This window comes from Alcaligenes sp. Marseille-Q7550, from assembly GCF_965112015.1.
The window spans coordinates 1-57671 of sequence record NZ_CBCOPU010000001.1 but is presented as its reverse complement, the minus strand read 5'-3'; the positions used below and the strand labels follow the sequence as shown (position 1 = coordinate 57671).

Genomic DNA, 57671 nt, shown 5'->3' with positions numbered 1-57671 from the left:
ACTTTTTCGGCTATTCGGTCTACGGCAACGACGTCACGCTGACCAATACACGCGGTTTCTTTGCCCGCAATGCAAACGGCACCGCTTACCTGCCCGGCCAGTACAACCAGGCCACCCAGGGCCTGGGCCTGCACATCTACGGCGAGCGCAACACCATCACTCAGGCCGCCGACCTGCTCAGCGCCGGCCCCGGCGGGGTGAGCGTACGCGTGGACGGCAGCGACAACACCCTGATCATCCCCCAGGCCACGCGCATCCACGCCCAGGGCTGGTACGGCCGCGGCCTGCAGTTCAGCTACGGGCGCCACCACACCATCGTGCAGCAGGGCGAGGTGCGCGCCGAGGGACAGGACGGCGTGGGCGCCCTGTTCGACTTCGGGCATAATGCATCGGGCGACGAAGCCGACTATCGTGGTTCGTGGCTATGGAAGATCAACGGCCAGTACCAGACCCCGCCCGAAATCCTGCAAGGCGCGCTGGTCAGCAACTATGACCTGTCCGGTCCGCTCTCGGGCCGCAAGGCGGCCATCCAGATCTCGGACAACGCCTGGGTGCGGAACATCCACGTCATGCAAGGCGCCAGTCTCCAGGGCGACATCCTGTCCAATTACTCCTCGCGCGATGAAGACGGCGAACTGCGCCTGACGCGCCTGAGCTTCGGCCAGAAAGCCGATGCGCAAGGGCGGGCCACCTTGCAGGCCGACCCCGACTTCCACCTGTACTACGAGGGCAACATCCAGGGCGGCGACAACCTGGCCGTGGTCATCGCCGGCGGAACAACCTCGCTCAATGGCCGGCACGTGCTGTATGGTCTGCGCGTGGACCCCGGCGCCACGCTGGGCGGCAACAGTTCCTACGCCATCAATCCCGAAGACAGGTTCGCCAATTACGGCACGCTCAGCCCCGGTAACTCCACCGGCCAGATGTCCAAGCCGGACGACTCATTTGGTCAGATGACCATCACGGGCCACTTCATTCAGGGTCCCCAAGGCCGCATTGTGATCGACGCCAACACTCACCAGAAGGACCACATCGAAATCCGTGGCTTGGCCGAGTTGGCCGGCGAACTGAAGATACAACTGCAGCCCGACTGGTATACGGACGGCTGGACCCTGAGCCAGGACCAGGTATTCCAGGCAACTCAAACCCAAGGCGACTTCGATCGGCTGACCGCCACCCTGGTCTCGCCCACGCTGGCCGTGCAGACCGCCGCCGATGGTCGCTGGAGCGTCAAGCGCAGTCCCACCGCTTACACACAGTACGCCGCCACCACCAATGCGTTTGCTGTGGGCCGCAGCCTGGAACAGGCCTCCACCGAGGCCCAGCGCCCGCTGGCTTCCGCCTACCAGGCGCTGGACTTCTCCCGCTCTGACGGCAGCGATATAGCCAATGCCCTGGACCAACTGAGCGCCGGCGCCTACGGCGCGCAACTGGCCGCCAGCCTGCGCCGCGAACAGCTCGTGTCCGAACAACTGCGCCAGCGCCCCGGCCTGGGCAAGGACGGCTGGCAGACCTTCATCCAGCCCTTTGGCGGCAGCTACCGCTGGCAACTGGGCCGCAACGACGTGGACCACCGCAGTCAGACCTATGGCGTGCTGTTCGGCGCCGAGCACCGCGCGTCGGGCAGCGACTGGAGCTTGGGTCTGCACGCCACCGCCAACGAACAGCGCCTGAACATGGACGCCCCTTTCCAGGCCAAGAGCACGCTGACCGGCCTGGGCGCGGGCGTGCATGCCCTGTACCGCGCCGACGCGCGCCAAGGCTGGAGCGGCGCGGCCCAAGTGCGCGCCGGGCTGGAGCAGGGCAAGCTGAACCGGCGCATCGACTTCGCGAGCTACCAGGCCAGCCCTTCGGCCGACTGGACCGGGCATACCCTGGCTGCGGGCATCCAGGCCGCGTACAACTGGCCGCTGGGCGAGGCGGGCCGCATCGGCCCGATGCTGGCGCTGGACTACCTGCGCTACAGCCGTCCCGGCTTGAGCGAAGAGGGGGACGCCGCCAGTCGCCTGCGCCTGGATTCCTCGCGCGCCGATGCGCTGCAGGCGTCCTTGGGCCTGGCCGCGCGCCAGGACTGGGAACTGAAGCAGGGCCGCCGCCTGCAGGCCGACGTGTCCGTCGCCTGGGAGCAGGCGCTGCTGGGCCGCCACCAGACCCAGCACGCGCGGTTCGATGCCTCCCCGCAGACGGGCTTCGACGGACGCTACGCCCGGGTCGACAGCCAGGCGCTGGCGCTGCGCGCCGGGCTGACGCTGCACGCCTCCGAGCGCCTGCGCCTGGGCGTGTCGGCGGCACTCGCCTGCTGGGCAACAGCCGGGCCGACGTCAGCGGCAATGCATCGCTGAACTGGGCGTTCTAGGGCCCCAAAAGCAAGAGGCCGACGTTCAGTCGGCCTCGGGCGGCGATGCAGGAGCGGGCTGGACCCGTCTCATGCCCGCCCACCGGTCCACTTCGACATGCTGGCCGGGTATCAACACCCTGACCTGACGACGCCACCAGGTGCCGCCCGCCACTTCGACCGAACCTTCCTCCACCTGAATACGCGCAAGCTTGTCATCCAGGTCCATGCGGAAATTCGCATCATGCGTGTGGGCCTCTACAAAACCAGTGTATACATCAAAACTTTGCTGCGCCTGGTCGGACACTTGAAAAAAGCGCCCCCGCGTATCAATTCCACATTTCGTGAATGGGCAGACAGACGAATCCGGATTTCCGAATCCGGGTCAAGGCGAATGAGCGAGCCGTCGGGCAGGCGATGCTCCAGCACATGCGTGGTCGACTGTACATGATCGTCCTGCAGGACGGCTTCAGGCCAGAACCACGCGCTCACCGCCACGGCGGCAGCCGCAATCGCACCGGCGAGCAGGCGGCGGCGCCGGCCTGACGGGCTCGTCGCGGCACCCAGACTGGGCAGAAGACGCCGCAATTCGTTTTCTGGGGCGTCCAGGCTGGCATCGCAGAAATAGCAGATGTAGCGATAGCAGCGTTCATGCTCGGGATTGGAACGGCGCCAATCCTCGAACTCGCGCAGTTCGGCCGCCGTGGCCTCGCCGGAATTCAGGCGAGTGAACCAGTAAGCAGCCTGCGCCTGCGTCTGATCCAGAAACTCCCCTTGATGTGTGCTCATGGCAGCGGCTAGCCCCGTTCTGTTACGCCCAGTTGTCGGATGAACTTGATGCAGTGCACAAAATGGCTGCATCCGCCATTGTAATTAAATAATACAGAACGCATGGTCGCTAATTCAATATGGTTAATTCTTTTGCGCCATAAATTACGAGAAACACGACCGCTTGAAACAGCTACATTAACTAAATCCAGAATATCCAGAACAAATATTGACTTAATTTTTTACACAGAATTTAAAACAAGTTGCCAATAAACAGTGCAATTCCTACACAAAAAAATCAAACTCCCGGCTCTTCGGCCCCGGCGAGCAAGCGGCCCGTCAATAAATCATGCTTGCGCAGGGCTGCCGGCTCGTCCTGCGCCTCGGCAGCGCGCATCTGCACGACCATGGGCCAATCAGGACAAAGGCGGTAGTTCGGCGTGGATGCCTGCGTGCCGGGCGGATAGCTTATGCCTCCCAGCTCCACAGGCTGCATCAATTGCGCATGCGCCAGATATAAGACACGCTTGTGTTCATCCACGGCGAAATACGCCCATTCGAGCGCCATTCCCCACAAAGAGAGACGCAGGCCGTCTCCTTCCACACGCACGGACCAGCGGTCCGCGTCGCGCGCCCCATCGGTATAAGCCGTTCCGCCCGGCACGGCCACCACTTGTGCGCCCGCCGGCAGGTCAATGGCCAGGGGCGGCGCCTGCGCCACGTTGGTCCCCGTCGCCAGCGGGCTCCAACCCGTCAGGTCATTGCCCTGCGCCAATGTGCAGCTGGCCATGCGAAAGCCGCCTTCCAGCTCCGGATCGGCCACCAGCTCCACCACCTGCCCGGCATCGCACAGCCAGCCGTCCAGGCGTTGGTCCTGCGCCAGGCGCACCTGCCAGGGCGCATCCGCCAGATCCGGCCGCGGACGCTCGAACGACACGACAGACGCTGGACCCAACAGGACAGGCTGCGGAAACCGGGCCCAGGCAACGCTGTCCGGATCGCCCCAGCTCGCCAGCTCCAGGCGGGTGCCCGCCGGCATCTGCACGCCTGCCAAACGGGTATCGTGCGCCAGCGTATGCCGCCGGCTGGCGAGCTCGGCGGCCCTGTCCCGCTCGTACCCGTGCATCGCCCACTGGAATGCCGCGTAGCGGCCTCCCAACACCAATAAGGCCAGCAGGCCGGCCAGCCGTAGCCAGGGCTTCTGTCTGAAGCGTTCGCGCCGACGCGGCTGGCATGCCAGCAGGAACAGCCAGACCGCCAGCCAGATCAGGGCGATGGGGCCCAGCACCAGAGTCAGCAGGACAGGCAGGGAAAGAGGAGCGACGGGAATCATGGCGAAAACATGGGCAAAAAAACAGCGCTTCAGAGTAGCAGAGAAGGCAGGCGGCCCGACAGGGTCTCGCCCATCATCCGGACGGGACGCCGCGACTGTTCAGCTCCCAGGCAAAGCCTGCCTATAATGACATCTGCTGAAAAATCGGGATATGTCGTCCTGCGGCAAGCCTCCCGACAACCGCCACCGCTGATCGAGCCACCTTTGAATTTCTACCAATTGCATTGGCGCATCGCAGCCGGCACCGCCCTGGCCTTCCTGATCTTCACCGGGCTGAACCATCTGTTCTTCCATACATTCGAGCACGTGCGCGGCATAGACTGGGTCTACCTGCCTGCCGGCATACGCCTGCTGTGCACCTTGCTGTTCGGATTCACAGGCTCGGTGGGCCTGTTCCTGGGATCGTGCCTGGCCGCCTTCTTCTATTATTTCCCCGACGACCCGACGCGCGCCCTGGTCGGCAGCTCCATCTCCGCGTTCGCCCCCTACCTGGCCTATGTGCTGGCCCAGACGACGATGCGCCTGCGCCCCACGCTGAGCAACCTGACCGCCCGCAAGCTGCTGGCCTGCGCGCTGCTGTACGCCGGCTGCAATACGCTGCTGCACCTGCTCTGGTTCATCTCGACCGGGGACCCGGGCCCTCACCCCTGGCATTCCAGCGCGATCATGCTCATGGGGGACCTGTCGGGGTCGCTGATCGTGGTCTACCTGTTCAAGCACATCCTGTCGGCCACGCGCCGCTACCGTCGCCTGCGCCGGCGCGTATACCGCCACCAGCCCCCCCCGCTGGGCTGATCACACCATGATGTGGCCTTCCAGGTAGAACACGGCCTGGCCGCGCAGGGCTACGCGATCCCCCTGCAGATGGCAGTCCAGCACGCCCCCGCGCGGCGAGGCCTGGCAGGCCAGCAAGCGGGCCTTGCCCAGGCGCGGCGCCCAATAGGGCATCAGGGCGCAATGCGCCGAGCCGGTGACCGGATCTTCGTCGATGCCATGGCCAGGCGCGAAGAAGCGGCTGACGAAATCAAAACGGCCGCTGCCGCGCGCCGTCACGATGCAGGCGTCCCGGCCGATCTGCAGCAGGGCGCGCATGTCGGGCTGCAGTTCGCGCACCTGCTGCTCGGACTCCAGCACGGCCATGCACGTGAAGTCGTTGGCCCACAGCTCCAGCGGCTGCGCGCCCAGCGCCTGCGCCAAGGCCGGGTCGTCGGGCTGGCGCTGCGCGGGACGGGCGGGAAAGTCCAGGATGTAATCCGCGCCTTCGCGCCGCACGGTCAACGCGCCGCTCAAGGTGTGGAACACGACTTGATGCTCCTGGGGCCGCAGCCGCTCCAGCACCACGGCGGCGCTGGCCAGCGTGGCGTGGCCGCACAGGGGAACCTCCACCGAGGGCGTGAACCAGCGCAATTGATAGTCCGCGCCATGGGGGACCAGGAAGGCCGTCTCCGCCAGATTGTTCTCCTGGGCAATCGCCTGCAGGACCGCATCGTCCGGATAAGCCTGCATAGGCACGACCGCCGCCGGATTGCCGGCGAAAAGAGTATCGGTAAAGGCATCGACTTGATAGATCGGCAAACGCATCTCGGCTCCTGGACGCAAGGGGATTTCAAGCGATCAGTATAAAAAGAAAACCGCCCCCGAAGGGGCGGCCGGAATGCAATGAGCCGTACGGACTTATTTCAGCTCCGCTTTGAGCGTGTCCAGCGCCGCCACGGCGCAGGCTTCGTCCAGGTGGCCGCCGGGGGCTCCGCCCACGCCGATGGCGCCAATGGTGTCATTGCCCACCTTGACGGGCACGCCGCCGCCCAGCAGCAGAAAGCCCTGGATGTCGCCCAGATTGGCGGCGCCGGCGTTCTTCTGGGAACCCTCCAGCATGGCGCTGGTCAGGTTGCGGGCCGAGGCGGAGGTAAAGGCCTTGTCGATGCTGGCGCTTACGGTGTGAGGACCGGCCTGGTCGGCGCGCTGAAAGGCGCGCAGCACGCCGGCGCGATCCACCACGGCGGCCGATACGTTGTAGCCTTTGGCCGAGCATTGCTTGACGGTCTCGGCGGCCAGGCGGCCGGCCAGGTCCAGGGAGATGTTTTTCTCGGTCAGCACACCCTGGGCCTGGGCGGCGCCGGCGGCGAACAACAGAGCCATCAGCAGGGAAGAACGCAACATAGCGGGAATCTCCATTAATCGTTTCCGACACCGTGGTCGGCATGGAGAAACTATAGGGCCCGCCCCCGCCTGGCCGCCATTCGGACGCTTACCCGTCCGCCTCCGTATTTCTACGTAGCAGTATCGGCCAGGCTGGCGTAATGACGGATCAGATGGGCCAGCGTATCCACCTGCAGCTTGGCGAACAGATTGGCGCGGTGCGTCTCCACCGTGCGCGGCGACAATGACAGGGCCCGGCCGATCTCCTTGTTGGTCAGGCCCTCGACGATCAGGCCCAGCACGTCGCGCTCGCGCTCGGACAGGCTGGCGTAGCGTTCCCGCGCCCACTGATCGGCCGCCAGGCGCTCGCGCCGGCGCACGTGCTGGCGCACGGCCTGCTGGACCGTGTCCAGCAACACGTCATCACCGACCGGCTTTTCCAGGAACTCCGCCGCCCCCGCCTTGAAGGCGCGCCGGCACATATCCACCGTGCCGAGGCCGGTCAACAGGATGCTGGGCTGGTCCACGCCCTGGTCGATCAAGGTGTCCAGCAGCGTCAGGCCGCTGATGCCCGGCATGCGCACATCCAGGATCAGGGCTCCGATGGCCTGCCGATCGAAGGATTCCAGGAACTGCTGCGAATCCGCCCAGGTCTGCACCCGCAGGCCCACCGTGCTGATCAGCAGGGACAGGCTCTGCCGAACCGCGGCGTCATCGTCGAGCAGATGGATCAAGGGGGGCGGGCTGGAGCCGGTTGCTGGCTGGTGCATGATGGATGGGCGTCGACTCGTGGCAGTTCCAGCGCGAATACGGCGCCGCCCAGAGGATCGTTGAACGCCGTCAGGCCGCCGCCCATGGCCTGGGCCAGGGATTCGCTCAGACTCAGGCCCAAGCCCAGACCGTCGGCCCGCGTGGTGAAGAATGGCTCGAACAGACGGTCCAGATGATGCGGGTCTATGCCTGGGCCGTTGTCGCGCACGGCCAGCACCACCCGTCCCTGGCGCGGCAGGATCTCCAGCCAGATGCGCGGGTCGGCGCGCTGGGCGCCGGCCAGGGCGGCCACGGCGTTGTTGAGCAGATTATGGATGATCTGGCCCAGCGCCACCGGCTCGCCCAGCACATCCACGTCCTGCGGCGGCAGGCGCTTTTCAAGCTTGATGCCCTGACGCTCCAGCTCGGGCATCAGCAGGTGTACGGATTCGTCCAGCACCTGCGCCAGGGACAGGGGATGGCACTGTTCAGCCAGGCCGCTCTCGCGCAAGCTGTGACGCAGGCGCGTCAATACGCTGGAGGCGCGCTTGATCTGCTCGACCGAATGCCCCATGGCCTGGCGCGCCGGCTCCAGGTCCGGCGGATCTTCCTGCAACAGGCGCAGGCTGGCCTGGGTATTGGCCAGCACCGATGTCAGCGGCTGATTCAGTTCATGCGCCAGCCCCGCCGCCATCTCGCCCAGGGAATTCAGGCGGGCCACCTGGCCGATGCGCAGCAGCTCCTGGGCGCGCAGGGTCTGCTCGCGCTGCTTGCGTACATAGAAGGCCAGCAACACCAGCAGGGCGCTGGCAAGGGAGAACAGCAGCGCCTGCCCCCAGGGCAGATCCGCATAGGTGACCACGCGGCGCGTATGCAATTGGAATGGCTGGCTGTTGGAAGCCAGCGTCTTGCCGGACTGGAACACCACCGGACCGGAGCGGTCCTGTCCCGGACTGATCACCCACTGCTGATCCTGCCACTCCAGCACCACGCGCACCGGGCTGCCATTGCGCCGGAAAGGCCATTCATCCCAGGCAATGGCCGCGTTCAGGTCCAGCAGCACTGCGAAACTGGCCGGGTGCGCGGCCACCAGCAGCACGTAGCGGCCCTGAGACAGGCGCACGTCGGTCAGCACGGCGCGCTCGACCTTCAAGGACTGCTGCTGGGCTTGCCGCCATTGAGGGTCCTCCCAGGGCGCGTCGTCTTCTTCCCGGTAAATGGCCATGACCTGCGGGAACATGGCCTCCAGCGCGCCCAGCCGCTCGATGCGCTGCGCCGGCGGCTGCAGCAGCGCGAGCCTCTGCAAGATTGCGTCATGCTGCGCCAGACGCTGGCCCAGCAGTCGGTAGGCGATGTTGCTCTGCACGGTGAAGGCTTCCTGCTGGCGGCCCAGCTCGATGCGCGTCAGCACCGCCGACCCAGCCAACGACAGCCCGAGCCAGATCAGGAAACCGTACAGAAAGGAGCGGTGGCGCGTTTTCATGCAAGCATTGTGGGGACGGAAAACAACAGGGTAAATAGGCCGACTGGTCGATAAAACCAGCATTTGCTATATTAATCAAGGTCTTTGACCATGCGCTTGCGCGCAAGCCTCGAGGAACGACCTCGCCAATTGTTGGTTTCAATGTCCGGGACGGCCCGGCCCTTTTAAGCGGAGGGTCGTCATGGCCTGGTTCCTTCTTGTTCTCGCTGGTCTCTTTGAAGTCGTCTGGGCGTACGCCATGAAACAGTCGGACGGCTTTTCCCGCCTCGTTCCTTCCGTGGTCACCCTCGTGACCATGATCATCAGCTTCGCCTTGCTGTCCGTGGCCATGCGCTCGCTGCCCCTGGGCACCGCCTACACCATCTGGACGGGCATAGGCGCCGTAGGCGCCTTCCTGGTGGGCATCCTGGTGCTGAACGAGCTGGCCAGCCCCATGCGCATCGCAGCCGCCGTCCTGATCATCAGCGGCATCATCCTGATGAAGCTCTCGAGCTGAACACGTCAGGCATGCATCAAACCGGCTTTCCCCCGAAAGCCGGTTTTTTTTCGCCGCTCCCGGGCCCTGAGCAGAGCCGGACTTCGAACGTCCTAGACGTTGGCGGCTTCCAGCAGACAGGCGGACAATCGGTCGAAGTGGAGCAGGGCGGCCTGGCTGAGGTCCACCTGCTTGCGCCGGGTGTCTTCGGTATCGCTCAAGACGATCCAGCCCTTCTCGCGCATGGATTTCAGGCGGGTATGGATGGTGGCGGGCGAACCCAGCCGCTCCACGGCCATTACGTCCCGTACGGACAGGCGCAAGGACTCCCTGGACGCCTTGGCCACGAGGGTGAGGATACGCTCCTCCAGTGGGTCCAGCGCCGACAGGGACGGCAGATTGTGCAGCGCGTCGGCAAGCTGCAGGAAACGCATGTAGATATCAGCAGGTCTGGTGGCAAATTTCATGACAAAATCTTTATTCCTTTGAAGTCGCTACCGCAGTGACATTTCTAGAAATAAGTTCTGGTTATTATTGTTTTGGTTCCTGTCCGGCAAAGCAAAAAACAAGCCCACTTTATGGGCAGACAGGCAGGTATTGGTTCGGTCCACGCTTTGGGCTCGGGTTTAAACGCTGAAGCCGGGGCCAGATCCCTGCAAGGACAAAAGGGGCCTGACCCGGCTGTTTGCCTGAAATTCTATCAGAACCCCCATGCCGTGGCGCCTCATGCCATGCGATGCGCCACATGAAATTGTAAGGAACCCGAGACCGATGATTAGCCGGCAGATCATCCCTCATTAAACGCCTGCTCGACCACGCGCACGAGCCTCGGCCGCCGGCAAACGGCCCGCGCCGGTCCTGCGACGTGTTCTTCCGCCCAGTTTTCGCGCGCCTTTAAAATGGATTTCAGCAGGGCGGTCAGCCTTCGGCCCTCCACCTTCGAATCACTATGAAATCTGGAACATAAAAATGATTCTTCACCTGGACACGCCGCTTATTTATTCCCATGTCCTGAGCGATCAGCTCGGCAAGCACCTGTGGCTGAAGATGGATGCGCTGCAACCAAGCGGCTCGTTCAAGATCCGCGGCATCGGCCACGCCTGCCAGCACTACGCCCAACAGGGCAAGACCCGCTTCGTGAGCTCCTCCGGAGGCAACGCCGGCATCGCCGTGGCGTATGCGGGCCGTCGGCTCAACATACCCGTGCTGGTCGTCGTGCCCGAGACCACCAGCGAACACGCCCGGCGCCTGATCCAGCGGGAAAAGGCGGAGCTGATCGTGGTCGGCAAGAACTGGAACGAGGCCAATGACCATGCCCAGGCCCTGCTGCAGGAAAGCGACGCTTTCATACACCCCTTCGACGACCCCTTGCTGTGGGAAGGCCACGCCAGCCTGATCACCGAAGTGGCGGCGCAGGGCATACGTCCCGACGCCGTCTTGCTGGCTGTCGGCGGGGGCGGCCTGCTCAGCGGCGTGGCCCAGGGCATGCACGAACAAGGCTGGGACGATACGCCCATCATCGCCGTGGAGACGCAGGGCACCGCCTCACCGGCGGCATCCGTGCGTCAGCGCAGGCACGTCACCCTGGACGCCGTACAAGGGGTGGCAACGTCCCTGGCGGCGCGGCGCGTCTGCGACCAAGCCTATGCGCTGAGCCAGTCGCGTCCCCTTCAATGCGTGCAGGTCAGCGATGCGCAGGCCGTCAGCGCCTGCCTGCGCTTCCTGTCCGATCACCGCGTCCTGGTCGAGCCGGCCTGCGGCGCCGCCTTGGCGGCGCTGTACCTGGACCACGAAGCGCTGACTCCCTACCAGAACATCCTGGTCGTGGTCTGCGGAGGCACGACCGCCACGCTGGAGCAATTGGTGCAGTGGCGTGCGTGAAATCCGCGAAAATTTCCGGCCTTGCGGCCGGAGCTATTCACCATGAAAGTTTTTCACTTTAAGTAAATTTCTTATCGTCAGATTTTTGAATCTTTTCAAAAAAAACCATATCTTTTACTCAAAAATTACTTAAAAAAACCATTTATTTATAGTTATATTTTTTATAACTAAATTGTGGAACAAGTGTTTCACGTGGAACAAAACGATGAAAATCACCCTTTGACCACGGGTACGCCACGGCGGATCAACAAGGAATAATCCTCGCCGTCCTGCTGGTTCAGAGCCCGTTCATTGACATGCCCAAGCCGGCGCAATTCATCCAGCGTATGCCCCGGCGCCAAGGCTCCTTGCGCAAACACATACTCGGGCAAATAGCCTGAAGCCAGGATGCGCCAGTCCCAAGGGAGGCCGTCCACGATATGGCTCACCATGTCATAGACGATCGTGGTGCAATTGGCCGTCAAGGTATTGTAGAAACGAGGGCTGTCGCGCAATTCATTGCCCTGCTGCACATAGGACAGGAACAACGCCTGCATGGCCGGCTTGGGCAGGGCCACGCTGTACAGGTAGACATCCTCGCCGCGGGCATTGGTCCGCGTGCGTATGATGTCGCTTTCCTCGGCGGCGATCAGCGCCATCTCGAACTGCTTGAAGAAGCCGCCTATGGCGGAGAATTTTTCATGCCTTTCCTTGCGGATCTCAACAGAAAAGCTCACGTGGCGCCCATCGTCGAAACCGAACGACACCAGGGTATGCGCAATGGCCGGCCCCATCCAGTACGACAGAAACATGTCCACTGAAACGAGGCGGTCCAGGTCATACTGGCGCGTCTGCCAGCGTTCATCAAAATCGGTTTCGCTGCGCCAGACGAAATCGCGCACATTATGCAAGGTCACCACCGAACCCTGAACCTGCCCGTAACTGACCCTGTCCACGTCGGCCGCCCATAGCCTGCCGTTGCTGGGGACAATACCGTGCCACCACACCAGCAAAGCCAGCAGGCCCAGGGTCTGGGGCAGGGCGGGCCACCCATTTCCCTTGCCCAGGGCATACAGGCTGAACAAGGCCGCCACGCCCCATGACGCCATCGCCACTACGCGCCCCACCCCAGCTTGAGCCTGAAACTGCAAGGCCAGCACGCCCCATGCCGTCGCTCCGACGATCACCAGCAATAGAAACAGTTTCAGCAGCACATGCCACGCCATTTTCATGATTCCTCCCTGAATGTTCCGCCACTAGCATAGTGCCTTCCGGCGGACAAAAAAAACCTGTGCCCAAAGGAACACAGGTCTGCGGGGGGCGGGGCGGCGGCAGGAAAGCCCGCGCGCGGTCAATCCAGGTAGCCCATGGCCTGACCTTGACGGATTAGACCCTGCGCCTGCCAGGCAGGATCGAAGCGATACCCGCTGTCTCGCGGAAACAGCAGCACCACCGTGGAACCCAGCAGGAATCGGCCCATTTCTTCGCCTTTGGCCAGCGACACGTCCTGGTCCTGATAATTCCATTCACGCACCTGCCCGTCGCGCGAGGCATTGACCACCCCGTGCCACACCGTCTCCATGCTGCCCACGACGGTTGCGCCCACCAGCACCAGGGCAAAGGGACCGCGTTCGGAATCGAACAGGCACACCACCCGCTCGTTGCGGGCGAACAGGCCGGGCACGCCGCGCGCCGTGGTCGGATTGACGGAAAACAGCTCGCCGGGCACATGTATCATGCGCGTCAGCCGCCCGTCGCACGGCATGTGCACCCGATGATAGTCACGCGGGCTCAGGTACAGAGTGGCAAACAGTCCATCCTGGTAACGGGCGGCCAGGGCCGTGTCGCCGCCCAGCAGCGCCGCGGTCGAGTAGCTGTGGCCCTTGGCCTGGAAGACCTCGGCGCCGCGGATGGCGCCCAGTTGGCTGATGGCGCCATCCACGGGGCTGACCAGGGCGCTGTCGGCGACAGGCCTGGCGCCCGCGCGCAAGGCGCGGCCGAAGAACTCGTTGAAGGTCGCATAGCTGGCCGGATCCGGATTTTCGGCCTCGCTCATGTCGACCTGGTAGCGCCGGATGAAGCGCTCGATGGCCCAGGTGGTCCGCCCGCCCAGAGGCTTGGAAGCCAGGCCGCCCAGGAACTCGGTCAAGGCCTGCTTGGGCAGGAAATACTGGGGAAGTACGGCAAAACGAGAATACATAGAATCCACTCATCGACAGTCAATGCCCGGGCGCAGGGCCCGGGACAGTTCCGCCAACCAAATGGCGCCTGCGGCGCCGGATCATGCGGCGCCTGCCCGACCCGTCATGAGGCCGGAGGGCGCGCGCATGAGCTCGTGGTCAAGACAAGAAGGGCATGAACAAAAGAATACGCTCTTGTAGCACAGCTTGTCGCCATATGACATAGTCGCCGCTGAAATGAAGGCGCGCAGTCAGATGAATACGACGCGGTCGCGGCCTTCCTCCTTGGCCTGGTAAAGGGCGCGGTCCACACGGCGCAAAGTACGCTCGTAGTCGGGGTGGCCGTCATACAGCGCAATCCCCACGCTGGCCGTGATGCTCAGAGTCTGACTGTCCGACACGCGGAAAGTTTCCGCATGGATGCGCATGCGCAGGTTGCGCGCAGCACGCAGGGCGGCGTCGGCATCCACATCCACCAGCAACACCAGAAATTCCTCGCCCCCCAATCTGAACACGTAATCGCCGGCGCGCGCACTGTTGCTGAGCAGTTCGGCAAACTGCTGCAGGACCCGATCGCCCGCGTCATGGCCATAGGTGTCGTTGACGCTCTTGAAATAATCGATGTCCACGCCCAGCAGGGCGAAGCGCGAGCCGCGCTGCTGGGCATAGCTGACCTCCCGGCTCAGGACCACGGGCAGGTACTTGCGGCTGAGCAGGCGAGTCAGCACGTCGCGTCCCGATTCCAATTCATTCTGCTGTTCGAACAAGCGCTCCAGGTGCAGGCCGATGGCGCGCGTCTTGTCCCGCAAAGCATGCAGATGGCGGATCTGGCCGGCCTGGTCGTCCCGGTCGAATTCGGGCACCAGCTCCGCATCGATCAGGCGCATCAGCTCGAGGATCTCGCGACTTTCCACGGTGCCCTGGAAGGCATGCGAGCCTTTGTGCTTGAACCAGACGCCGAAATCGGAATCGCCGATACGCGGCAGGGGCGCTTGGCTGCCGTTGACGGCCATGGCGAACATGAACTGGTTTTCCCAGTCCAGCAGGGCGGCGCGCTGACGACCGCGCTCGGCGGCGGCGTTCTGCACGATGGCGAACAGCCGGTAGGACTCCTCGGCCCGGGACTTGCGCTCGCGGGAGTTGGCATAGGCGTGGCTCATGATTTCCATGGCCAGGTCGATGAAATCCTGCACATAGCTGTAACAGTCCCAGGCCTGCTCACGGCTGATCTCCGTCGACTCGAACAGGTAGCGGGCATAGCGGCCCTTGAGCAGGCGCGCTCCGCGCAGTACCAGATGCACCGGCACGCCGACCCGCGCATGCACCTCGCCGACCTGGTTCTGCAGCTTGACCTGTTCCTGCATGTCGCTGTCCACATCCACGGAGAACAGCTGGACCAGCCAGTTGCGCAGCGAACGGTGCAGGCGGGTCTGCACCTGCTCATGGGACAGATAGACCTGCGCGGCCGGATGGGTCAGCATGTGCGTATAGAAATGCGTCGCCAGCTCATCCTGATGATCCAGGGTGATGGCCAGCACCTGGGCACGCACGGCCAGCGGCACCTGCTGCAGCAAGGCACGCCAGTCCTGGGCGGATTCTTCGATATTCGGTTGCGGCATGAAATACGGGAGGGGGTCGCGAAGCGATGATTGAAGGCTAAACAGCCATGATCGCGATTGTTGCATGAGGGGAGATTTCGCGCTATTTCCTATAGCGATCGGCGCGATTGGGCAAAATTTCCTGATTTCCTATACTATAAAGAGAAGCATATATCAGTCATATGAAGTCTTGATACATTCTACGTCCCAAAAGCCTAAAAAACAGACCAAAAAAGCGTAGAATCCATGCTCTCTCTCAACGGTTTATTCCAAATAAACCAATAACCTAGATTCATTCGCGGCATATTTCATGACCGAGGTCTACAGTCAGTGGCACGCCAAGCTGACGCTTGGCTTCTCTTTGCAGAATGGTTCCCGTTCTGTCCTGTCCACGCGTGTACACGAAGGCCCCCTGCTGATCCAGCGGGCCCTCTACCCCGAAGGTCCTGAAATCTGCCACGTCGCCATCCTGCATCCGCCCTCCGGCATCGCCGGCGGCGACATGCTGGACATCCAGGTACGCCTGGCCGAGCACACCCGCGCCACGATCACCACGCCCGGCGCCACCCGCTGGTACAAGTCCAACGGACGCCATGCCGCGCAGAACGTCCTGATCCAGGTCGGCGCCGGCGCCCAGCTGGACTGGCTGCCCTGCGAGAACATCTACTTCGAGCAGGTGGACGCCGCGGCGCGCAACCGCATCGAGCTGCACCCGGACAGCGCCGCCATCGGCTGGGAAATTTCCCAGCTGGGCTCGGTGCGCACGCCCGGACACTGGCTGGAGGGCCGCGTCGTCATGGACACGCAGCTCTACATCGGCCAGGAACTGGTGTGGGTGGACGCGGGCGAGCTGGCTGCGGACGACGCCTTGCGCCAGGGCATTTGCGGGCTGGACGGCCTGCCCGTGCATGCCACGCTCTGGGCCTACGGGACCGTCCTGGATACCGCCGAGCTCGAAGTCCTGAACGAACGGCTGGGATGGGGGCCGGAGCTGCGCGGCGGATTGACCGTCATGCCCCAGGAAGGCGGCAAGGCCCTGTACCTGCTGCGCGCCATCGGCCTGCACGCCGAAGATGTGCGCGGCCTGCTGGTCCAGGCCTGGCAGCACCTGCGCCCCCGCCTGTTGCGGACGAGCGCACAACCGTTGAGACTATGGACCACATAAGCCTTTCAGGATTCGCCTAGCTACGCAGGCAGGCGCGGGCCGCACGAGCCCGCGATCGTGTGTTGGAAAACTATTGTTGGGCAAGCTGCGCGCACCCGGAGCCCCGGGTGGGCGAACCGAACCCGTCACCTATTTGTAAATGGAAGTAACACCATGGAATTGACACCGCGCGAAAAGGACAAACTGCTGATTTTCACCGCGGCCCTGGTGGCCGAGCGCCGGCGCGCCCGCGGCCTGAAGCTCAACTACCCGGAGTCGGTCGCCCTGATCACGGCCGCCATCATGGAAGGCGCCCGCGACGGCATGACGGTGGCCGAACTGATGAGCGCCGGCGCCAAAGTGCTGACTCGCGACGAGGTCATGGAAGGCGTGCCAGAGATGATTCCCGACATCCAGGTGGAGGCCACGTTCCCGGACGGCACCAAACTGGTCACCGTCCACCATCCCATCGTCTTACGCCGCGCCGCCGCTCGCCGGCTCCAGGGCGGGACGGCGCGGCGGACACGCAATCATCCATACGTCGCCCCTTATCAGGACATAACCATGATTCCAGGTGAAATTATTGCCGAAGACGGTCAGATCGAACTGAACGTCGGGCGGCAGACCCTCAGTATCGCCGTCTTCAACGAAGGCGATCGCCCCGTGCAGGTCGGTTCGCACTACCACTTTGCCGAGGTCAACAATGCGCTGAGCTTCGATCGAGAGCTGGCGCGCGGCTACCGGCTGAATATTCCCGCCGGCAATGCGCTGCGTTTCGAACCGGGCCAGCGCCGCACCATCGAATTGGTCGCCATGGACGGCGACCGCCAGATATACGGTTTCCAAGGCTTAGTGATGGGGTCTCTCTAAAATGGCATTCATTTCTCGCAAGGCATACGCCGAAATCTACGGTCCCACCGTCGTCAACGGCGTGGGCGACCGGGTCCGCCTGGCCGACACCCAACTGCTGGCCGAGGTCGAGCGCGACTTCACCATCTTCGGCGAAGAGGTCAAATTCGGCGGCGGCAAAGTCATCCGCGACGGCATGGGTCAGAGCCAGCGCATGAGCGCCGACTGCGCCGACACCGTCATCACCAATGCGCTGATCATCGACGCCATCACCGGCATCGTGAAGGCCGACATCGGCATCAAGAACGGCTTCATATCGGGGATAGGCAAGGCCGGCAACCCCGACATCCAGCCCGGCGTGAACATCATCATCGGCGCCTCCACGGAGATCATCGCCGGCGAAGGCATGATCGTGACCGCCGGCGCCATCGACACGCACATCCACTACATCTGCCCTCAGCAGGTCGAGGAAGCCCTGTCCACCGGCACCACCACGCTGATCGGCGGCGGCACGGGCCCGGCCACCGGCACGCTGGCCACCACCAGCACGTCCGGCCCCTGGCACCTGGCCGCCATGATGCAGGCCACCGACGCCTTCCCCATCAACATAGGCCTGTTCGGCAAGGGCAGCTCCAGCTCGTACGACGCCGTCATCGAGCAGGTGCGCGCCGGCGCCATGGGCCTGAAGATCCACGAAGACTGGGCCAGCACGCCGGCCGCCATCGACAACTGCCTGACGGTGGCCGACGATACCGACGTACAGGTCGCCATCCACAGCGACACCCTGAACGAATCCGGTTTCGTGGAGGACACCTTCGGCGCCTTCAAGGGCCGCACCATCCACTCCTTCCACACCGAAGGGGCAGGGGGCGGGCACGCGCCCGACATCATCCGCGCGGCCGGCATGGCCAATGTACTGCCGGCCTCCACCAATCCCACCATGCCGTTCACGCGCAACACCATCGACGAGCACCTGGACATGGTGATGGTCTGCCACCACCTGGACCCTTCCATCGCCGAGGACCTGGCCTTTGCCGAAAGCCGCATCCGCAAGGAAACCATCGCGGCCGAGGACGTGCTGCACGACCTGGGCGCCTTCTCGGTCATGAGCTCGGACTCGCAGGCCATGGGCCGCGTGGGCGAAGTGGTGATGCGCACCTGGCAGACGGCCGACAAGATGAAGCTGCAGCGCGGCGCGCTGGAAGGCGACAGCGCGCGCTCGGACAACGAACGCATCAAGCGCTACATCGCCAAATACACCATCAATCCGGCCCTGGCCCATGGCGTAGGCCATCTGATCGGCTCGATCGAAGTGGGCAAGCTGGCCGATATCGTGCTCTGGAAGCCGGCTTTCTTCGGCGTGAAGGTCAATATGGTGCTCAAGAGCGGCATGGCCGTGGCCGCCTCCATGGGCGATCCGGGCGCCTCCATCTCCACCCCGCAACCCGTGCACATCCGTCCGATGTGGGGCGCCCACGGCAAGGCGCTGCGCACCTCCGTGCTCTTCGTCTCCCAGGCCGGCATGGACAATCCCGCCCTGCACGCTCTGGGATTGAACAAGCGCCTGGAGGCCGTCGTGGGCTGCCGCAACATCAGCAAGCACCAGATGGTGCGCAACAACTGGCTGCCCCACATCACGGTGGATCCCCAGACCTACCAGGTATACGCCGACGGTCATCTGCTGCATTGCGATCCCGTCGACATCCTGCCCATGGCACAACGTTATTTCCTGTTCTAGTCATGCGAATCGCCAATAAATTCCTGCGGGCCGGCCAGGTCGCCAAGGCGCTCACCCGCGGCGTCCCCACGGTCACGCTGGACCTGGCGCTGCGCCGCCGCAGCCGCCAGAAACTGGTCCTGGACACGGGGGAGGAGGTCGGCATGGCCATTCCCCGCGGAGCCGTGCTGCGTCACGGCGATCTGCTGGTGGCCGACGACGGCCGCTTCATCCTGGTCCAGGCCGCGCCCGAGAACGTGCTGCGCGTCACCGCCGCCACCCCGACCGCGCTGGCCCGCGCCGCCTACCATCTGGGCAACCGGCATGTGCTGCTGGAGATAGGCGAGGGCTACCTGCAACTGGAGTACGACCCCGTCCTGGTGGACATGCTGGCCCAGTTGGGCGGCGTGCGCAGCGAACGGATCCAGGCGCCGTTCGAACCCGATGTGGGCGCCTACGGCGGCGGCCACAAGCATGGCCATGACGAAACCTTCGAAGAGGACTACGCGCTGGCGCAGGCCGCCTTCCAGGCCCATGAGCCGCAGGCGCATGACCACGGCCATCATCATGAGCACGCGCATCGTCACGATCATCATGGGCACTCCCATGCCCGCCATGACCACGATCACACGCATGAACACGGCCATGGCTGCTGCGGCCACGACCATGCGCACCGTCATTCATCCTGACCATGCAGCTTTCTCCCGAACAACTGACGCTGCTGCAACAACTGGCTTCGCCGGCACTGCCCATCGGCGGCTTCAGCTATTCCCAGGGCCTGGAAGCCGCCGTGGAACTGCGCCTGGTCAACGACGAAGCCACGGCAGCGGCCTGGATACAGGACCAGTTGCACAGCGTCATAGGCCACTGCGAGGCGCCCTTGTGGGCCCTGCTGCATCAGTCCTGGCACGCGGGCTCATCCGATTCCGTCCGCCATTGGAATCGCTGGTTCTTTGCTTCACGTGAAACAAGGGAAATCCGCAGCGAAACCGAACAGATGGGCTGGTCCCTGTACAAGCTGGCCCTGGAACTGGACTGGCTGGGCGAGCATGCGCGCGGACTGCTGGAGGGCCTGCGTCCCCTGTGCCCGCCGACGGTACACGCCGCCATCGCCGTGCAGGCCGATCTGCCGCTGCACGCGGGCCTGACCGCCTATCTGTACACCTGGTTGGAAAACCAGGTCATGGCCGCCATCAAAAGCGTCCCGCTGGGGCAGGTGGCAGGCCAGCGCGTGCTCAGCCAGATACGCAGGCAGATTCCGGATACGGCCCGGCTGGCGCTGCAGCGCAGCCAGCGCCAGCCCCCGCGCTGCAAACCTTCGCCCCCCAGTTCTCCATCGTGTCCGCGCGGCACGAGAGCCAGTTCTCCCGCTTATTCCGATCCTGATAGGTTCAACCATGCACGATATTTCCTCCCTGTCCAACCGCAGCAAGTCCCTGCCACCGCTTCGGGTCGGCGTGGGCGGGCCCGTGGGCTCCGGCAAGACGACCCTGCTGGAGATGGTCTGCAAGAAGATGTACCCCGAGTACGATCTGATCGCCATCACCAACGACATCTACACCAAGGAAGATCAGCGTCTGCTGACACTGTCGGGCGCGCTGCCGCCCGAGCGCATCCTGGGCGTGGAAACCGGCGGCTGTCCGCATACGGCCATCCGCGAGGACGCGTCCATCAACCTGGAGGCGATCGACCGCATGCTGGAGAAATTCCCCGATGCGGACATCGTCTTCATCGAGTCGGGCGGCGACAATCTGGCCGCCACCTTCAGCCCCGAACTGTCGGACCTGACGCTCTACATCATCGACGTGGCCAGCGGCGAGAAAATCCCCCGCAAGGGCGGCCCCGGCATCACCAAGTCGGATCTGTTCATCATCAACAAGACCGACCTGGCCCCGCACGTAGGCGCCAACCTGGACATCATGGCCTCGGACACCCGGCGCATGCGCGGCGACAAACCCTTCGTGATGTGCAACCTGAAGACCGGCGAGGGCCTGGACCAGATCGTGGACTTCCTGATCCGCGAAGGCCTGTTCAAGACCGCCTGACGCCCTCGGGCAAGGCCTGGAAATCCCGCCGCCACGGCGGGATTTTTTTTACCTGCCGCGCAGGCGCTTGCGTGCTGCGTAAGGCTTTCCCTAGTGGCGGCCGATCCGGTTGCTCCATCTCAAATGGCGGCTTGCCGGCAAGTCGATGATTTGTCAGGCCTATGCGCATCACCTTTCTTAGCCGGCTGATCACCTTCTTCTCAAACTCCAGTTTTTCCCCTCTGGTAAATATTTTTTTTCGCCCTAGACTGGTTCGTAAAAATTATTTCATAACCCGATAAGGGAGGAGACCATGACAGAAGCCCGACTGGGGACCATACCCCTTGCCAGTGCCGACCCCGCGCCAGCGCCCCGCGCACGCTGCCCCAAGCTCAGCAATGAAGACCTGCTGCCGGTCGAAAAGCAGAGCTGGACCGCCTACAACCTGTTCGCCATGTGGATGTCCAACGTCCACAGCGTCGCGGGCTACGTCTTTGCCGCCAGCCTGTTCACGCTGGGCATACCCGGGTGGCAAGTCCTGACAGCCTTGCTGCTGGGCATTCTGCTGACCAACTACTTCGTCAACAAGGTCGGCCAGATGGGGCAGCGCTACCGCATCCCCTTTGCCGTGTCCTGCCGCCCCAGCTTCGGCGTGCTGGGGGCGAACATCCCCGGCCTGATCAAGGCCTTCATCGCCACCTGCTGGTACGGCATCCAGACCTGGGTGGCCTCCACCGCCATCATGGTCAGCGCCTTGCGCTTCTTTCCGGAACTCACCCCCTGGACCCAGGTCTCGTTCCTGGGGCTGTCCTACCTGGGCTGGGCGGCCTTCCTCATCCTGTGGCTGTTCCAGCTGATCGTGTTCTATCGCGGCCTGGAGGCCGTGCGCAAGTTCTGCGACTGGGCCGGCCCCGGCGTCTACGTGGTGATGTTCCTGCTGGCCGGATGGATCGTTTACAAGGCCGGCGGCATGAGCGAGATCAGCTTCACGCTCAGCTCGGTCAAACTGCAGGGCGCGCCCGCCTGGGGCATGTTCATCACCGCCGTCGCGCTGGTGGTGGCCTACTTTGCGGGCACCACCCTGAACTTCGCCGATTTCGCCCGTTTGATCGAATCGCCCGCCAGCATGAAGCGCGGCAACTTCCTGGGCCTGCCCGTCAACCTGATGACGTTTGCACTGATCACCGTCATCACCACCTCCGGCGGCCTGCAGGTCTTCGGCGAACTGATCACAGACCCGGTCGAGCTGGTGGCGCGCATCGACAACCACACCGCCGCCTTGCTGGGCGTGCTGACATTCTCCATCTCGACGGTTGCCACCAACATCGTGGCCAACTTCATCTCGGCCTCGTTCGATCTGGCCAACATGATCCCCAGCAGGATCAACTTCCGCCGCGGCGGCGTGATCGCCGCCATTCTGTCCATCGTGGTAATGCCCTGGAACCTGTACAACAATCCGGTGATGATCCAGTACACCCTGGGCGCGCTGGGGGCGCTGATCGGCCCCTTGTTCGGCATCCTGATGGCCGACTACTACCGCGTGCGCCTGCAGCAGATCGATGTGCAGGCCCTCTACACCAGCGACCCGAACGGCCCCTACTGGTACACCAGGGGCTTCAACCTGACCGCCGTCTACACTCTGGCCCTTGCCGGCCTCCTGTCCCTGTCCGTCGCCCTGGTCCCGGCTCTTTCCCTGGTCTCGCCGTTTTCCTGGTTTGTGGGCGCGCTGGCAGGCTTTACCATCTACCCCATGCTGGCGCGTCATCCGCGCCTGGGCCTGAACGCCCAGCAGAACCTGAGCTAGCCGCCCTGCAGTCGCGCGGGAGCAGATCCTGCCTCTTTGCCGGGGCAGGACGCCCGCCATGCTTTCAGGACCTGCCGCAGGCAGGCCCGCTTCACCACCCCCGCTGTCCCATGTCTTGAGAACGCCATGAAACATCACTACCTGCCACTGGCCCTGGATCAAGCCCGTCTGTCCGTCGCCCAGGGCGGCATGCCGTTCGGCTCCGTCCTGGTAGTCGACGGCGAAGTCGTCGCCCAGGCGCATAATCGCCAGCTCCAGGATCAGAACTATTTTTCCCATGCCGAAACCAACTGCCTGCAGCAGTACCTGAAAAAGCCTTTCAGCTCCGACCAGGACGTGTTGCTGGTGGCCACGGAGGCCCCATGCCCCATGTGCGCCGGCGCCACCCAGATCGCCGGCGTACGACGGCTTCTGGTGGGCGAGGCCCATCACTACCAGGGCGCCCTGGACTGGCTGCGCCAGGCAGGCGTGCACGTGGAGGTCCTTGCCGACCAGGCCTGCATCGACCTGGTCAGCAAGTTCCGCAATCAGTACCCGGACCGCTGGAACGCCTTCAGCGCCGGTTGAACCGCAACCTGCAGCCACCGTCCTGTGCGACGGTGTTTTTTTTGGTTCTTCGAAGAACTCCGGGAGCCACCTGCCGGTACTACGCACCGCTCCCCCCGCCGGAAGGCCGCGCCCAGCCAATTTTTCCGGGCGCGGCCTTGGCTTGCCGGCGACTCAAACGACTCTCGGTCTCCATTGATCGGAACCTTCAGGCACCCGCGCCAGCGCGCTGGCTGACTGGCACAAATCCTTATCCGCCTTTCCCTGAATAGGCATGGCCTGTCCTGATCATCCCTGCAGGTACGCGAAACTTGAAAAGGCAAGGCGTATTCCACGGGCTTCACATAAACCGGAAAACGAAAAACAGAAATCGGTTTATGCAATACAAAATGGCAGTTTTGTATTTTGAGCTGAAGCCCGAATATTTTTATAACAATCGAAATAAAATAAAGAAATTAAACTTATCCACAAGAAAGGATAAGCTGGAAATCCACAATTTTATTAACAGCTTCATTTATTCCATGGATGGAATTATTGATAGAGAGGAATAAACAGATTGGATAAATAAGTGGATAAGATGTGGAAAGTATAACAGCACTCGCGCTCGACCAAAACAAAGAATCCACGGCGCGTAAAAATCAATCCGAAAATCGATCACACCCTCTGCAAGCCTTGAACGGCGGGCGAAGCAAGGGCGCCACAGCCCAGCTCTTCGGCCTGAACGCCGCTGTGGATAAGCTCTGGGAGACCAACATGTGAACGCAATGTGGATGAAACGGGGATAAGTGCGCTATCTTGACATGGACAGGATTTTGTCCAGTTTCCTTCCACTGGCTCCCGCAGGCTGATGCACATGACGGCAGCGCAGGCAATGGTTTGAAAACAAAGACGAAATCAGGGATATGCCACTTATCCACAGACACCCATTATCCAATATCAATTTTATATATAGTTATTGTTAAGCAAAGAACACGCACCCATGAGCTCCTTTCTTGTACAGGCTTTGCCTGACGGTCCCTTGGACATCATCGGCGACTTGCATGGAGAACTCCAGGCATTGCATCGCTTACTAAAAAACCTTGGATATCAAGAAGATGGAACACATACAGACCAACGCACCTTGGTCTTCGTCGGCGACTTCTGCGATCGAGGCCCAGATAGTCCAGGCACGATCGAATATGTCAAGTCATTGATAAATAAAGGAAAAGCATTTGGCATACTAGGCAATCACGAGATCAATCTGCTCATCGACGATGCCAAGGACGGATCAGGCTGGTTTTTTGACAGCCGACTCGAATCAGATCTGCCGTTCTACGCGCCTTTTCAACGGGTCCAGCCTGAAAAAAAGAAAATATCCGCCAATTTTTAGCCTCGCTCCCTCTGGTTTTGGAAAGAAAAGACCTGCGAGTCGTGCATGCAGCGTGGAATAAAGAAGCAATTAACGCGATTCGGGATGTAAAAACAGAAAATATGCTGGATTTTTTCGTGGAATGCGACGAAAAAGCAAACGAATTTGCCAAAAAATCAGGAATATTAGAAAAATATCTGGAAGCAAAGCAAAAATGGAAAGAAAAAATAGAAGACCCTGCTGCGATCATTCCCATGCTTCAGGAATATGCAGATTTTGACCTGGTTCAGAACCGTTTCAATCCCATTCGATTGCTGACTTCTGGAACGGAAGCGGCTGCTGAAACACCGTTTTTTGCGGGAAACCGCTGGCGATTTTCCGACCGCACCCCCTGGTGGGATCACTATGACGAGCCGGTTCCGGTGATTTTCGGCCATTACTGGCGCCAGCTGGATCCGTCCCAGACCCGTAAGCTTTCAAGATATTCCTTATTATTCAATGGGATAGATCCATTCCACTGGCACGGTAAATGTCACAACGCATTCTGCATCGACTTTTCAGTAGGCGCGCGTTGGCGTGAACGCCGGCAGGACCAGAACCCTGAGGCGACACGTTTTCACTTGGCCGCCTTGCGTTGGCCAGAGCAGATCCTGGTCACCGACACCGGATTTCAGCAGAAAATCAGCTGATTTCGATCCTGTGCTCGGCTGTTACATTTTCTTTTCTGTGGATAAGCTCTAGAGAGCCCGATGTGAACAGTATGTGGATTGACTTGGCACAAGTAGCTTTTTCTTCTGGACGACAAAAAGTTGTGCCTATTCAGTCCACCAGCAATCCTCGGAGCTATCCCCTTCAAGACAGGCTCCCAAGAGTTTGTTTTCATTGATGAAATACTGCTTGTTCGACTTATCAACAGGCTCTCATTCAATAATCTAAATAAAAAATTTAAGTGCTTGTTATAGAAGAGAAGTTTGCTCTTCCGGCCTGATTCGCTGCGCTCTTTGCATGCCGAATTTTCTGGACTAAGATGCACAGCATCGCAAGAGCGCAAGATTGTCCCGCCACCGACAGCCATGCGGTTTTTGCATACAGCGAATTGAACGCCGGCAGACGATGAAAATACTTTTTCAACGTCGTTTGCCACACTATCACTGCTGAGTGGAAGGGACGGACTGTCTTGTCGACTCTCAATGCTGGCAAAGGTATTACATGAAAAAAACTCAAACTGGGCTTTGCTCCAATAAAGCCGGTTCGGGGTTGCGGGCGCAGGGAAGCGCTTGACCTTGCTCCTGACCAACCTTGCTTGATTTCACCGGCAGCGGCAAGGCTGACCCGAATCCGTATAGTCAACTTGTCCACAAAAAAGGGGCAGATGGCGACATGAACCCGGCAACAGTTTTTCGTTCAAGGAGTTTGTCAGGGAGGCTGTTTTTTTACACAGTTCCATGCTGGGGCATAAACCCGTCTTTTGCATATAAGTAGTTGTTTTCTTGGAATTATTTTTTGTTCTTTAGATTTCTGCCTTTGTCGACGGCTTTTGCTCCGACTTTAGGTGGCGATTCGGAATGCAAGGTCTGAAAATTGCTCTTTCATGCAAAAACGGGCATTCACTGGGCAAAAAATCAGGGTTGCCCCCAAAGTTATCAACAGGCTGGCCAATAGAAGGCCATGTGTCGTGTTTGATGAATCCGGCTGCTCGTGCTGCAAGACAAGGAGTTTGTTGAGCAAGGTCGATGGTTTGTTTGGCGGATCAGTGCCTGTGTCATGCGCAGGCTCATTGAACCGCATGGCAAGCCCAAGAAGCGGTTAGGGCAGGATCGGGCTTGTCCACAATTTAGGGATGGCCGGCTTTCCTATGTCGAGAGGAAGACAAGCCAAAAAAAACCGCCTTGCGGCGGTTGGCTGAGTTTTCAAGGTGAAATTCCCCGGCTTGGCAATTGGAACCTTTTGAAGCCGATGCAAGAATATTCCGTGACATTCTTTCAGTCTTGCTTGAACCTCGCCGTCGACGGCCAGGCCGCTGCGCAGGGCATCCTCAGACTTGTTGCAGGCGCCGAATGGCTTCCTCCAGGGTTGCGGCTTGTTTGGCGAAGCAGAAGCGAACCAGGCGGTGGTTGGCTTGAGCGGCGTCAGGATTCTGATAGAACGCAGAGACCGGGATGACGCCGACGCCATGGTTTCGTGTCAGCCATTTGGAGAATTCCAGTTCCGATTGATCCGAGATGCCGTCATAGCTTGCCAACAGAAAGAAAGTGCCTTCGCTGTGCAGAGGGGTGAAGCGGGTCTGTTGCAAACCCTGATAAAGCTGATCACGCTTGGCCTGATAGAAAGCGGGCAGGGACTCCCAGGTGGAGGGATCCTGCATGTAAGTGGCCAGGCCTGCCTGCAAGGGGGTCGGCACCGTAAACACCATGTATTGGTGAACCTTGCGGATTTCGGTCGTCAGTGCGGCTGGAGCGCAGCAATACCCGACTTTCCAGCCCGTGGCGTGAAAGGTCTTGCCGAACGAAGATACGATGATGGCGCGTTCGGCAAGGGCTGGTCTAGTGGCCAGGCTCAGGTGCTGTTGTTGATCGAACGTCAGGTGTTCGTAGACTTCGTCGGACAGGATCAGCAGAGGATGTCTGGCTACGATCCGTTCCAATGCATCCAGATCCTGAGGACGCAGATTGGTGCAGGTGGGGTTGTGCGGGAAGTTGACCACCAGCATCCGCGTCTTGCTGGTGATGGCTTTTTCCACGCGCTCCCAGTCGACGCGATAGTAGGGATTGTCAGGCGTAGGGGCCGTCATGGGTACAGGCACAGGCTTGCCGCCCGCCAGTTCTATGGCGGGAATATAGAGGTCATAGAACGGCTCGATCAGCACGACCTCATCACCAGCATGCACAAAGGCCAGGAAGCTGGCCATCAAGGCTTCGCTGGCTCCGCTGGTGACCGTGATTTCCATATCGCTGTCATACCGATGGCCGTAGCGGGCTGCCGTCTTGTCTGCAATGCGCGCCCGTAACGGCGCGTAGCCTGCCATGGCGGGATACTGGTTCAAGCCCTGCAGCATGGCTTGATGCACGGCATTGATCAGTGCCGGATCCGGGTTGAAGTCCGGGAAACCCTGGCCGAGGTTGATGGCTTGATGTTCCACGGCCAGCTGGCTCATCACCGTGAAAATAGTGGTGCCCACCGAGGGCAGTTTGGAGTGGATCTGCATGAATACGTGTAGCCCGAAAAAAGGGATAAGGCCTGTTTTTACCCAAACAGGTGGAATACGGGACGGCGGTTTTCTAAGTGTTTTTCCTGACGAAAAAATACCACACTATGCTGAATTTTCAATTGATTGTGGAATAAGCACTGAGTATGCTTTCTGAGATCAAGAGGCATGACCTGTAAGCTCAGTGCTTGGTACTTTTTCGGTAAGTTCACTTGCTGTTCTGTATATTCTGAGTCAACACGGCACGGTTTCCTTGGGTGAAGAAATTCGGCCTTGTCGGCCTGGCTTTCATCACCGTGATGTAAAGTCGCCTTCGGCGCTGCATCGATCTTGCCTTGCCTGACCTTGCCGCCAACGGCGAAGTTTGCGCGAAGGCGCGTAGTCAATTTTTTTAGTTTTCTCAGGATTCAGTCAGATCATGGTTCAAACTGGCAAAGTCAAATGGTTCAACGCTGAAAAGGGATTTGGCTTCATTACGCCTGACTCCGGCTCCGCTGATGTGTTCGCCCACTTCTCCGCTATCGAAGGTCGCGGTTTCCGTTCCCTGAACGAAGGGCAGGCCGTCGAGTTCGAAGTCAAGGAAGGCCCAAAGGGCCTGCAGGCAGCGGGTATCCGCCCTCTGTAAGTTAGGCGGGTTCGCCAGCGCGAACCCACTTTGCGAAAAGCCGGCTAAGCCGGCTTTTTTCATGCCTACGTATTTTGCTTCTTATACGTCATGCCTTGTATGGGCATAGGCTTTTCCACCGTATTGTTTTGGTCTGCCCATGCGGCGGATGTTGGTGCCCAGCAGGCGGGGCCGGTAACTCGAAGGGTGCTCCAGCTGCCTGTTATCCACAATTTTGCCTCCTGGCAGAGCGCCTTGCCGGGAAGTTGTCTTCCATTGAGGTGAGGAACGACGCTGTACCCGTATTTTGTCGGCGCGCCCGCTATTTTTATGGGATTGGGCTCTAGGAGCGCTCCAGGACCCAGGCCGATGTGTCTTTTAAGAGCTCGGGAACATACTGTGTCGGCGCCTGTCTGAACACTCTCATTCTCCACAAAGTTATCCACAGACCGCGTTGCGGACTGGATGTTTTGTTCCACGTGGAACAAATTGTGAGCAGAGACTGTTTCACGTGGAACAGAAGAGTTTGGTGGTCGTATAATTGAGACCGTACTGCTGCGCAAACCCTGCCGTAGACGGTGCGGCCAAGCAAGGCTATATGGATTCAGCAGTGGGGACGCCGCCATATTGTGGTGGAAAGCGCCGGCTGGAATGTCGGGACTCTTTATCGCGCGTCTTTGCCTGTGCTTGTAGTTACTGGTAGTTCCGGGCGGGGCCGGACTGACGTGGCCCTGAAAGCGCCCCTGCCTTGCAGCAAAGCTGTTCCAGCTCCAGAACTGGCGGCCTTCATTTTTACTTTATTGCTGGTTAGACATGATTTATCCCGAAGAGTTTGACGTTATCGTCATCGGCGGCGGACATGCTGGTACCGAAGCAGCGTTAGCGGCTGCTCGAACCGGGGTGTCAACCTTGCTGCTTACCCATCATATGGACACCCTTGGGCAGATGTCCTGCAACCCGTCGATTGGCGGTATTGGCAAAGGACATCTGGTCAAGGAAGTGGATGCGCTGGGCGGGGCCATGGCCCTGGCTACTGACGAGGCGGGCATCCAGTTTCGCACCCTGAATAGTTCAAAAGGGCCTGCGGTGCGCGCCACCCGGGCCCAGGCCGACCGTTCCTTGTATCGCAAGGCCATACGACAGCGCCTGCAGAATCAAGCCAATCTGATGGTATTCCAGCAGTCGGTGGAAGATCTGATTCTGGAAGGGGAGAAGGTCGTTGGCGCCGTCACCAAGATAGGGCTGGAGTTCCGCGCCAAGTCCGTGGTGCTGACGGCGGGGACCTTTCTGAATGGCTTGGTCCATGTGGGTTTGAATAACTATTCTGCTGGCCGTGCAGGGGATCCGCCTTCCATCAGTCTGGCGCACCGCTTGCGAGAATTGAAGCTGCCGCAAGGCCGCCTGAAGACAGGCACGCCTCCGCGGATCGACGCCAATACGATCGATTTCTCTCGCCTGGAAGTCCAGCCGGGCGATACGGATCCGGTGCCCGTATTCTCGTATATGGGCAATGCCTCCATGCACCCTAGGCAGATGCCTTGCTGGATCACTCATACCAACGAACGCACTCACGAAATCATTCGCTCCGGTCTGGACCGCTCGCCCATGTACAGCGAGCAAGGCACTATCGAAGGCATAGGGCCGCGTTATTGCCCGTCCATCGAAGACAAGATCCATCGTTTTGCGGACAAGGCCAGTCACCAGGTTTTTCTTGAGCCTGAAGGCTTGAGCACCACGGAAATCTATCCCAACGGCGTTTCTACAAGCCTGCCGTTCGATATACAGTTGGCCATGGTCCGCAGCCTGCCCGGTCTGGAGAACGCACGCATCATGCGCCCGGGCTATGCCATCGAATATGACTATTTCGACCCGCGCGCCCTGCATCCGACATTGGAGACCAAGCAGATCCGCGGGCTGTTCTTTGCCGGGCAGATCAACGGTACGACTGGCTACGAGGAGGCTGCCGCCCAAGGGCTGTTGGCCGGCGCCAATGCGGCTTTGCTGGCGCAAGGCAAGGAGCAGTGGTATCCGCGCCGCAACGAGGCTTATCTGGGCGTGCTGGTGGATGACCTGATCACGCGCGGGGTGACCGAGCCCTATCGCATGTTCACTTCCAGGGCGGAATATCGTCTGAGCCTGCGCGAAGACAATGCCGACCAGCGTCTGACGGAAATCGGCCGGGGGCTGGGCCTGGTGGATGATGCCCGCTGGGATCATTTCAACCGCAAACGGGATGCTGTTGCACGTGAAATCGAGCGTCTGAAGACGACCTGGGTCAATCCCCGCATCCTGCCGGCCGAGCAGGCTCAGGCCTTGCTGGGCAAGGCCATCGAACGAGAGTATTCCTTTTATGACTTGCTCAAGCGACCTGAAGTCCATTATGGAAATCTGATGGCTGTCCAGAACGAGCAGGGCCAGATGATAGCCGGACCGGGACTGCAAGACCCCGTCCATGTGGAGCAGGTGGAGATCCAGGTGAAGTATGCCGGCTACGTGGCTCGCCAGCAGGACGAAGTAGAGCGGCAAGCCGCCCTGGAAGAGCAACGCATTCCCGAGGACCTGGACTATGGCGATATCAGGGGTCTTTCCATTGAAGTGCGCCAGCGCTTGAAGGCGTCCCGTCCCGCCACCATCGGGCAGGCGGGCCGGGTGCAGGGCGTGACTCCGGCAGCCGTGTCCCTGTTGCTGGTTTACTTGAAACGCAAGCAGAAGAACCGAAACGCGGCATGAGTGCAGACTTCAACCCCCGTTTGATTCAGGCCATGAAGGACCTGGGCCTGGAGGCCGATCCGGAGACGGTTCGCCAATTGCTGGCATACATACAGCAACTGCAACGTTGGAATAGAACCTACAACCTGACCGCATTGCGTGATCCGGATCAAATGCTGGTGCAGCATATCTTTGATAGCCTGTCCGTGGTGCGTCCTTTCCAGGAACATCTTGCCAATGACGTTGCGGTCGACAAGTCCGTGCGTATCGTCGACGTAGGATCTGGAGCCGGCCTTCCAGGGGTAGTGCTGGCCGCATCATGTTCCACGTGGAACATTACCTGTATCGACGCTGTTGAAAAAAAGATGGCCTTCGTGCGCCAGATGGTGGGTACGTTGGGCTTGCCCAATTTGCGCGCCCTGCATGTTCGCGTCGAGCAGCAGCCTCCCCTGGAGGCGGACATTGTGGTTTCCCGAGCCTTTTCTTCCCTGCTCGATTTTGTTAATTTGGCGGGCAGGCACGTCCGGGAGGGCGGCCGCATCGCGGCCATGAAGGGCAGGGTGCCCGAAGAGGAAATAGCGGCGCTGCAGGACCAGAGCGCCTGGAAGGTCGAGCGAATTGAACCATTAACCGTACCGGAGCTAGAAGCCCAGCGCTGCCTAGTGTGGTTGGTGCAGCAAGGATAATCATGAGTAAGAATGACGATAAATCTTCGGGCGCCTACATTTTTTGTATCGCCAACCAGAAGGGCGGGGTGGGCAAGACGACCACGGCCATCAATCTGGCGGCGGCCCTGGCCTTGTTGAAGAAAAAGGTCTTGCTGATCGACCTGGACCCTCAGGGCAACGCCACCATGGGCAGCGGTATCGATAAGAATGCGCTGAATGGCAACCTGTATCAGGTACTGATAGGCCAGGAGACTATTTCGAATGTGAAGGTACGTTCTGAAACCGGCGGTTACGATGTGTTACCTTCAAATCGGGAGCTGTCTGGCGCCGAGATCGATCTGATCCAGATGGAGGAGCGCGAGCAGCAGCTCAAGCAGGCTTTGGCGCAGGTCGCGGGCGACTACGACTTCGTGCTGATCGATTGCCCGCCTACCTTGTCCTTGCTGACGCTCAACGGCCTGGCCAGCGCGCACGGGGTCGTCATTCCCATGCAGTGCGAGTACTTCGCCCTGGAAGGGCTCTCGACCTCGTCAACACCGTCAAGCGCGTCTATCGCAACATCAATTCGGACCTGCAGCTCATCGGGCTGCTGCGCGTCATGTTCGATAGTCGTGTAACCTTGCAGCAGCAGGTGTCCGGCCAGATCGAGACGCATTTCGGCGACAAGGTGTTCAAGACGGTCATCCCGCGCAATGTGCGCCTGGCCGAAGCTCCCAGCCACGGCATGCCCGGCATCGTCTATGACAAGAATTCCCGCGGCGCCAAGGCATACCTGGACTTCGGCAAGGAGCTGGTCAAGCGGCTCAAGAAAGAATCCCGCACCGATAAGGCATAACGCACACAAGAATCAATAGGAACGTAAGCATGGCTACTCGAAAACCCAAAGGTCTAGGTCGCGGACTGGATGCGCTGCTTGGCGCGGATGCCGGAGCGATCGCAACGATTGGGAAGACGGCGGCTGCCCCGGAGAAAGACGGCCTGCCCTCGACCTTGCCGGTCAAACTGCTCAAGGCCGGCGTCTACCAGCCGCGCACGCGCATGGACGAGGGCGCCTTGAACGAACTGGCCGAGTCCATCCGCGCCCAGGGCGTGATGCAGCCCATACTGGTGCGGCCCCTGAGCGGCAAGGAGAAAGGCAAGTACGAAATCATTGCCGGTGAACGGCGTTTCCGTGCTTCCCAGATCGCCGGTCTGACCGAGGTGCCGGTCCTGGTGCGCGAAGTGGGCGACGAGAACGCGGCCATCATGGCGCTGATCGAGAACATCCAGCGCGAAGATCTCAATCCGCTCGAAGAAGCGCAGGGCGTCAAGCGCCTGCTGGATGAGTTCGGCCTGACTCACGAGCAGGCCGCCCAGGCCATCGGCCGTTCACGCTCGGCAACCAGCAACCTGCTGCGCCTGATCAACCTGGCCGAGCCCGTGCAGATCATGCTGCTGGCCGGTGATATAGACATGGGCCATGCGCGTGCACTGCTGGCCGTGGACGCGGCCCGCCAGATCATGCTGGCCAACGAAGTCATCGCGCGCCGCCTGTCCGTGCGCGAAACCGAGAAACTGGTTGCCAAGGCCCTGCACGAAGACGACGCGCCCGCCGGTAAGCAGGCCGCCCGCAAGGCCGGCGCCAATGGCGATGTGCAACGTTTCGAGAAGATCCTGTCGGATCACCTGGGAACCAAGGTCACGCTCAAGGTCGGCGCCAAGGACAAGGGACAGCTGCAGATTGCGTTCCATGGATGGGAGCATCTGAACGCCTTGCTGGAAAAGCAGGGCTTGTCGGCCTTGCTGCAACAGCAGGAAGACTGAGCGCCCGGCTTCGCGCCGGGCGCAGGCCCGCGCGTCCAAGCGCTGGGGCTCGTCACTTGGACATGTTTTGCAGCATCCAGCCGGCCTGTCAGGCCGGCTTTTTTTCCGGAAAACGAAGAATTATTCACTATTTTCCGTAAAAGGCTTGACGAAGTCCTAAAACATCTTCATAATTCGATTTTCGCTTCGGGTGGGATGTCCGAGTGGTTAAAGGAGGCAGACTGTAAATCTGTTGGCCCTGCGCCTACGCTGGTTCGAATCCAGCTCCCACCACCAGCACTATTCTAAGGCCAGCAAGCACAGCGGCTTTAGGACAGGGTGAAGAAAGTAATGCTGCGGGTGTAGCTCAATGGTAGAGCAGAAGCCTTCCAAGCTTAAGACGAGGGTTCGATCCCCTTCACCCGCTCCAGGTTTTTATGCCTTTAGCAGTTCTCAGCTAAATGCAAATGCCCATGTGGCTCAGTGGTAGAGCACTCCCTTGGTAAGGGAGAGGTCACGCGTTCGATCCGCGTCATGGGCACCACATCTCTTTTATCTCATATCGCTTTATCCCTTCAGGAGTCTGCCATGGCTAAAGGCAAGTTTGAACGGACTAAACCGCACGTCAACGTCGGTACCATCGGTCACGTTGACCACGGTAAAACCACGCTGACCGCTGCAATCTGCACGGTTCTGGCCAAGGAATTCGGCGGCGAAGCTCGCGACTACTCGCAGATCGACAACGCTCCTGAAGAAAAAGCACGCGGCATCACCATCAGCACCTCGCACGTCGAGTACGAGACGCCCAACCGCCACTACGCTCACGTTGACTGCCCCGGCCACGCCGACTACGTCAAGAACATGATCACCGGCGCGGCCCAGATGGACGGCGCGATCCTGGTGTGCTCGGCCGCTGACGGCCCAATGCCCCAGACGCGCGAGCACATCCTGCTGAGCCGTCAGGTTGGCGTTCCTTACATCATCGTGTTCCTGAACAAGGCCGACATGGTCGATGACGAAGAGCTGATCGAACTGGTGGAAATGGAAGTGCGCGAGCTGCTGTCCAAGTACGACTTCCCCGGCGACGACACCCCGATCATCCGCGGTTCGGCCAAGCTGGCTCTGGAAGGCGACCAAGGTCCTCTGGGCCGCGAAGCCGTGCTCAAGCTGGCCGAAGCGCTGGACACCTACATTCCTACGCCAGAGCGCGCTGTTGACGGCACGTTCCTGATGCCTGTTGAAGACGTGTTCTCGATCTCGGGCCGCGGCACCGTGGTGACCGGTCGTATCGAGCGCGGCATCATCAAGGTCGGCGAAGAAATCGAAATCGTGGGCATCAAGGACACGGTCAAGACCACTTGCACGGGCGTTGAAATGTTCCGCAAGCTGCTGGACCAGGGCGAGGCTGGCGACAACGTCGGTCTGCTGCTGCGCGGCACCAAGCGCGAAGACGTCGAGCGCGGTCAGGTTCTGGCCAAGCCCGGTTCGATCAAGCCTCACACCGACTTTGACGCCGAGGTGTACATCCTGTCCAAGGAAGAAGGCGGTCGCCACACCCCGTTCTTCAAGGGCTACCGTCCCCAGTTCTACTTCCGTACGACGGACGTGACCGGCACGATCGAGCTGCCCGCCGACAAGGAAATGGTTCTGCCCGGTGACAACATCTCGATGAAGGTTTCGCTGATCGCTCCGATCGCCATGGAAGAAGGTCTGCGCTTCGCCATCCGCGAAGGCGGCCGTACCGTGGGCGCCGGCGTGGTTGCCAAGATCATCAAGTAAAAAAGTTGTAGTATTTTCAGGCAAAAAAGGTTAATATCCTTTTTTGCCTGAAGCCAAACATAGCAAGCTAGCAAAGGCTATGGTTGTCACGGTATAGGGGTATAGCTCAATTGGCAGAGCGTCGGTCTCCAAAACCGAAGGTTGAGGGTTCGATTCCTTCTGCCCCTGCCACACACAGTCACTCGCCACCACCTCGCGTGGCGTCACTCGCCGGAATATGTCGAATACCAACGTAGAAACCGTCAACCGAGGCTCCGAACGCATCAAGCTGGGCCTTGCGGTGTTAGTCGTCGTCGCCGGTATCGTTGGCTATTCCGTGCTGGAAGGTCAACCCGTTCTGGCGCGCGCCGGTGTATTCGTCGCCAGCCTCGTCGTGGCCGCGCTGATCGTCTGGTTCAGCGACACCGGCCGCCGTCTGGTCGCCTTTGCGCGTGATTCCTATACGGAAGTGCGTCGCGTCCACTGGCCATCCCGTAAAGAAGCAACCCAAATGACAGGCATTGTCTTTGCGTTCGTTGCTGTTATGGCCATCCTGCTGTGGCTGATCGACAAAGGGCTGGGCTGGATCATCTATGGCCTGTTGCTGGGCTGGAAATAAAGGGCGCACATGAGCAAACGCTGGTATGTGGTTCACGTTTATTCCGGCATGGAAAAAAGCGTGCACAAGGCTCTGGTGGAGCGCATCGAGCGCGCCGAACTCCAGGAAGCGTTTGGTCGCATTCTGGTTCCATCAGAAGAAGTCGTTGAAGTCAAGAACGGCAAGAAGACAATTACTGAACGGCGTATCTATCCCGGTTACGTTCTGGTCGAAATGGCCCTCACGGACGAAACCTGGCACCTGGTGAAAAGTACGCCGCGGGTCACCGGCTTTCTGGGCGGTTCCGGCAACCGTCCCGCTCCCATCTCCGAACGCGAAGTGGAAAAATCCTGTCGCAAATGGAAGAGGGCGTCGAGAAGCCGCGTCCCAAGGTTCTGTTCGAAGTGGGCGAGCTGGTACGCGTCAAGGACGGCCCATTCGCGGACTTCAACGGCAACGTCGAAGAAGTCAACTACGAGAAAAGCAAGGTTCGCGTCACCGTCACCATTTTCGGTCGCGCCACCCCCGTCGAACTCGATTTCGATCAAGTCGAAAAGACTTGATAATTTCAACCCCCGGGAAGCCTGTCGCAGCCTGCGCCAGGCGTTATCACCCGTAAGGAGCTAAGCATGGCGAAGAAAATCGTCGGCTTTATCAAGCTGCAAGTGCCAGCTGGTAAGGCAAACCCATCCCCTCCAATCGGTCCAGCGCTGGGTCAGCGCGGTCTGAACATCATGGAATTCTGCAAGGCCTTCAATGCCCAGACTCAAGGCATGGAACCCGGTCTGCCCATTCCCGTGGTGATCACCGCCTACGCCGACAAGAGCTTCACGTTCATCATGAAGACTCCTCCGGCAACCATCCTGATCAAGAAGGCTGCTGGCATCAAGTCCGGTTCCGCTCGCCCCAACGCTGACAAGGTCGGTACGCTGACCCGCGCCCAGGCCGAGGAAATCGCCAAGACCAAACAGCCCGACCTGACCGCCGCTGATCTGGACGCCGCCGTGCGTACCATCGCCGGCGGCGCTCGCAGCATGGGTATCAATGTGGAAGGGGTGGTGTAAGTCATGGCCAAAGTAAGCAAACGCGCAGCCGCTATCGCTGCCAAGATCGACCGCAACAAGTTCTACCCTGTGGCCGAAGCACTGGCCCTGGGCAAGGACACCGCCACCGCCAAGTTCGACGAGTCCATCGACATCGCCGTTCAGCTGGGCATCGATCCTCGCAAATCCGACCAGCTGGTCCGTGGTTCCGTGGTTCTGCCCGCCGGCACCGGCAAGTCCGTCCGCGTGGCCGTGTTCGCCCAGGGCGAGAAGGCTGAAGCCGCTCGCGCCGCCGGCGCCGACATCGTCGGTCTGGATGACCTGGCCGAGCAGATCAAGGCCGGTCAGATCGACTTCGACGTCGTGATCGCCTCCCCCGACACCATGCGCGTGGTCGGCACCCTGGGTCAGATCCTGGGCCCGCGCGGCCTGATGCCAAACCCCAAGGTCGGCACCGTCACCCCTGACGTCGTCACCGCCGTCAAGAACGCCAAGGCCGGTCAGGTCCAGTACCGCACCGACAAGGCCGGCATCATTCACAGCACCATCGGCCGTGCCTCGTTCAACGTCGAACAGCTGCAGACCAATCTGCTGGCCCTGATCGACGCCCTGAACAAGGCCCGTCCCGCCGCCGCCAAGGGCGTGTACCTGCGCAAGGTCGCCGTCTCCTCCACCATGGGCGGCGGTGCGCGTGTTGAAGTTGCATCCCTGAGCGCTTAATACAGCGTTCAGACAAAAGAACTTTGGGCTGTGACCGTGTCCGCACGGTCACTGCTGTCAAAGACCGCTGGAGCGGGTTGGCTGACACAGAAACCTGCTTAATTCCGGACCCTGTTCCGATCCAGCGTAGACGGCGCCCGTGGAAGAATTCGTCATAGAACTCGTCCAGGTGCGCCGCATTCGGTTGATGTCGGGAAGCCTTCCCGACATCGTTTGAAGGAGTGTTCACACCGTGAGTCTCAATCGTGAAGAGAAAGCGGTAGTCATCGAGGAAGTCTCTGCCGAAGTGGCAAAGGCCCAATCGATCATTATCGCCGAGTACCGTGGTCTGGACGTCGCTTCTGCTACCGTATTGCGCAAGAAAGCGCGTGAGTCTGGCGTCTACCTGCGTGTTCTGAAGAACACGCTGGTTCGTCGTTCGCTGGAAGGCTCTTCTTTCGAAGGCATCTCCAGCCAGCTCGTGGGTCCCCTGATGTACGCCATCAGCGAAGATCCCGTGGCTGCGGCGAAAGTTGTCGCAGATTTTGCCAAGACCAACGACAAGCTGGTCATCAAGGGCGGCTCGCTGCCCAATAGCATTCTGAACGCAGAAGGTGTCAAGGCCCTGGCCACGATGCCGTCCCGCGCCGAACTGCAGGCGAAACTGCTGGGCACCATGCAAGCACCTATCGCTACTTTTGTGCGTACGCTTAACGAAGTTCCCACCAAATTCGTTCGCGGCCTGGCGGCCGTTCGCGATCAGAAGGAAGCGGCCTGAGCCGTTCCCCTTCAGGAACCTTCGTAGTAACGAACGACACCCAAACCTGGCATTTACTTATATCTGGAGTTCTTATAAATGGCTACCAAAGCTGAAATCCTTGACGCCATCGGCGCAATGTCCGTGCTCGAACTGTCCGAGCTGATCAAAGAAATGGAAGAAAAATTCGGCGTGTCGGCTGCTGCCGCTGCTGTTGCCGTGGCTGCTCCTGCTGCCGCCGGCGGCGCTGCTGCTGCTGAAGAGCAGACCGAATTCACCGTTGTTCTGGCCGACGTCGGCGCGAACAAGGTCAGCGTGATCAAGGTCGTGCGCGAAATCACCGGTCTGGGCCTGAAAGAAGCCAAGGACCTGGTTGACGGCGCTCCCAAGCCAGTCAAAGAAGGCCTGTCCAAAGCTGATGCTGAAGACGCCAAGAAAAAGCTGGAAGAAGCTGGCGCCAAGATCGAGCTCAAGTAAGAGCATCGATTCATGCCCGGGAATGCGTTTCAAGCCTTCCCGGGCTTTTGCGTTTCCAGAAAACCCATGATTTTTGTTGTACAAATGAAGAGTCGGGTTTTCTAGAGTCGTAAACCGGGGCCGTGGTTGACGGCCCGTGTAACCCTTGAGTCGGAGTGCTCATGCCTTATTCGTACACCGAAAAAAGCGCATACGCAAGAGCTTCGCCAAACGTGAAGACGTACAGCAGGTTCCTTATCTGTTGGCTACCCAGCTGCATTCTTTCAGAACATTCTTGCAGAAGGATACGCCTCCTTCCCAGCGCAAGGTGGAAGGTCTGCAGGAAGCTTTCAATTCCATTTTCCCAATAGTAAGCCATAACCAAATGGCGCGGCTAGAGTTCGTGAGCTATACGCTCGGCGAACCGGTGTTCGACGTCAAAGAGTGTCAGCTGCGCGGTCTGACCTATGCTTCCCCCCTGCGTGCGAAGGTGCGTCTGGTCCTGATGGACCGCGAGGTGAGCAAGCCTACCGTCAAGGAAGTCAAAGAGCAGGAAGTCTACATGGGCGAAATGCCCCTGATGACCGAAAACGGCTCTTTCGTGATCAATGGCACCGAGCGTGTCATCGTGTCCCAGCTGCACCGTTCCCCCGGCGTGTTCTTCGAGCACGATCGCGGCAAGACGCACAGCTCGGGCAAGCTGCTGTTCTCGGCGCGCGTGATTCCCTACCGCGGCTCCTGGCTGGACTTCGAGTTCGATCCCAAGGACATCCTGTTCTTCCGTATCGACCGTCGTCGCAAGATGCCCGTCACCATCCTGCTCAAGGCCATTGGCCTCACGCCCGAGCAGATCCTGGCGCATTTCTTCGAGTTCGACCACATCGAACTGCACAAGGAAGGCGGCAAGCTGCAATTCGTGCCCGAGCACTGGAAGGGCGAGGTCGCCCGTTTCGACATCACCGACCGCGACGGTCGCGTGCTGGTCGAGAAGGACAAGCGCATCAACGCCAAGCACCTGCGTGACCTGCGTGCCGCCAACATCGAGTACATCTCCATTCCGGAAGACTTCCTTCTGGGTCGCGTGCTGGCCAAGAACATCATCAACGCCGAGACCGGCGAAGTGATCGCCAATGCCAACGACGAGATCACCGAATCCATCCTGGCGGAAATGCGCGCGGCCAACGTGCGCGACTTCGAGACGTTGTACATCAACGAACTGGACCAGGGCGGTTTCATCTCCCAGACTCTGCGCACCGACGAGACGGCCGACTCCAACGCCGCCCGTATCGCCATCTACCGCATGATGCGTCCCGGCGAGCCGCCGACCGAGGAAGCCGTCGAGGCCCTGTTCCAGCGCCTGTTCTACAGCGAAGAGTCCTACGACCTGTCGCGCGTGGGCCGCATGAAGGTCAACAGCCGTCTGGGCCGTGGCGACAGCATCGAAGGCCCCATGACCCTGACCGACGAGGACATCCTGGACACCATCAAGGTGCTGGTGAACCTGCGTAACGGCCGCGGTCAGATCGACGACATCGATCACCTGGGCAACCGTCGCGTGCGCTGCGTGGGCGAGCTGGCCGAGAACCAGTTCCGCGCCGGCCTGGTGCGCGTCGAGCGCGCCGTCAAGGAGCGTCTGGGCCAGGCCGAGACCGAAAACCTGATGCCGCACGACCTGATCAACTCCAAGCCCATTTCAGCGGCCGTCAAGGAGTTCTTCGGTTCCAGCCAGCTGTCGCAGTTCATGGACCAGACCAACCCCCTGTCCGAGATCACGCACAAGCGCCGCGTCTCGGCCCTGGGTCCTGGCGGTCTGACCCGCGAGCGCGCCGGCTTCGAAGTGCGCGACGTGCACCCCACCCACTACGGTCGCGTGTGCCCGATCGAGACGCCTGAAGGTCCGAACATCGGCCTGATCAACTCCATGGCCCTGTACGCTCGCCTGAACGAGTACGGCTTCCTGGAGACGCCTTACCGCAAGATCGTGGACGGCAAGGTCAGCGAGCAGATCGACTACCTGTCGGCCATCGAGGAAAGCAACTACGTCATCGCCCAGGCCAACGCCGAGCTGACCGAAGACGGCGCCTTCGCCGACGATCTGGTGGCTTGCCGCGAAGCCGGCGAAACCATGATGACGGCGCCCGAGAACATCCATTACATGGACGTGGCTCCCTCGCAGATCGTGTCCGTGGCCGCCTCGCTGATTCCGTTCCTGGAGCACGACGACGCCAACCGCGCACTGATGGGCGCCAACATGCAGCGCCAGGCCGTTCCCTGCCTGCGTCCCGAAAAGCCGCTGGTCGGCACGGGCATCGAGCGCACCGTGGCCGTCGACTCGGGCACGACCGTGCAGGCCCGCCGCGGCGGCGTGGTGGTGGACGTGGACGCCCAGCGCGTGGTCATCCGCGTGAACGACGACGAGAACGTGGCCGGCGAGGTCGGTGTAGACATCTACAACATGACCAAGTACACCCGTTCCAACCAGAACACCAACATCAACCAGCGACCCATCGTCAAGCGCGGCGATATCGTGGCCCGCGGTGACGTTCTGGCCGACGGCGCATCGACCGACCTGGGCGAACTGGCTCTGGGGCAGAACATGCTGATCGCCTTCATGCCCTGGAACGGCTACAACTTCGAGGACTCGATCCTGATCTCCGAGAAGGTCGTGGCCGATGACCGCTACACCTCGATCCACATCGAGGAACTGACGGTCGTGGCGCGCGACACCAAGCTCGGACCCGAGGACATCACCCGCGACATCAGCAACCTGTCCGAAGTCCAGCTGAACCGCCTGGACGACTCCGGCATCGTGTACATCGGCGCCGAAGTGCGCGCCGACGACGTGCTGGTGGGCAAGGTCACGCCCAAGGGCGAGACCCAGCTGACGCCCGAGGAAAAGCTGCTGCGCGCCATCTTTGGCGAGAAGGCTTCCGACGTCAAGGACACTTCCCTGCGCGTGCCTTCGGGCATGGTGGGCACTGTCATCGACGTGCAGGTCTTCACCCGCGAAGGCATCGAGCGCGACAAGCGCGCCCAGTCCATCATCGACGATGAACTGCGCCGCTACCGCCAGGACCTGAACGACCAGCTGCAGATCGTCGAGGACGACGCGTTCGACCGCGCCCTGAAGTTCCTGGTCGGCAAGACCGTGAACGGAGGCCCCCGCAAGCTGCCCAAGGGCTCCGAGCTGACCGCCGAGTACCTGAACGACCTGGATCGCTGGCAGTGGTTCGACATCCGCCTGGCCGACGAGCAGCACGCTCTGGTGCTGGAGCACACCAAGGAATCCCTGGAGCAGAAGCGCCACCAGTTCGACCTGGCTTTCGAAGAAAAGCGCAAGAAGCTGACGCAGGGCGACGAGCTGCCTCCCGGCGTGCTGAAGATGGTCAAGGTGTACCTGGCCGTCAAGCGCCGCCTGCAGCCCGGCGACAAGATGGCCGGCCGCCACGGCAACAAGGGCGTGGTCTCGCGCATCGTGCCCGTGGAAGACATGCCGCACATGGCCGACGGCACCCCCGTGGACATCGTGCTGAACCCGCTGGGCGTGCCTTCGCGCATGAACGTGGGTCAGGTTCTGGAAGTGCACCTGGGCTGGGCCGCCAAGGGGATCGGCCAGCGCATCAGCGACATGATGCACGAAGAAAAGGAAGTGCAGGTTTCCGAACTGCGCGCCTTCCTGGACAAGGTCTACAACTCCGCCGGCAAGCAGACTCGCATCAACGAGCTGACCGACGACGAGATCGTCGCCATGGCCCGCAACCTGCAGAAAGGCCTGCCGCTGGCAACGCCGGTGTTCGACGGCGCGACCGAACAGGAAATCGACCAGATGCTGCGTCTGGCCTATCCTGACGAGATCGCCGAGAAGCTGCAGCTGGCGCCGCACCGCACCCAGGTGCGCCTGTTCGACGGCCGCACCGGCGAAGCCTTCGAGCGCATGGTCACGGTCGGCTACATGCACTACCTGAAGCTGCATCACCTGGTCGATGACAAGATGCACGCCCGTTCCACCGGTCCGTACTCGCTCGTCACCCAGCAGCCGCTGGGCGGCAAGGCGCAGTTCGGTGGCCAGCGTTTCGGGGAGATGGAAGTCTGGGCGCTGGAAGCCTACGGCGCCGCCTACACCCTGCAGGAGATGCTCACGGTCAAGTCCGACGACATCGCCGGCCGTACCAAGGTCTACGAGAACATCGTCAAGGGCGATCACGTGATCGACGCCGGCATGCCGGAGTCCTTCAACGTTCTGGTCAAGGAAATCCGTTCCTTGTCCCTGGACATGGATTTGGAGCGTAAATAATGAAAGCGCTACTCGATCTCTTCAAACAAGTCACTCAGGACGAGCAGTTCGATGCCATCAAGATCGGCATCGCCTCGCCTGAGAAAATCCGGTCCTGGTCTTTCGGCGAAGTCCGCAAGCCAGAGACCATCAACTATCGCACGTTCAAGCCCGAGCGCGATGGCCTGTTCTGCGCCAAGATCTTCGGTCCCATCAAGGACTACGAATGTCTGTGCGGCAAGTACAAGCGCCTGAAGCACCGCGGCGTCATCTGCGAGAAGTGCGGCGTCGAAGTCACCGTCTCCAAGGTGCGTCGCGAGCGCATGGGCCACATCGAGCTGGCCTGCCCGGTCGCGCACATCTGGTTCCTGAAGAGCCTGCCATCCCGCCTGGGCATGGTACTGGACATGACGCTGCGCGACATCGAGCGCGTCCTGTACTTCGAAGCCTGGTGCGTGATCGAACCCGGCATGACCCCGCTCAAGCGCGGCCAGATCATGTCCGACGATGACTTCCTGGCCAAGACCGAGGAATACGGCGACGACTTCCACGCCCTGATGGGCGCGGAAGCCGTGCGCGAGCTGCTGCGCACCATCGACATCGACCGCGAGGTCGAGCGTCTGCGCGGCGAGCTCAAGGCCACCGGTTCGGACGCCAAGATCAAGAAGATCTCCAAGCGTCTGAAGGTGCTGGAAGGCTTCCAGAAGTCCGGCATCAAGCCTGACTGGATGATCATGGAAGTGCTGCCCGTGCTGCCGCCGGACCTGCGTCCGCTGGTGCCGCTGGACGGCGGCCGCTTCGCGACCTCCGATCTGAACGATCTGTACCGCCGCGTCATCAACCGCAACAACCGCCTGAAGCGCCTGCTGGAGCTCAAGGCCCCGGACATCATCCTGCGCAACGAGAAGCGCATGCTGCAGGAAGCCGTGGACTCGCTGCTGGACAACGGTCGCCGCGGCAAGGCCATGACCGGCGCCAACAAGCGCCAGCTCAAGTCCCTGGCCGACATGATCAAGGGCAAGAGCGGCCGTTTCCGTCAGAACCTGCTGGGCAAGCGCGTGGACTACTCCGGTCGTTCCGTGATCGTGGTGGGTCCGCAGCTCAAGCTGCACCAGTGCGGCCTGCCCAAGCTGATGGCCCTGGAACTGTTCAAGCCCTTCATCTTCAATCGCCTGGAGCTGATGGGGCTGGCCACGACCATCAAGGCGGCCAAGAAGCTGGTGGAAAGCCAGGAACCCGTGGTGTGGGACATCCTCGAAGAGGTGATCCGCGAGCATCCCGTGATGCTGAACCGCGCTCCCACGCTGCACCGTCTGGGCATCCAGGCGTTCGAGCCCGTCCTGATCGAAGGCAAGGCCATCCAGCTGCACCCGCTGGTCTGCGCGGCCTTCAACGCCGACTTCGACGGCGACCAGATGGCCGTTCACGTGCCGCTGTCGCTGGAAGCCCAGCTGGAAGCCCGCACCCTGATGCTGGCCTCCAACAACGTGCTGTTCCCCGCCAACGGCGAACCGTCCATCGTTCCTTCCCAGGACATCGTGCTGGGTCTGTACTACGCGACCCGCGAGCTGGTCAACGGCAAGGGCGAAGGTCTGTTCATGACCGACGTGGCTGAAGTCCAGCGCGCCTACGACAACAAGGAAGTCGAGCTGCAGACGCGCCTGACCGTCCGTATCGAAGAATACGAGAAAGGCGAGGACGGCGAATGGGTCAAGAAGATCAAGCGCTACGAAACGACGGCCGGCCGCGCGCTGCTGTCCGAGATCCTGCCCAAGGGCATGCCCTTCTCGGCGCTGAACCGCGCCCTGAAGAAGAAGGAAATCTCGCGCCTGATTAACCAGTCCTTCCGTCGCTGCGGCCTGCGCGCCACCGTGATCTTCGCGGACAAGCTGATGCAGTCCGGTTTCCGCCTGGCCACTCGCGGCGGCATCTCGATCGCCATGAACGACATGGTCATCCCGAGCGTCAAGGAAGACATCCTGTCCCAGGCCAGCAACGAGGTCAAAGAGATCGACAAGCAGTACTCGTCCGGTCTGGTCACGGCCCAGGAACGCTACAACAACGTGGTGGACATCTGGGGCAAGGCCGGAGACCGCGTGGGCAAGGCCATGATGGAGCAGCTGGCGACCGAACCGGTCATCAACCGCTTCGGCGAGGAAGTGCGCCAGGAATCCTTCAACTCCATCTACATGATGGCGGACTCCGGAGCCCGTGGTTCGGCGGCGCAGATTCGCCAGCTGGCCGGCATGCGCGGCCTGATGGCCAAGCCTGACGGCTCGATCATCGAGACCCCGATTACCGCGAACTTCCGCGAAGGCCTGAATGTTCTGCAGTACTTCATCTCGACCCACGGTGCTCGTAAGGGTCTGGCCGATACGGCTCTGAAGACCGCCAACTCCGGTTACCTGACCCGCCGTCTGGTGGACGTGACCCAGGACCTGGTGATCACGGAAGACGATTGCGGCACCAAGGCCGGCTACACCATGAAGGCCATCCTGGACGGCGGCGAGGTGATCGAGCCTCTGCGCGACCTGATCCTGGGCCGCGTGGCAGCCTCCGACATCGTCAATCCCGACAATCAGGAACTGGTCATCCCCGCCGGCACGCTGCTGAACGAAGACCTGGTGGACCTGATCGACAACCTGGGCATCGACGAAGTCAAGATCCGCACGCCGCTGACCTGCGAAACCCGTCATGGCCTGTGCGCGCACTGCTACGGCCGCGACCTGGGCCGAGGCATGCTGGTCAACCGCGGCGAAGCCGTGGGCGTGATCGCCGCCCAGTCCATCGGCGAACCCGGCACGCAGCTGACCATGCGTACGTTCCACATCGGCGGCGCGGCTTCGCGTGCGGCGCTGGCCAGCTCGGTGGAAACCAAGACCTCCGGTACCGTGGGCTTTGAAATCGGCCTGCGGTACGTCACCAACGCCAAGGGCGAGCGCGTGGCGATCTCCCGTTCGGGCGAAATCGTCATCTTCGACGACAACCGTCGCGAGCGCGAGCGCCACAAGGTGCCGTACGGCGCCACCATCACGGTGGGCGACGGCGAGGTCGTCAAGGCCGGCCAGCGTCTGGCCAGCTGGGATCCGCTGACCCGTCCTATCGTGTCCGAGTACACCGGCACCGTCCGCTTCGAGAACATCGAAGAAGGCGTGACCGTGGCTCGCCAGGTGGACGAAGTCACCGGCCTGTCCACCCTGGTGGTGATCACGCCCAAGACCCGCGGCGGCAAGATCACCATGCGTCCGCAGATCAAGCTGCTGAACGAGCAGGGCCAGGAGATCAAGATCGCCGGCACCGACCACATGGTGAACATCTCCTTCCCGGTCGGCGCCCTGATCACCGTGCGCGATGGTCAGCAAGTGTCCGTGGGCGAGATCCTGGCCCGTATTCCTCAGGAATCGCAGAAGACCCGCGACATTACCGGGGGTCTGCCGCGCGTGGCCGAGCTGTTCGAAGCCCGTTCGCCCAAGGACGCCGGTCTGCTGGCCGAAGTCACGGGTACGGTTTCCTTCGGCAAGGACACCAAGGGCAAGCAGCGCCTGGTCATCACCGACCTGGACGGCGTCAGCCATGAGTTCCTGATTCCCAAGGAAAAGCAGTTCCTGGCTCACGACGGCCAAGTGGTGAACAAGGGCGAAATGATCGTGGACGGCCCCGCCGATCCGCACGACATCCTGCGCCTGAAGGGCATCGAGAAGCTGGCCAACTACATCGTGAACGAAGTGCAGGACGTGTACCGTCTGCAGGGCGTGAAGATCAACGACAAGCACATCGAAGTGATTGTCCGCCAGATGCTGCGCCGCGTGAACATCGTGGATCCGGGCGACACCAACTTCATCACCGGCGAACAGGTCGAGCGTTCCGAGCTGCTGAACGAGAACGACCGCGTGCTGGCTGAAAACGGCATCCCCGCTACCTACGAAAACGTGCTGCTGGGTATTACCAAGGCTTCGCTGTCGACTGACTCGTTCATCTCGGCCGCATCCTTCCAGGAAACCACCCGCGTGCTGACCGAAGCCGCCATCATGGGCAAGACCGATGACCTGCGCGGCCTGAAGGAAAACGTGATCGTGGGTCGTCTGATTCCCGCAGGGACCGGCATGGCATTCCATTCCGCCCGCAAGGAAAAAGAGGCCTTCGAGATCGCCGAGCGCAAGGCCGCCCGCGAACTGGAGAACCCGTTCGCGTCGGCTCCCGAGCCTTCGGACGATCCCGTGTTCGCCTCCGGCACGCACGAGCCCGAGCAGGAACAGCCCGGTTCGCCCGAAAGCGATACGGAATAAGCGGAACCCACCGGTTTCCCCGCCCTGGAGACAGGGCGGTCCCGAGCTCAAAGCCCCTTGGTGTTTCCAAGGGGCTTTTTTTTAGCCTGGGTCCTGAGACCTTGCTTGTGCCCGGCGGCTGGGTTCAGCTTGAGGGCGACTTGTCGTATGATGTTTTCTTTGTCCTGTGTCAACGATCGGGAGGCGGGTTCTGATGCAGCAAAAGGTGATTCTGGACGTTCCTCGGGCGCAGGCCGACTATGCTCGACAACATGGCGCAGAGTATTGTGGCGCCACCAAGCGTTGGCATTGCCTGGAGCCCGTGCCCGAGCCGTTGCTGGAGTATGTGGTCGGACGCACTCGAACCCGGGACTACACGCGCGAGTCGACGCCGAGCTGCCCGCTCTGTCACTGCGCCATGGTGCTGCGCGAGGGACGGCTCAGCAAGGAGGACTTCTGGGGATGCAGCCGCTTTCCCGCCTGCCGTGGAACCCGACGGACGCAATCCACTGAAACGACGTCGATCGTCGCGGGGCAACGGGGTCATGCAGATTCCGAGGCACCGAAGCGCGCCCGGACGGCCAGCCAGGAAGCCTTGCAGCCGCACGTCGTCGAGACCTTGCTGATGTGTCGCCGTTTCATGCCGTACGGAAACCAATGGAAGAAGTGGCTGGATACGCCCAAATTGCGTTTTGGAGGCGCGACTCCCAAGGACATGATGCTCAGCATTGCCGGTTGCGGGCAGGTGCAGGCCTTGCTGAAAGAAACGTTTGAGCCCGCAGAGGATTAAGGGCTTGGTCCGGCTTCGGTAATCGGATCAGTGCTCTGCAGGCGGCTCGATGGCGGGCAGGGTGACGATGAAGGAACAGCCTTCGCCAGGCTCGCTGTGCAGCTCGATCAGGCCGGCGTGCTTGTTGATCACGGTCTTGACGAAGGCCAGGCCCAGGCCGCTGCCCGAGGGCGACTCGGCCTGGTCTTCATGGGCGCGGCGGTAGGGCTCGAAAATGTCGGCCTGGTGCTCCAGCGGAATACCCCAGCCGTGATCACGCACACATACCTGGAGCGTGCCGCCTTGCGTAGTGATCGAGATCTCCACCCGGTTGCCGTCAGGGCCGTACTTGATGGCGTTCTGGATCAGGTTGGTGAAGGCTCGGCGCAGCATGGGGGCATTGCCTTCTATCCAGGCCTGGTCGGTGTCGTCCTGGCGCAATTCGATGCCCCGTTTGCTTGCGGCCGCCCAGGCGTCGTCCAGGCAGTCGGCCAGCAGATCGGGCAGATTCAGCGGCGTCAGGGTCATCTCCATGGCCTCGGCGCGCGCCAGGCCGATGAAATTGTCCACCAGCTCCAGCGTCTGGCCCGCGTAGCCTTCCATCTTGCTCAGCAGTTCATCCGGCGGCAGGCGGCTGTCGGGCTGGCGCTGCAGCGAGGCCAGAGCCAGGATGGAGTTCTGCGGCGCGCGCATATCGTGCGAAATGAATCGCAGGGTTTCCTCGCGTTTGGTCTGGGCCAGTCGCAACAGCTCGATGGACTTGTGCAGCTGGGTCAGGCGGTGCGGCAGATTGTGCGAGCCCATTCCAGGCTGGCGCTCGCTGAGCGCCACGCGCACATCCGGATGATCCAGTTGCAGCTTGTTCAGCTCCTGCGTCACCTGGCGCAGCGCCGCTTCCTGGCTGCGCCAATGCCATAGCGGGTAGGCCAGCATCACGGTGATCAGGCTGGCCATGGGCGGGACCCACAGATTGAACAGGTGCATGGCCGCCCAGTTGACCACCAGTATGCCCAGCAACAGGCCCAGAAGGCTGAGCAGGGTCGCGCGCGGCGACAGGGCGATCAGCACGCGGCAGGCCAGCAGCACCGGCAGGCAGCAGGCCAGGGCGATGGCCCAGGCGGGCGGAATGCGCACCCAGCTGTTCTCGCGCGCCGACAGCAGGCTGTTGGCCAGGATCTCCACGCCGGACATGGTGGCCATGCCGGCCTTGGACATGGGCGTGGGGAAGACGTCGCCCAGGCCGCTGCCCCAGGCGCCGATCAGCACGTACTTGTCCTTGAAGAAGGCGGGCGGGATGGCGCCGCGCAGCACGTCGATGTAGGGCACGGTCTGGAAGTGGCCCGGGCGACCCGCATAGGGAATGTAATGCGTGGCCCGATGCCGGGGATCCAGGGCGAGCATGGCCTGGGCAACTTCGCCGCCGGCCAGCAGCATGGCCAGCGAGAAATGCGGCAGCACGCGGCCTGAGGGCTGGATGTGGCGCAGCGTGACGCGGCGCCACACGCCGTCGGGATCGGGGTCGATGTTGATGTAGCCGTTGGCCTTGACCGCGGCGTTCAGCATGGGCAGCGGCGTGTTGATCGCGTCGCGCTTCGGGTCATAGACCAGCGGCAGCACGGTACGGCCATGCTGGCGTATGGCCTGGGCCAGTTGCTGGTCGTCTTCGGGATAGGCCGGGTTCGGCTCCTGGAAGACCACGTCCATGCCCACGGCGCGGGCCTGGTCCAGCTTGTCCACCAATTGCGCGTGGATATTGCGCCGCCAGGGCCAGTAGCCCAGGGCGTTGATGCTGCGGTCGTCGATGGCGATGATGACGATGTCTTCGGGCGAGGCCTGGGGAGGCGCGGCCGCCATGGTGAGGTCGTAGACCAGGTTGTTCAGTCGGCCCAGCGCGAAGTCATCATGCAGGGAGCTGAACAGCAGGGTGAGCAGCACGAGCAGCGCGGAGACCAGGCGCCATTCCTTGCGGACCTGGTCGGACAGCAGGCGAGTGTTCGAGGCTGCGGTGCTGGGCATGGAGCGCGCCGTCCGCGCTTCAGAACTCGGTCAGCAGGATGGGATCGCCCGAGCCGCTGACGATGGGCTCCCCGTCGGAACTGGACAGGGCGGCGGCGCCCTCGAAGCTCCGTATGGTGTCCGGCCCCATCAGGCCGTGGCCATCGATGGCGCGCACCATGACGTAGTAGGTGCCGGGGCGCGGCGCGCGGAACTGGATGTCGGTATCGGTCGTGGTGCTGCGCGAGAGCAGCATGGCGCCGCGCGGGTCCAGCGCCGTCTGCACCAGGTAGGCCTGTGCGCCGGGCACGGGCTCTATGGTGCTGCTCCAGCGCCCGCCCTGGCGCTGGGGAACGGAGACGTGCGGGGCCGGCAGCAGCGGCGCCACCGCCACGATGCGGCCGTCCTCGGCCACGGCTGCGCCCTGGTTCTGCTTCAGGGCGGTAGGGGAGGGCTGCTGGCGGGTGCCCAGTTCGGCGCGGCCTTCCAGCACCTCGCTGTGGGCCTGGCCGTCCTGCGTGCGTACGCGCAGTTCGGTGCCGCGCACGCCGGTGATGCTGACCGGGGTACGGACTTCGAAGCGGCCCACGCCGGTCTGCTCCGGGGAGACGCGCGATTCGACGTCGCCGCGGTCCAGGGCGACCACCGAGTCGATCAGCCCTGTGCCTTCGAAGACGCGCATGCGCGTGACGCTCAGGGCGGCCGCGGCCGGGATGCTGACCTGGCTGCCGTCCTGCAGCTCCAGGGTCAGGTAGCCATTGTCGCCCGTGCGGATCTGGTCGCCTTCCTTCAGGTGGGTGAGGCCGCGCTCCAGCGGCTGGCCGTTGACCTGGACCTGGCCGGTCTGGTGGACGATGCGGGCCGGGGCGTCCACTTCGGGAATCAGGCGAAAGGGAATGCGCAGTTCCTTGCCGATGGGCAGGCGGGTCGGGTCGGCCACGGCGTTGAGCTGCTGGATCTCGGACCAGTTGCGGCCCTGGCGGGTGTAGGTGTTGGCGATGTCCAGCAGCGTATCGCCCGACAGGACTTTGTAGATGAAGTCTTCGCCGCGGGCGCCCGAGGGCTGGGCCAGCACGGCGCTTCCCCAGAGCAGGCCGCTGGCCAGTAGGGCGGCAGAACGCAATGTAATCGTCATAGGAGATCAGGTGTTGTCGGACAGAAGCTCCAGGCGATAGCCCAGGGCGTAGGAGGCGGTCAGGCGCACGCCGTTTTCGGGGCGTAGCTGCAGCTTGCGGCGGATGTTGGAAAGATGGGTGTCCAGGGTGCGCGAGGTGGCCGGGATCTCCCGGTTCCAGACGGCCGAACTGAGCACGTCGCGCGAGAACAGCCGCCCGGGATTGCGAAACAGCAGCAGGGCCAGCTCGAATTCCTTGGGCGCCAGGGTGACGGCCTGGCCGTTCAGGGAAATCTGGCCGTGCTCGGGGTCGATGTCGTAGCCGCCGAAGGAGAAGCGGCTGTCCTGCACGGGGGCGGCCAGGTTCAGACGCCGGGTCATGGCGTGCACGCGGGCGATCAGTTCGCCTTTGCGCAGGGGCTTCTGGCTATAGTCGTCGGCGCCGGCCTGCAGGCCGGTGACCAGATCCTCTTCCTGCGTGCGACTGGTCAGGACGACGACGGGCAGGGCGTGACCCAGGTTGGCGCGCACCCAGCGCAGCACATCCAGGCCGCTGACGTCCGGCAGCTCCCAGTCCAGGAGCAGCAGGTCGAAGTCATGGGGCTTGGCCAGCGCGGCCAACAGGCTTTTGCCCTGATTGTAGGAGCGGCACTCATAACCGGCCTCGGCCAGTATCCGTGCAATCAGTTCGGCCTGGACGAGGTCGTCTTCCAGGGAAGCGATGATCATGGGGGTATTGTCCTTGTCGCAGAGGTGCAATAGTCCTGAAGTATAACTACATGCGCCCAGATGGTGACCAAGTGTGTCCATCCGTGCGGCTCCGCAACGCGAATGGCGTCGGGCAACAGCCAAATCGTTGACCTATAAGGGTTTACCGTGGTAAATTCTAGAGCTTACTTAAGGATCCTTTGCCGGTACTCCTTGTAGTAATTTGTTTTGCAGCTGTCGGGTTTGCAGTTGCAGGCGCGCTTGAAGCGCGTTTCCAGTCAAGCCCAAGCCATGTGCAAGACCGCTCTTTTTCGTATTTTATGGGGAGCGGTATTGCGCAAAGCCGCTCCGGTAGCAGGGTTGCCAATCCTGCCTCTGGAAGGCGTTTTCCAGAAACAGTACGTCAACCAGTACGTAAAATACGTTATAGGATACGTAAAGGTCATGCCAACCATTAGCCAACTCGTGCGCAAGCCGCGCGAAGTCAGTCGCGCAAGCAGCAAGAGCCCTGCGCTCGAGAACTGCCCACAGCGCCGTGGTGTTTGCACACGTGTCTACACCACGACCCCCAAGAAGCCTAACTCCGCTCTGCGTAAAGTCGCCAAAGTGCGCCTGACCAACGGCTTCGAAGTCATCTCCTACATCGGCGGTGAAGGCCACAACCTGCAGGAACACTCGGTCGTTCTGGTCCGCGGTGGTCGTGTCAAGGACTTGCCTGGTGTTCGCTACCACATCGTCCGCGGCGCCCTGGACCTGCAAGGCGTCAAAGATCGTAAGCAAGCTCGTTCCAAGTACGGCGCGAAGCGTCCCAAGTAATCCATGTGTCCGCCGATCAGTGTCACTGATCCGGATCCGTGCGACCGTGGCCCAGCGCCATGGTAGGTAAGTGGTCATTTGTCATGAATGACCGAGGCCGCAGCAAGCGGTTCAACTGAATAGTCACAAGGAAATTAAAATGCCTCGCCGTCGCGAAGTACCCAAACGTGAAATCCTACCTGACCCGAAATTCGGCAGCGTCGAGCTGGCCAAATTCATGAACGTGGTCATGCTGTCCGGCAAGAAAGCTGTTGCCGAACGTATTGTTTATGGCGCGCTCGAACAAATTGCGCAGAAGACCGGCAAAGATCCGCTCGAAGTGTTTAACGCTGCCATCAACAACGTCAAACCGATTGTTGAAGTTAAAAGCCGCCGTGTTGGTGGCGCGAACTACCAGGTTCCTGTCGAAGTGCGTCCCGTCCGCCGTCTGGCTCTGGCCATGCGCTGGGTGCGTGAAGCCGCCAAGAAGCGTGGCGAAAAGTCGATGGATCTGCGCCTGGCCGGTGAATTGGCCGATGCGGCTGAAGGTCGTGGCGGCGCAATGAAGAAGCGCGAAGACACGCACAAGATGGCCGATGCCAACAAGGCATTCAGCCATTTCCGTTGGTAATCTGAGGACATACAACCATGGCCCGCAAAACCCCTATCCAGCGCTATCGCAATATTGGTATCTCGGCTCACATCGACGCCGGCAAGACCACTACGTCCGAGCGCATCCTGTTCTACACCGGCGTGAACCACAAGCTGGGCGAGACCCACGAAGGTTCCGCCACCATGGACTGGATGGAGCAAGAGCAAGAGCGCGGGATCACCATCACCTCGGCCGCCACGACCGCCTTCTGGCGTGGCATGGCGGGCAACTACCCCGAACATCGCATCAACATCATCGATACCCCCGGTCACGTTGACTTCACCATCGAGGTCGAGCGTTCCATGCGCGTGCTGGACGGCGCCTGCATGGTGTACTGCGCCGTGGGCGGCGTTCAGCCCCAGTCCGAGACCGTGTGGCGCCAAGCCAACAAGTACGGCGTGCCTCGCCTGGCCTTCGTGAACAAGATGGACCGCACCGGCGCCAACTTCTTCAAGGTCTACGACCAGCTGAAGCTGCGCCTGAAGGCCCATCCCGTGCCCGTGGTCATCCCGATCGGCGCCGAAGACACCTTCGAAGGCGTGGTCGACCTGATCAAGATGAAAGCCATCATCTGGGACGAAGCCAGCCAGGGCGTGAAGTTCGAGTACAAGGACATCCCCGCCGAACTGCAGGCGCAAGCCGAAGAATGGCGCGAGAAGATGGTCGAGTCGGCTGCCGAGGCCAGCGAAGACCTGATGAACAAGTACCTGGAAAACGGTGAACTCTCCGAAGAGGACATCAATCTGGATCTGCGAATGCGCACCATCGCCTGCGAAATCCAGCCCATGCTGTGCGGCACCGCCTTCAAGAACAAGGGCGTGCAGCGCATGCTGGACGCCGTGATCGACTACCTGCCTTCTCCAGTGGACATTCCACCCGTCGAAGGCACGGACGACGACGGCAACGTGATCCATCGCAAGGCCCTGGACGACGAGCCCATGTCCGCACTGGCGTTCAAGCTGATGACCGACCCTTTCGTCGGCCAGCTGACCTTCGTGCGCGTGTACTCGGGCGTGCTGAGCTCGGGCGATACCGTCTACAACCCCATCAAGGGCAAGAAAGAGCGTATCGGCCGTATTCTGCAGATGCACGCCAACAACCGTACCGAACTGAAGGAACTGGTTGCCGGCGACATCGCCGCCGTGGTGGGCCTGAAGGACGTGACCACGGGTGAAACCCTGTGCGACGCCAACCAGCATATCATTCTGGAGCGCATGGAGTTCCCCGAGCCTGTGATTTCCCAGGCCGTCGAACCCAAGACCAAGTCCGACCAGGAGAAAATGGGCGTGGCCCTGTCCCGTCTGGCCCAGGAGGATCCTTCCTTCCGCGTCAGCAGCGACGAAGAATCCGGCCAGACCATCATCTCCGGCATGGGCGAGCTGCACCTGGAAGTTCTGGTGGACCGCATGCGCCGTGAATTCGGCGTGGAAGCCAACGTGGGCAAGCCTCAGGTGGCCTACCGCGAAACCATCCGCAAGACCTGCGAAGAAGTCGAAGGCAAGTTCGTCAAGCAGTCCGGCGGTCGCGGTCAGTACGGCCACGTGGTGCTCAAGCTCGAGCCCCTGGAAGCCGGCGGCGGCTACGAGTTCGTCGACGCCATCAAGGGCGGTGTGGTTCCTCGCGAATACATCCCCGCCGTGGACAAGGGCATCCAGGAAACGCTGCACGCCGGCGTGGTCGCCGGTTACCCAGTGGTCGACGTCAAGGTAACGCTGTTCTTCGGTTCCTACCACGATGTGGACTCGAACGAAAACGCGTTCCGCATGGCTGCTTCGATGGCGTTCAAGGAAGGTATGCGCAAGGCTTCCCCAGTTCTGCTGGAGCCTACCATGGCCGTTGAAGTCGAAACGCCTGAAGAGTACGCCGGTACCGTGATGGGCGACCTGTCGTCTCGCCGCGGTATGGTTCAGGGCATGGACGACATTGTGGGCGGCGGCAAGATCATCAAGGCCGAAGTTCCTCTGGCTGAAATGTTCGGCTACTCGACCAGCCTGCGTTCGCAAACGCAAGGTCGCGCCACGTACACGATGGAATTCAAGCAATATGCTGAAGCTCCTAAGAACGTGGCCGACGAAGTCATCAGCGCTCGCGGCAAGTAATAGTAACAACAGCCCGCTTCAAGCGGGCTGCTCAACTTTTTTTGTTTTCCTGTAAAACATAGATTGGGATAAATCATGGCAAAAGGTAAGTTTGAACGGACCAAACCGCACGTCAACGTCGGTACCATCGGTCACGTTGACCACGGTAAAACCACGCTGACCGCTGCAATCTGCACGGTTCTGGCCAAGGAATTCGGCGGCGAAGCTCGCGACTACTCGCAGATCGACAACGCTCCTGAAGAAAAAGCACGCGGCATCACCATCAGCACCTCGCACGTCGAGTACGAGACGCCCAACCGCCACTACGCTCACGTTGACTGCCCCGGCCACGCCGACTACGTCAAGAACATGATCACCGGCGCGGCCCAGATGGACGGCGCGATCCTGGTGTGCTCGGCCGCTGACGGCCCAATGCCCCAGACGCGCGAGCACATCCTGCTGAGCCGTCAGGTTGGCGTTCCTTACATCATCGTGTTCCTGAACAAGGCCGACATGGTCGATGACGAAGAGCTGATCGAACTGGTGGAAATGGAAGTGCGCGAGCTGCTGTCCAAGTACGACTTCCCCGGCGACGACACCCCGATCATCCGCGGTTCGGCCAAGCTGGCTCTGGAAGGCGACCAAGGTCCTCTGGGCCGCGAAGCCGTGCTCAAGCTGGCCGAAGCGCTGGACACCTACATTCCTACGCCAGAGCGCGCTGTTGACGGCACGTTCCTGATGCCTGTTGAAGACGTGTTCTCGATCTCGGGCCGCGGCACCGTGGTGACCGGTCGTATCGAGCGCGGCATCATCAAGGTCGGCGAAGAAATCGAAATCGTGGGCATCAAGGACACGGTCAAGACCACTTGCACGGGCGTTGAAATGTTCCGCAAGCTGCTGGACCAGGGCGAGGCTGGCGACAACGTCGGTCTGCTGCTGCGCGGCACCAAGCGTGAAGACGTCGAGCGCGGTCAGGTTCTGGCCAAGCCCGGTTCGATCAAGCCTCACACCGACTTTGACGCCGAGGTGTACATTCTGTCCAAGGAAGAAGGCGGCCGCCACACCCCCTTCTTCAAGGGCTACCGTCCCCAGTTCTACTTCCGTACGACGGACGTGACCGGCACGATCGAGCTGCCCGCCGACAAGGAAATGGTTCTGCCCGGTGACAACATCTCGATGAAGGTTTCGCTGATCGCTCCGATCGCCATGGAAGAAGGTCTGCGCTTCGCCATCCGCGAAGGCGGCCGTACCGTGGGCGCCGGCGTGGTTGCCAAGATCATCAAGTAAAAAAGTTGTAGTATTTTCAGGCAAAAAAGGTTAATATCCTTTTTTGCCTGAAGCCAAACATAGCAAGCTAGCAAAGGCTATGGTTGTCACGGTATAGGGGTATAGCTCAATTGGCAGAGCGTCGGTCTCCAAAACCGAAGGTTGAGGGTTCGATTCCTTCTGCCCCTGCCACACACAGTCACTCGCCACCACCTCGCGTGGCGTCACTCGCCGGAATATGTCGAATACCAACGTAGAAACCGTCAACCGAGGCTCCGAACGCATCAAGCTGGGCCTTGCGGTGTTAGTCGTCGTCGCCGGTATCGTTGGCTATTCCGTGCTGGAAGGTCAACCCGTTCTGGCGCGCGCCGGTGTATTCGTCGCCAGCCTCGTCGTGGCCGCGCTGATCGTCTGGTTCAGCGACACCGGCCGCCGTCTGGTCGCCTTTGCGCGTGATTCCTATACGGAAGTGCGTCGCGTCCACTGGCCATCCCGTAAAGAAGCAACCCAAATGACAGGCATTGTCTTTGCGTTCGTTGCTGTTATGGCCATCCTGCTGTGGCTGATCGACAAAGGGCTGGGCTGGATCATCTATGGCCTGTTGCTGGGCTGGAAATAAAGGGCGCACATGAGCAAACGCTGGTATGTGGTTCACGTTTATTCCGGCATGGAAAAAAGCGTGCACAAGGCTCTGGTGGAGCGCATCGAGCGCGCCGAACTCCAGGAAGCGTTTGGTCGCATTCTGGTTCCATCAGAAGAAGTCGTTGAAGTCAAGAACGGCAAGAAGACAATTACTGAACGGCGTATCTATCCCGGTTACGTTCTGGTCGAAATGGCCCTCACGGACGAAACCTGGCACCTGGTGAAAAGTACGCCGCGGGTCACCGGCTTTCTGGGCGGTTCCGGCAACCGTCCCGCTCCCATCTCCGAACGCGAAGTGGAAAAAATCCTGTCGCAAATGGAAGAGGGCGTCGAGAAGCCGCGTCCCAAGGTTCTGTTCGAAGTGGGCGAGCTGGTACGCGTCAAGGACGGCCCATTCGCGGACTTCAACGGCAACGTCGAAGAAGTCAACTACGAGAAAAGCAAGGTTCGCGTCACCGTCACCATTTTCGGTCGCGCCACCC

Annotated in this window: 47 protein-coding genes, 5 tRNA genes and 4 pseudogenes (1 of these 56 running past the window's edge); 40 read left to right on the top strand and 16 right to left on the bottom strand. The window is 61.2% G+C overall.

The features are described 5' to 3' along the window. A protein-coding gene (locus tag ACWPWO_RS00280) for an autotransporter outer membrane beta-barrel domain-containing protein (RefSeq protein WP_454003493.1) crosses the window boundary here: on the top strand, positions 1 to 2342 show its 3' portion. Its footprint begins 982 nt before the window's first position; the window shows 2342 of its 3324 coding nt (coding positions 983-3324); its start codon lies off the left edge, out of view; it ends in the stop codon at positions 2340 to 2342. Positions 2343 to 2381: 39 nt separating this feature from the next. Here the strand turns inward: ACWPWO_RS00280 and ACWPWO_RS00275 are convergent, their stop codons facing one another. The 3 genes from ACWPWO_RS00275 to ACWPWO_RS00265 all read right to left on the bottom strand — a co-directional run bounded on the left by ACWPWO_RS00275 (position 2382) and on the right by ACWPWO_RS00265 (position 4436). Then, positions 2382 to 2564: a hypothetical protein gene (locus ACWPWO_RS00275; RefSeq protein ID WP_454003491.1), complete on the bottom strand. Its 183-nt coding sequence runs from the start codon at positions 2562 to 2564 to the stop codon at positions 2382 to 2384. Between the two features lie 29 nt (positions 2565 to 2593). After that, a complete protein-coding gene (locus tag ACWPWO_RS00270; RefSeq protein ID WP_454003489.1) occupies positions 2594 to 3124 on the bottom strand; it encodes a DUF4880 domain-containing protein in 531 nt (176 codons plus the stop codon). A 277-nt stretch (positions 3125 to 3401) separates the two neighbouring features. After that, positions 3402 to 4436, bottom strand: a complete 1035-nt coding sequence (locus ACWPWO_RS00265) for a hypothetical protein (RefSeq protein WP_454003487.1) — start codon at positions 4434 to 4436, stop codon at positions 3402 to 3404. Between the two features lie 204 nt (positions 4437 to 4640). On the opposite strand from ACWPWO_RS00265, the gene ACWPWO_RS00260 reads away from it, so the two are divergent. Further along, complete coding sequence (locus ACWPWO_RS00260; RefSeq protein WP_454003485.1) at positions 4641 to 5231, top strand: MASE1 domain-containing protein; 591 nt, start codon at positions 4641 to 4643, stop codon at positions 5229 to 5231. Here ACWPWO_RS00260 and ACWPWO_RS00255 read toward each other — a convergent pair whose 3' ends face one another. The 4 genes from ACWPWO_RS00255 to ACWPWO_RS00240 all read right to left on the bottom strand — a co-directional run bounded on the left by ACWPWO_RS00255 (position 5232) and on the right by ACWPWO_RS00240 (position 8808). Next, the gene (locus tag ACWPWO_RS00255) at positions 5232 to 6017 is read right to left on the bottom strand and encodes a PhzF family phenazine biosynthesis protein (RefSeq protein WP_454003483.1); all 786 of its coding nucleotides are present in this window, start codon (positions 6015 to 6017) and stop codon (positions 5232 to 5234) included. A gap of 93 nt (positions 6018 to 6110) precedes the next feature. After that, a complete protein-coding gene (locus ACWPWO_RS00250) occupies positions 6111 to 6596 on the bottom strand; it encodes a GlcG/HbpS family heme-binding protein (RefSeq protein ID WP_454003480.1) in 486 nt (161 codons plus the stop codon). Between the two features lie 110 nt (positions 6597 to 6706). Next, positions 6707 to 7345: a response regulator transcription factor gene (locus ACWPWO_RS00245; protein WP_454003478.1), complete on the bottom strand. Its 639-nt coding sequence runs from the start codon at positions 7343 to 7345 to the stop codon at positions 6707 to 6709. Next, a complete protein-coding gene (locus ACWPWO_RS00240; protein WP_454003476.1) occupies positions 7306 to 8808 on the bottom strand; it encodes a sensor histidine kinase in 1503 nt (500 codons plus the stop codon). The genes ACWPWO_RS00245 and ACWPWO_RS00240 overlap by 40 nt, the downstream gene beginning before the upstream one ends. A 181-nt stretch (positions 8809 to 8989) precedes the next feature. On the opposite strand from ACWPWO_RS00240, the gene sugE reads away from it, so the two are divergent. Continuing rightward, a complete protein-coding gene (gene sugE, locus ACWPWO_RS00235) occupies positions 8990 to 9304 on the top strand; it encodes a quaternary ammonium compound efflux SMR transporter SugE (protein WP_454003474.1) in 315 nt (104 codons plus the stop codon). A gap of 92 nt (positions 9305 to 9396) precedes the next feature. On the opposite strand, the gene ACWPWO_RS00230 is transcribed toward sugE, so the two are convergent. Further along, positions 9397 to 9750 carry a winged helix-turn-helix domain-containing protein gene (locus ACWPWO_RS00230; protein WP_454003472.1) on the bottom strand — a complete coding sequence of 118 codons (354 nt, stop codon included), beginning with the start codon at positions 9748 to 9750 and terminating at the stop codon, positions 9397 to 9399. A 502-nt stretch (positions 9751 to 10252) separates the two neighbouring features. Between ACWPWO_RS00230 and ACWPWO_RS00225 the strand changes: the two genes are divergently transcribed. Beyond that, positions 10253 to 11164, top strand: coding sequence for a pyridoxal-phosphate dependent enzyme (locus ACWPWO_RS00225; RefSeq protein ID WP_454003470.1), 912 nt, complete (start codon positions 10253 to 10255; stop codon positions 11162 to 11164). A gap of 212 nt (positions 11165 to 11376) precedes the next feature. Here the strand turns inward: ACWPWO_RS00225 and ACWPWO_RS00220 are convergent, their stop codons facing one another. From ACWPWO_RS00220 to ACWPWO_RS00210, 3 genes are all read right to left on the bottom strand, one after another. Next, positions 11377 to 12369 carry an Lnb N-terminal periplasmic domain-containing protein gene (locus ACWPWO_RS00220; RefSeq protein ID WP_454003468.1) on the bottom strand — a complete coding sequence of 331 codons (993 nt, stop codon included), beginning with the start codon at positions 12367 to 12369 and terminating at the stop codon, positions 11377 to 11379. A 125-nt stretch (positions 12370 to 12494) separates the two neighbouring features. Further along, positions 12495 to 13343, bottom strand: coding sequence for an archaetidylserine decarboxylase (gene asd / locus ACWPWO_RS00215; RefSeq protein WP_454003466.1), 849 nt, complete (start codon positions 13341 to 13343; stop codon positions 12495 to 12497). Between the two features lie 231 nt (positions 13344 to 13574). Beyond that, complete coding sequence (locus ACWPWO_RS00210; protein WP_454003464.1) at positions 13575 to 14942, bottom strand: diguanylate cyclase; 1368 nt, start codon at positions 14940 to 14942, stop codon at positions 13575 to 13577. Between the two features lie 289 nt (positions 14943 to 15231). Here ACWPWO_RS00210 and ACWPWO_RS00205 point away from each other — a divergent pair, with 289 nt between their 5' ends. From ACWPWO_RS00205 to ACWPWO_RS00160, 10 genes and pseudogenes are all read left to right on the top strand, one after another. Beyond that, complete coding sequence (locus ACWPWO_RS00205; RefSeq protein ID WP_454003463.1) at positions 15232 to 16086, top strand: urease accessory protein UreD; 855 nt, start codon at positions 15232 to 15234, stop codon at positions 16084 to 16086. Positions 16087 to 16239: 153 nt separating this feature from the next. Further along, the gene (locus tag ACWPWO_RS00200; protein WP_454003461.1) at positions 16240 to 16935 is read left to right on the top strand and encodes an urease subunit gamma; all 696 of its coding nucleotides are present in this window, start codon (positions 16240 to 16242) and stop codon (positions 16933 to 16935) included. A gap of 1 nt (position 16936) precedes the next feature. Beyond that, positions 16937 to 18652, top strand: coding sequence for an urease subunit alpha (ureC, locus tag ACWPWO_RS00195; RefSeq protein ID WP_454003459.1), 1716 nt, complete (start codon positions 16937 to 16939; stop codon positions 18650 to 18652). 2 nt (positions 18653 to 18654) lie between these two features. Next, complete coding sequence (gene ureE / locus ACWPWO_RS00190; RefSeq protein ID WP_454003457.1) at positions 18655 to 19320, top strand: urease accessory protein UreE; 666 nt, start codon at positions 18655 to 18657, stop codon at positions 19318 to 19320. A gap of 2 nt (positions 19321 to 19322) precedes the next feature. Next, positions 19323 to 20017 (top strand): annotated as a pseudogene (locus ACWPWO_RS00185) (urease accessory protein UreF). An 11-nt stretch (positions 20018 to 20028) separates the two neighbouring features. Next, positions 20029 to 20676 (top strand): urease accessory protein UreG, encoded by a 648-nt coding sequence (ureG, locus tag ACWPWO_RS00180; protein WP_394062951.1) that lies wholly within the window; start codon positions 20029 to 20031, stop codon positions 20674 to 20676. Between the two features lie 292 nt (positions 20677 to 20968). After that, positions 20969 to 22459: an NCS1 family nucleobase:cation symporter-1 gene (locus tag ACWPWO_RS00175; RefSeq protein ID WP_454003455.1), complete on the top strand. Its 1491-nt coding sequence runs from the start codon at positions 20969 to 20971 to the stop codon at positions 22457 to 22459. Between the two features lie 126 nt (positions 22460 to 22585). Next, a complete protein-coding gene (locus tag ACWPWO_RS00170; protein WP_454003453.1) occupies positions 22586 to 23026 on the top strand; it encodes a nucleoside deaminase in 441 nt (146 codons plus the stop codon). Positions 23027 to 23984: 958 nt separating this feature from the next. After that, entirely contained in the window at positions 23985 to 24374 is a 390-nt protein-coding gene (locus ACWPWO_RS00165) for a metallophosphoesterase (protein ID WP_454003451.1), read from the top strand. 41 nt (positions 24375 to 24415) lie between these two features. Beyond that, positions 24416 to 25042 (top strand): metallophosphoesterase, encoded by a 627-nt coding sequence (locus tag ACWPWO_RS00160; RefSeq protein ID WP_454003449.1) that lies wholly within the window; start codon positions 24416 to 24418, stop codon positions 25040 to 25042. 1346 nt (positions 25043 to 26388) lie between these two features. Here ACWPWO_RS00160 and ACWPWO_RS00155 read toward each other — a convergent pair. Together ACWPWO_RS00155 and ACWPWO_RS00150 are read right to left on the bottom strand one after the other, a co-directional pair. Beyond that, positions 26389 to 27558: a methionine aminotransferase gene (locus ACWPWO_RS00155; RefSeq protein WP_454003447.1), complete on the bottom strand. Its 1170-nt coding sequence runs from the start codon at positions 27556 to 27558 to the stop codon at positions 26389 to 26391. Between the two features lie 38 nt (positions 27559 to 27596). Then, entirely contained in the window at positions 27597 to 27944 is a 348-nt protein-coding gene (locus tag ACWPWO_RS00150) for a hypothetical protein (RefSeq protein ID WP_454003445.1), read from the bottom strand. Between the two features lie 32 nt (positions 27945 to 27976). On the opposite strand from ACWPWO_RS00150, the gene ACWPWO_RS00145 reads away from it, so the two are divergent. The 19 genes and pseudogenes from ACWPWO_RS00145 to ACWPWO_RS00055 all read left to right on the top strand — a co-directional run bounded on the left by ACWPWO_RS00145 (position 27977) and on the right by ACWPWO_RS00055 (position 47960). After that, entirely contained in the window at positions 27977 to 28183 is a 207-nt protein-coding gene (locus tag ACWPWO_RS00145) for a cold-shock protein (RefSeq protein WP_394062939.1), read from the top strand. A gap of 792 nt (positions 28184 to 28975) precedes the next feature. Further along, entirely contained in the window at positions 28976 to 30892 is a 1917-nt protein-coding gene (mnmG, locus tag ACWPWO_RS00140; protein ID WP_454003443.1) for a tRNA uridine-5-carboxymethylaminomethyl(34) synthesis enzyme MnmG, read from the top strand. Then, complete coding sequence (gene rsmG / locus ACWPWO_RS00135) at positions 30889 to 31557, top strand: 16S rRNA (guanine(527)-N(7))-methyltransferase RsmG (RefSeq protein WP_454003441.1); 669 nt, start codon at positions 30889 to 30891, stop codon at positions 31555 to 31557. Before mnmG ends, rsmG begins: the two co-directional genes overlap by 4 nt. A 2-nt stretch (positions 31558 to 31559) precedes the next feature. Beyond that, positions 31560 to 32374 (top strand): annotated as a pseudogene (locus ACWPWO_RS00130) (ParA family protein). A gap of 29 nt (positions 32375 to 32403) precedes the next feature. Continuing rightward, positions 32404 to 33342, top strand: a complete 939-nt coding sequence (locus ACWPWO_RS00125) for a ParB/RepB/Spo0J family partition protein (RefSeq protein ID WP_454003439.1) — start codon at positions 32404 to 32406, stop codon at positions 33340 to 33342. A 189-nt stretch (positions 33343 to 33531) separates the two neighbouring features. After that, a tRNA-Tyr gene (locus ACWPWO_RS00120) sits at positions 33532 to 33618 on the top strand. A 59-nt stretch (positions 33619 to 33677) separates the two neighbouring features. Then, positions 33678 to 33751 (top strand) — tRNA-Gly (locus tag ACWPWO_RS00115). A gap of 39 nt (positions 33752 to 33790) precedes the next feature. Continuing rightward, positions 33791 to 33865, top strand: a tRNA-Thr gene (locus ACWPWO_RS00110). A 44-nt stretch (positions 33866 to 33909) separates the two neighbouring features. After that, on the top strand, positions 33910 to 35100 hold the full coding sequence (gene tuf, locus ACWPWO_RS00105) for an elongation factor Tu (protein ID WP_394062902.1): 1191 nt from the start codon (positions 33910 to 33912) through the stop codon (positions 35098 to 35100). 95 nt (positions 35101 to 35195) lie between these two features. Further along, positions 35196 to 35271, top strand: a tRNA-Trp gene (locus ACWPWO_RS00100). Between the two features lie 46 nt (positions 35272 to 35317). Then, the gene (gene secE / locus ACWPWO_RS00095; protein WP_454003418.1) at positions 35318 to 35698 is read left to right on the top strand and encodes a preprotein translocase subunit SecE; all 381 of its coding nucleotides are present in this window, start codon (positions 35318 to 35320) and stop codon (positions 35696 to 35698) included. A gap of 9 nt (positions 35699 to 35707) precedes the next feature. Continuing rightward, positions 35708 to 36240, top strand: a pseudogene (gene nusG, locus ACWPWO_RS00090) (transcription termination/antitermination protein NusG). Positions 36241 to 36306: 66 nt separating this feature from the next. Further along, positions 36307 to 36741: a 50S ribosomal protein L11 gene (rplK, locus tag ACWPWO_RS00085; RefSeq protein WP_454003437.1), complete on the top strand. Its 435-nt coding sequence runs from the start codon at positions 36307 to 36309 to the stop codon at positions 36739 to 36741. 3 nt (positions 36742 to 36744) lie between these two features. Further along, on the top strand, positions 36745 to 37440 hold the full coding sequence (gene rplA, locus ACWPWO_RS00080) for a 50S ribosomal protein L1 (RefSeq protein ID WP_454003435.1): 696 nt from the start codon (positions 36745 to 36747) through the stop codon (positions 37438 to 37440). Positions 37441 to 37672: 232 nt separating this feature from the next. Continuing rightward, positions 37673 to 38197, top strand: a complete 525-nt coding sequence (gene rplJ / locus ACWPWO_RS00075) for a 50S ribosomal protein L10 (RefSeq protein WP_454003433.1) — start codon at positions 37673 to 37675, stop codon at positions 38195 to 38197. 78 nt (positions 38198 to 38275) lie between these two features. Continuing rightward, a complete protein-coding gene (gene rplL / locus ACWPWO_RS00070) occupies positions 38276 to 38653 on the top strand; it encodes a 50S ribosomal protein L7/L12 (RefSeq protein WP_394062919.1) in 378 nt (125 codons plus the stop codon). Positions 38654 to 38814: 161 nt separating this feature from the next. Further along, positions 38815 to 42926 (top strand): annotated as a pseudogene (rpoB, locus tag ACWPWO_RS00065) (DNA-directed RNA polymerase subunit beta). Then, positions 42926 to 47191: a DNA-directed RNA polymerase subunit beta' gene (gene rpoC, locus ACWPWO_RS00060; protein ID WP_454003431.1), complete on the top strand. Its 4266-nt coding sequence runs from the start codon at positions 42926 to 42928 to the stop codon at positions 47189 to 47191. Before rpoB ends, rpoC begins: the two are co-directional and overlap by 1 nt. A 193-nt stretch (positions 47192 to 47384) precedes the next feature. Next, positions 47385 to 47960, top strand: a complete 576-nt coding sequence (locus tag ACWPWO_RS00055) for a topoisomerase DNA-binding C4 zinc finger domain-containing protein (protein ID WP_454003429.1) — start codon at positions 47385 to 47387, stop codon at positions 47958 to 47960. 27 nt (positions 47961 to 47987) lie between these two features. Here the strand turns inward: ACWPWO_RS00055 and ACWPWO_RS00050 are convergent, their stop codons facing one another. From ACWPWO_RS00050 to ACWPWO_RS00040, 3 genes are read right to left on the bottom strand one after another with little or no spacing between them, the layout of a single operon-like run. After that, a complete protein-coding gene (locus tag ACWPWO_RS00050; protein ID WP_454003427.1) occupies positions 47988 to 49955 on the bottom strand; it encodes a CHASE2 domain-containing protein in 1968 nt (655 codons plus the stop codon). Positions 49956 to 49974: 19 nt separating this feature from the next. Continuing rightward, positions 49975 to 51069 carry a FecR family protein gene (locus ACWPWO_RS00045; RefSeq protein WP_454003425.1) on the bottom strand — a complete coding sequence of 365 codons (1095 nt, stop codon included), beginning with the start codon at positions 51067 to 51069 and terminating at the stop codon, positions 49975 to 49977. 6 nt (positions 51070 to 51075) lie between these two features. Next, on the bottom strand, positions 51076 to 51777 hold the full coding sequence (locus tag ACWPWO_RS00040; RefSeq protein ID WP_454003423.1) for a response regulator transcription factor: 702 nt from the start codon (positions 51775 to 51777) through the stop codon (positions 51076 to 51078). Positions 51778 to 52200: 423 nt separating this feature from the next. Here ACWPWO_RS00040 and rpsL point away from each other — a divergent pair, with 423 nt between their 5' ends. The 7 genes from rpsL to nusG (ACWPWO_RS00005) form a co-directional block, all read left to right on the top strand. Further along, positions 52201 to 52572 carry a 30S ribosomal protein S12 gene (gene rpsL, locus ACWPWO_RS00035; RefSeq protein WP_394065867.1) on the top strand — a complete coding sequence of 124 codons (372 nt, stop codon included), beginning with the start codon at positions 52201 to 52203 and terminating at the stop codon, positions 52570 to 52572. Between the two features lie 139 nt (positions 52573 to 52711). Continuing rightward, entirely contained in the window at positions 52712 to 53182 is a 471-nt protein-coding gene (gene rpsG / locus ACWPWO_RS00030; RefSeq protein ID WP_394062906.1) for a 30S ribosomal protein S7, read from the top strand. Positions 53183 to 53199: 17 nt separating this feature from the next. After that, positions 53200 to 55302 (top strand): elongation factor G, encoded by a 2103-nt coding sequence (gene fusA / locus ACWPWO_RS00025; protein ID WP_454003420.1) that lies wholly within the window; start codon positions 53200 to 53202, stop codon positions 55300 to 55302. 75 nt (positions 55303 to 55377) lie between these two features. Beyond that, the gene (gene tuf / locus ACWPWO_RS00020) at positions 55378 to 56568 is read left to right on the top strand and encodes an elongation factor Tu (RefSeq protein ID WP_394062902.1); all 1191 of its coding nucleotides are present in this window, start codon (positions 55378 to 55380) and stop codon (positions 56566 to 56568) included. 95 nt (positions 56569 to 56663) lie between these two features. Continuing rightward, positions 56664 to 56739 (top strand) — tRNA-Trp (locus tag ACWPWO_RS00015). A gap of 46 nt (positions 56740 to 56785) precedes the next feature. Then, positions 56786 to 57166, top strand: coding sequence for a preprotein translocase subunit SecE (gene secE, locus ACWPWO_RS00010; RefSeq protein ID WP_454003418.1), 381 nt, complete (start codon positions 56786 to 56788; stop codon positions 57164 to 57166). Positions 57167 to 57175: 9 nt separating this feature from the next. Then, positions 57176 to 57671 (top strand): transcription termination/antitermination protein NusG (gene nusG, locus ACWPWO_RS00005; RefSeq protein WP_454003416.1); only part of this gene is annotated, 496 nt, incomplete at its 3' end.

Coding starts and splice junctions, on each gene's coding strand:
- ACWPWO_RS00275 (WP_454003491.1), bottom strand. CDS start 2,564: ATGGACCTGGATGACAAGCTTGCGCGTATTCAGGTGGAGGAAGGTTCG.
- ACWPWO_RS00270 (WP_454003489.1), bottom strand. CDS start 3,124: ATGAGCACACATCAAGGGGAGTTTCTGGATCAGACGCAGGCGCAGGCT.
- ACWPWO_RS00265 (WP_454003487.1), bottom strand. CDS start 4,436: ATGATTCCCGTCGCTCCTCTTTCCCTGCCTGTCCTGCTGACTCTGGTG.
- ACWPWO_RS00255 (WP_454003483.1), bottom strand. CDS start 6,017: ATGCGTTTGCCGATCTATCAAGTCGATGCCTTTACCGATACTCTTTTC.
- ACWPWO_RS00250 (WP_454003480.1), bottom strand. CDS start 6,596: ATGTTGCGTTCTTCCCTGCTGATGGCTCTGTTGTTCGCCGCCGGCGCC.
- ACWPWO_RS00245 (WP_454003478.1), bottom strand. CDS start 7,345: ATGCACCAGCCAGCAACCGGCTCCAGCCCGCCCCCCTTGATCCATCTG.
- ACWPWO_RS00240 (WP_454003476.1), bottom strand. CDS start 8,808: ATGAAAACGCGCCACCGCTCCTTTCTGTACGGTTTCCTGATCTGGCTC.
- sugE (WP_454003474.1), top strand. CDS start 8,990: ATGGCCTGGTTCCTTCTTGTTCTCGCTGGTCTCTTTGAAGTCGTCTGG.
- ACWPWO_RS00230 (WP_454003472.1), bottom strand. CDS start 9,750: ATGAAATTTGCCACCAGACCTGCTGATATCTACATGCGTTTCCTGCAG.
- ACWPWO_RS00225 (WP_454003470.1), top strand. CDS start 10,253: ATGATTCTTCACCTGGACACGCCGCTTATTTATTCCCATGTCCTGAGC.
- ACWPWO_RS00220 (WP_454003468.1), bottom strand. CDS start 12,369: ATGGCGTGGCATGTGCTGCTGAAACTGTTTCTATTGCTGGTGATCGTC.
- asd (WP_454003466.1), bottom strand. CDS start 13,343: ATGTATTCTCGTTTTGCCGTACTTCCCCAGTATTTCCTGCCCAAGCAG.
- ACWPWO_RS00210 (WP_454003464.1), bottom strand. CDS start 14,942: ATGCCGCAACCGAATATCGAAGAATCCGCCCAGGACTGGCGTGCCTTG.
- ACWPWO_RS00205 (WP_454003463.1), top strand. CDS start 15,232: ATGACCGAGGTCTACAGTCAGTGGCACGCCAAGCTGACGCTTGGCTTC.
- ACWPWO_RS00200 (WP_454003461.1), top strand. CDS start 16,240: ATGGAATTGACACCGCGCGAAAAGGACAAACTGCTGATTTTCACCGCG.
- ureC (WP_454003459.1), top strand. CDS start 16,937: ATGGCATTCATTTCTCGCAAGGCATACGCCGAAATCTACGGTCCCACC.
- ureE (WP_454003457.1), top strand. CDS start 18,655: ATGCGAATCGCCAATAAATTCCTGCGGGCCGGCCAGGTCGCCAAGGCG.
- ureG (WP_394062951.1), top strand. CDS start 20,029: ATGCACGATATTTCCTCCCTGTCCAACCGCAGCAAGTCCCTGCCACCG.
- ACWPWO_RS00175 (WP_454003455.1), top strand. CDS start 20,969: ATGACAGAAGCCCGACTGGGGACCATACCCCTTGCCAGTGCCGACCCC.
- ACWPWO_RS00170 (WP_454003453.1), top strand. CDS start 22,586: ATGAAACATCACTACCTGCCACTGGCCCTGGATCAAGCCCGTCTGTCC.
- ACWPWO_RS00165 (WP_454003451.1), top strand. CDS start 23,985: ATGAGCTCCTTTCTTGTACAGGCTTTGCCTGACGGTCCCTTGGACATC.
- ACWPWO_RS00155 (WP_454003447.1), bottom strand. CDS start 27,558: ATGCAGATCCACTCCAAACTGCCCTCGGTGGGCACCACTATTTTCACG.
- ACWPWO_RS00145 (WP_394062939.1), top strand. CDS start 27,977: ATGGTTCAAACTGGCAAAGTCAAATGGTTCAACGCTGAAAAGGGATTT.
- mnmG (WP_454003443.1), top strand. CDS start 28,976: ATGATTTATCCCGAAGAGTTTGACGTTATCGTCATCGGCGGCGGACAT.
- rsmG (WP_454003441.1), top strand. CDS start 30,889: ATGAGTGCAGACTTCAACCCCCGTTTGATTCAGGCCATGAAGGACCTG.
- ACWPWO_RS00125 (WP_454003439.1), top strand. CDS start 32,404: ATGGCTACTCGAAAACCCAAAGGTCTAGGTCGCGGACTGGATGCGCTG.
- tuf (WP_394062902.1), top strand. CDS start 33,910: ATGGCTAAAGGCAAGTTTGAACGGACTAAACCGCACGTCAACGTCGGT.
- secE (WP_454003418.1), top strand. CDS start 35,318: ATGTCGAATACCAACGTAGAAACCGTCAACCGAGGCTCCGAACGCATC.
- rplK (WP_454003437.1), top strand. CDS start 36,307: ATGGCGAAGAAAATCGTCGGCTTTATCAAGCTGCAAGTGCCAGCTGGT.
- rplA (WP_454003435.1), top strand. CDS start 36,745: ATGGCCAAAGTAAGCAAACGCGCAGCCGCTATCGCTGCCAAGATCGAC.
- rplL (WP_394062919.1), top strand. CDS start 38,276: ATGGCTACCAAAGCTGAAATCCTTGACGCCATCGGCGCAATGTCCGTG.
- rpoC (WP_454003431.1), top strand. CDS start 42,926: ATGAAAGCGCTACTCGATCTCTTCAAACAAGTCACTCAGGACGAGCAG.
- ACWPWO_RS00055 (WP_454003429.1), top strand. CDS start 47,385: ATGCAGCAAAAGGTGATTCTGGACGTTCCTCGGGCGCAGGCCGACTAT.
- ACWPWO_RS00050 (WP_454003427.1), bottom strand. CDS start 49,955: ATGCCCAGCACCGCAGCCTCGAACACTCGCCTGCTGTCCGACCAGGTC.
- ACWPWO_RS00045 (WP_454003425.1), bottom strand. CDS start 51,069: ATGACGATTACATTGCGTTCTGCCGCCCTACTGGCCAGCGGCCTGCTC.
- ACWPWO_RS00040 (WP_454003423.1), bottom strand. CDS start 51,777: ATGATCATCGCTTCCCTGGAAGACGACCTCGTCCAGGCCGAACTGATT.
- rpsL (WP_394065867.1), top strand. CDS start 52,201: ATGCCAACCATTAGCCAACTCGTGCGCAAGCCGCGCGAAGTCAGTCGC.
- rpsG (WP_394062906.1), top strand. CDS start 52,712: ATGCCTCGCCGTCGCGAAGTACCCAAACGTGAAATCCTACCTGACCCG.
- fusA (WP_454003420.1), top strand. CDS start 53,200: ATGGCCCGCAAAACCCCTATCCAGCGCTATCGCAATATTGGTATCTCG.
- tuf (WP_394062902.1), top strand. CDS start 55,378: ATGGCAAAAGGTAAGTTTGAACGGACCAAACCGCACGTCAACGTCGGT.
- secE (WP_454003418.1), top strand. CDS start 56,786: ATGTCGAATACCAACGTAGAAACCGTCAACCGAGGCTCCGAACGCATC.